The organism is Alphaproteobacteria bacterium (genome assembly GCA_019746225.1).
Taxonomy (GTDB): domain Bacteria; phylum Pseudomonadota; class Alphaproteobacteria; order Paracaedibacterales; family VGCI01; genus VGCI01.
In genome coordinates, this window is record JAIESE010000013.1 from 115,343 (window position 1) to 173,013 (window position 57,671).

At 44.4% G+C, this 57,671-nt stretch carries 58 protein-coding genes (2 of these 58 running past the window's edge); 25 read left to right on the plus strand and 33 right to left on the minus strand.

Going from position 1 to position 57,671, the window contains the following annotated elements:
- A protein-coding gene (locus K2Y18_02480) for a sel1 repeat family protein (GenBank protein ID MBX9804601.1) crosses the window boundary here: on the minus strand, positions 1-1,387 show its beginning. It extends 2,531 nt beyond the left edge of the window; only the first 1,387 of its 3,918 coding nucleotides appear in the window; its start codon is at positions 1,385-1,387; its stop codon lies off the left edge, out of view.
- Positions 1,388-1,444: 57 nt separating this feature from the next.
- On the minus strand, positions 1,445-2,266 hold the full coding sequence (locus K2Y18_02485; protein MBX9804602.1) for a hypothetical protein: 822 nt from the start codon (positions 2,264-2,266) through the stop codon (positions 1,445-1,447).
- 630 nt (positions 2,267-2,896) lie between these two features.
- Between K2Y18_02485 and K2Y18_02490 the strand changes: the two genes are divergently transcribed.
- The gene (locus tag K2Y18_02490; GenBank protein ID MBX9804603.1) at positions 2,897-3,829 is read left to right on the plus strand and encodes a DUF1963 domain-containing protein; all 933 of its coding nucleotides are present in this window, start codon (positions 2,897-2,899) and stop codon (positions 3,827-3,829) included.
- Here K2Y18_02490 and K2Y18_02495 read toward each other — a convergent pair.
- The 3 genes from K2Y18_02495 to umuD form a co-directional block, all read right to left on the minus strand.
- Complete coding sequence (locus tag K2Y18_02495; protein MBX9804604.1) at positions 3,789-4,115, minus strand: hypothetical protein; 327 nt, start codon at positions 4,113-4,115, stop codon at positions 3,789-3,791. The genes K2Y18_02490 and K2Y18_02495 overlap by 41 nt on opposite strands.
- 431 nt (positions 4,116-4,546) lie before the next feature.
- On the minus strand, positions 4,547-5,815 hold the full coding sequence (locus tag K2Y18_02500; GenBank protein MBX9804605.1) for a Y-family DNA polymerase: 1,269 nt from the start codon (positions 5,813-5,815) through the stop codon (positions 4,547-4,549).
- Positions 5,812-6,432 carry a translesion error-prone DNA polymerase V autoproteolytic subunit gene (gene umuD / locus K2Y18_02505; GenBank protein ID MBX9804606.1) on the minus strand — a complete coding sequence of 207 codons (621 nt, stop codon included), beginning with the start codon at positions 6,430-6,432 and terminating at the stop codon, positions 5,812-5,814. Before umuD ends, K2Y18_02500 begins: the two co-directional genes overlap by 4 nt.
- Positions 6,433-6,727: 295 nt before the next feature.
- On the opposite strand from umuD, the gene K2Y18_02510 reads away from it, so the two are divergent.
- The 3 genes from K2Y18_02510 (at position 6,728) to K2Y18_02520 (ending at position 10,491) form a co-directional block, all read left to right on the plus strand.
- A complete protein-coding gene (locus tag K2Y18_02510; protein ID MBX9804607.1) occupies positions 6,728-7,267 on the plus strand; it encodes a DUF3576 domain-containing protein in 540 nt (179 codons plus the stop codon).
- A gap of 18 nt (positions 7,268-7,285) precedes the next feature.
- On the plus strand, positions 7,286-9,832 hold the full coding sequence (gene leuS, locus K2Y18_02515) for a leucine--tRNA ligase (GenBank protein MBX9804608.1): 2,547 nt from the start codon (positions 7,286-7,288) through the stop codon (positions 9,830-9,832).
- A gap of 119 nt (positions 9,833-9,951) precedes the next feature.
- Positions 9,952-10,491, plus strand: a complete 540-nt coding sequence (locus tag K2Y18_02520; GenBank protein ID MBX9804609.1) for a hypothetical protein — start codon at positions 9,952-9,954, stop codon at positions 10,489-10,491.
- A gap of 156 nt (positions 10,492-10,647) precedes the next feature.
- Here the strand turns inward: K2Y18_02520 and K2Y18_02525 are convergent, their stop codons facing one another.
- The 3 genes from K2Y18_02525 to K2Y18_02535 all read right to left on the minus strand — a co-directional run bounded on the left by K2Y18_02525 (position 10,648) and on the right by K2Y18_02535 (position 12,911).
- The gene (locus K2Y18_02525; protein ID MBX9804610.1) at positions 10,648-10,986 is read right to left on the minus strand and encodes a tRNA-binding protein; all 339 of its coding nucleotides are present in this window, start codon (positions 10,984-10,986) and stop codon (positions 10,648-10,650) included.
- 213 nt (positions 10,987-11,199) lie between these two features.
- Positions 11,200-12,420: a threonine ammonia-lyase gene (locus K2Y18_02530; protein MBX9804611.1), complete on the minus strand. Its 1,221-nt coding sequence runs from the start codon at positions 12,418-12,420 to the stop codon at positions 11,200-11,202.
- An 8-nt stretch (positions 12,421-12,428) separates the two neighbouring features.
- A complete protein-coding gene (locus K2Y18_02535; GenBank protein MBX9804612.1) occupies positions 12,429-12,911 on the minus strand; it encodes a peroxiredoxin in 483 nt (160 codons plus the stop codon).
- 211 nt (positions 12,912-13,122) lie between these two features.
- Here K2Y18_02535 and K2Y18_02540 point away from each other — a divergent pair, with 211 nt between their 5' ends.
- The 7 genes from K2Y18_02540 (at position 13,123) to K2Y18_02570 (ending at position 19,793) form a co-directional block, all read left to right on the plus strand.
- Complete coding sequence (locus K2Y18_02540; GenBank protein MBX9804613.1) at positions 13,123-13,644, plus strand: YqgE/AlgH family protein; 522 nt, start codon at positions 13,123-13,125, stop codon at positions 13,642-13,644.
- Between the two features lie 365 nt (positions 13,645-14,009).
- Complete coding sequence (locus tag K2Y18_02545; protein MBX9804614.1) at positions 14,010-14,558, plus strand: NifU family protein; 549 nt, start codon at positions 14,010-14,012, stop codon at positions 14,556-14,558.
- A gap of 14 nt (positions 14,559-14,572) precedes the next feature.
- Positions 14,573-15,280 (plus strand): transglycosylase SLT domain-containing protein, encoded by a 708-nt coding sequence (locus tag K2Y18_02550; GenBank protein MBX9804615.1) that lies wholly within the window; start codon positions 14,573-14,575, stop codon positions 15,278-15,280.
- A 119-nt stretch (positions 15,281-15,399) separates the two neighbouring features.
- Positions 15,400-16,749 (plus strand): glutamate--tRNA ligase, encoded by a 1,350-nt coding sequence (gene gltX / locus K2Y18_02555; protein ID MBX9804616.1) that lies wholly within the window; start codon positions 15,400-15,402, stop codon positions 16,747-16,749.
- A gap of 13 nt (positions 16,750-16,762) precedes the next feature.
- The gene (gene cysS / locus K2Y18_02560) at positions 16,763-18,130 is read left to right on the plus strand and encodes a cysteine--tRNA ligase (protein MBX9804617.1); all 1,368 of its coding nucleotides are present in this window, start codon (positions 16,763-16,765) and stop codon (positions 18,128-18,130) included.
- A gap of 1 nt (position 18,131) precedes the next feature.
- Entirely contained in the window at positions 18,132-18,857 is a 726-nt protein-coding gene (locus tag K2Y18_02565) for an RNA methyltransferase (GenBank protein MBX9804618.1), read from the plus strand.
- A gap of 96 nt (positions 18,858-18,953) precedes the next feature.
- On the plus strand, positions 18,954-19,793 hold the full coding sequence (locus K2Y18_02570; GenBank protein MBX9804619.1) for a hypothetical protein: 840 nt from the start codon (positions 18,954-18,956) through the stop codon (positions 19,791-19,793).
- Positions 19,794-19,876: 83 nt separating this feature from the next.
- Here the strand turns inward: K2Y18_02570 and K2Y18_02575 are convergent, their stop codons facing one another.
- Genes K2Y18_02575 through K2Y18_02590 form a run of 4 tightly spaced genes read right to left on the minus strand, consistent with a single transcriptional unit; the run spans position 19,877 to position 21,798 of the window.
- Positions 19,877-20,698 (minus strand): YmdB family metallophosphoesterase, encoded by an 822-nt coding sequence (locus K2Y18_02575; protein MBX9804620.1) that lies wholly within the window; start codon positions 20,696-20,698, stop codon positions 19,877-19,879.
- Positions 20,695-21,273, minus strand: coding sequence for a 5-formyltetrahydrofolate cyclo-ligase (locus K2Y18_02580; protein ID MBX9804621.1), 579 nt, complete (start codon positions 21,271-21,273; stop codon positions 20,695-20,697). Before K2Y18_02580 ends, K2Y18_02575 begins: the two co-directional genes overlap by 4 nt.
- Positions 21,274-21,333: 60 nt before the next feature.
- Positions 21,334-21,531: a hypothetical protein gene (locus K2Y18_02585; GenBank protein ID MBX9804622.1), complete on the minus strand. Its 198-nt coding sequence runs from the start codon at positions 21,529-21,531 to the stop codon at positions 21,334-21,336.
- Between the two features lie 60 nt (positions 21,532-21,591).
- On the minus strand, positions 21,592-21,798 hold the full coding sequence (locus tag K2Y18_02590; GenBank protein MBX9804623.1) for a hypothetical protein: 207 nt from the start codon (positions 21,796-21,798) through the stop codon (positions 21,592-21,594).
- Between the two features lie 277 nt (positions 21,799-22,075).
- Between K2Y18_02590 and K2Y18_02595 the strand changes: the two genes are divergently transcribed.
- On the plus strand, positions 22,076-22,831 hold the full coding sequence (locus K2Y18_02595) for a hypothetical protein (protein MBX9804624.1): 756 nt from the start codon (positions 22,076-22,078) through the stop codon (positions 22,829-22,831).
- A 51-nt stretch (positions 22,832-22,882) separates the two neighbouring features.
- Here the strand turns inward: K2Y18_02595 and K2Y18_02600 are convergent, their stop codons facing one another.
- The 6 genes from K2Y18_02600 to tadA all read right to left on the minus strand — a co-directional run bounded on the left by K2Y18_02600 (position 22,883) and on the right by tadA (position 29,169).
- A complete protein-coding gene (locus tag K2Y18_02600; protein MBX9804625.1) occupies positions 22,883-24,073 on the minus strand; it encodes a potassium/proton antiporter in 1,191 nt (396 codons plus the stop codon).
- Positions 24,074-24,193: 120 nt separating this feature from the next.
- Positions 24,194-24,553: a hypothetical protein gene (locus tag K2Y18_02605; protein MBX9804626.1), complete on the minus strand. Its 360-nt coding sequence runs from the start codon at positions 24,551-24,553 to the stop codon at positions 24,194-24,196.
- Positions 24,550-25,113, minus strand: coding sequence for a hypothetical protein (locus tag K2Y18_02610; protein MBX9804627.1), 564 nt, complete (start codon positions 25,111-25,113; stop codon positions 24,550-24,552). Before K2Y18_02610 ends, K2Y18_02605 begins: the two co-directional genes overlap by 4 nt.
- Positions 25,113-26,321, minus strand: coding sequence for a hypothetical protein (locus tag K2Y18_02615; protein ID MBX9804628.1), 1,209 nt, complete (start codon positions 26,319-26,321; stop codon positions 25,113-25,115). The genes K2Y18_02610 and K2Y18_02615 overlap by 1 nt, the downstream gene beginning before the upstream one ends.
- Entirely contained in the window at positions 26,231-27,439 is a 1,209-nt protein-coding gene (locus K2Y18_02620) for a type II secretion system F family protein (GenBank protein MBX9804629.1), read from the minus strand. Before K2Y18_02620 ends, K2Y18_02615 begins: the two co-directional genes overlap by 91 nt.
- Entirely contained in the window at positions 27,439-29,169 is a 1,731-nt protein-coding gene (gene tadA / locus K2Y18_02625) for a Flp pilus assembly complex ATPase component TadA (GenBank protein MBX9804630.1), read from the minus strand. The genes K2Y18_02620 and tadA overlap by 1 nt, the downstream gene beginning before the upstream one ends.
- Positions 29,170-29,444: 275 nt before the next feature.
- Here tadA and K2Y18_02630 point away from each other — a divergent pair, with 275 nt between their 5' ends.
- Positions 29,445-30,614, plus strand: coding sequence for a metallophosphoesterase (locus K2Y18_02630; GenBank protein ID MBX9804631.1), 1,170 nt, complete (start codon positions 29,445-29,447; stop codon positions 30,612-30,614).
- Positions 30,615-30,717: 103 nt separating this feature from the next.
- On the opposite strand, the gene K2Y18_02635 is transcribed toward K2Y18_02630, so the two are convergent.
- Together K2Y18_02635 and K2Y18_02640 are read right to left on the minus strand one after the other, a co-directional pair.
- The gene (locus tag K2Y18_02635) at positions 30,718-32,313 is read right to left on the minus strand and encodes a hypothetical protein (protein ID MBX9804632.1); all 1,596 of its coding nucleotides are present in this window, start codon (positions 32,311-32,313) and stop codon (positions 30,718-30,720) included.
- Positions 32,314-32,367: 54 nt separating this feature from the next.
- The gene (locus K2Y18_02640) at positions 32,368-32,631 is read right to left on the minus strand and encodes a hypothetical protein (GenBank protein ID MBX9804633.1); all 264 of its coding nucleotides are present in this window, start codon (positions 32,629-32,631) and stop codon (positions 32,368-32,370) included.
- 121 nt (positions 32,632-32,752) lie between these two features.
- Between K2Y18_02640 and K2Y18_02645 the strand changes: the two genes are divergently transcribed.
- Positions 32,753-33,367 (plus strand): hypothetical protein, encoded by a 615-nt coding sequence (locus K2Y18_02645; GenBank protein MBX9804634.1) that lies wholly within the window; start codon positions 32,753-32,755, stop codon positions 33,365-33,367.
- A gap of 17 nt (positions 33,368-33,384) precedes the next feature.
- Here K2Y18_02645 and K2Y18_02650 read toward each other — a convergent pair whose 3' ends face one another.
- On the minus strand, positions 33,385-35,166 hold the full coding sequence (locus K2Y18_02650; GenBank protein MBX9804635.1) for an ABC-F family ATP-binding cassette domain-containing protein: 1,782 nt from the start codon (positions 35,164-35,166) through the stop codon (positions 33,385-33,387).
- Positions 35,167-35,168: 2 nt separating this feature from the next.
- Positions 35,169-36,413, minus strand: a complete 1,245-nt coding sequence (locus tag K2Y18_02655; protein MBX9804636.1) for a multidrug effflux MFS transporter — start codon at positions 36,411-36,413, stop codon at positions 35,169-35,171.
- A 247-nt stretch (positions 36,414-36,660) separates the two neighbouring features.
- Between K2Y18_02655 and K2Y18_02660 the strand changes: the two genes are divergently transcribed.
- Both K2Y18_02660 and K2Y18_02665 read left to right on the plus strand, forming a co-directional pair.
- Complete coding sequence (locus K2Y18_02660; GenBank protein MBX9804637.1) at positions 36,661-37,491, plus strand: hypothetical protein; 831 nt, start codon at positions 36,661-36,663, stop codon at positions 37,489-37,491.
- 112 nt (positions 37,492-37,603) lie between these two features.
- A complete protein-coding gene (locus K2Y18_02665; protein MBX9804638.1) occupies positions 37,604-39,130 on the plus strand; it encodes a hypothetical protein in 1,527 nt (508 codons plus the stop codon).
- Positions 39,131-39,163: 33 nt separating this feature from the next.
- On the opposite strand, the gene K2Y18_02670 is transcribed toward K2Y18_02665, so the two are convergent.
- Genes K2Y18_02670 through K2Y18_02680 form a run of 3 tightly spaced genes read right to left on the minus strand, consistent with a single transcriptional unit; the run spans position 39,164 to position 40,588 of the window.
- Positions 39,164-39,343: a DNA gyrase inhibitor YacG gene (locus K2Y18_02670; protein MBX9804639.1), complete on the minus strand. Its 180-nt coding sequence runs from the start codon at positions 39,341-39,343 to the stop codon at positions 39,164-39,166.
- On the minus strand, positions 39,343-40,374 hold the full coding sequence (locus tag K2Y18_02675) for a phosphotransferase (protein MBX9804640.1): 1,032 nt from the start codon (positions 40,372-40,374) through the stop codon (positions 39,343-39,345). The genes K2Y18_02670 and K2Y18_02675 overlap by 1 nt, the downstream gene beginning before the upstream one ends.
- Positions 40,337-40,588, minus strand: coding sequence for a tRNA (adenosine(37)-N6)-threonylcarbamoyltransferase complex ATPase subunit type 1 TsaE (locus tag K2Y18_02680; protein ID MBX9804641.1), 252 nt, complete (start codon positions 40,586-40,588; stop codon positions 40,337-40,339). Before K2Y18_02680 ends, K2Y18_02675 begins: the two co-directional genes overlap by 38 nt.
- 150 nt (positions 40,589-40,738) lie before the next feature.
- On the opposite strand from K2Y18_02680, the gene K2Y18_02685 reads away from it, so the two are divergent.
- The gene (locus tag K2Y18_02685) at positions 40,739-42,154 is read left to right on the plus strand and encodes a hypothetical protein (protein MBX9804642.1); all 1,416 of its coding nucleotides are present in this window, start codon (positions 40,739-40,741) and stop codon (positions 42,152-42,154) included.
- Between the two features lie 50 nt (positions 42,155-42,204).
- Here K2Y18_02685 and tsaE read toward each other — a convergent pair whose 3' ends face one another.
- The 7 genes from tsaE to hemA form a co-directional block, all read right to left on the minus strand.
- Positions 42,205-42,666 carry a tRNA (adenosine(37)-N6)-threonylcarbamoyltransferase complex ATPase subunit type 1 TsaE gene (gene tsaE / locus K2Y18_02690; GenBank protein ID MBX9804643.1) on the minus strand — a complete coding sequence of 154 codons (462 nt, stop codon included), beginning with the start codon at positions 42,664-42,666 and terminating at the stop codon, positions 42,205-42,207.
- Positions 42,667-42,681: 15 nt separating this feature from the next.
- The gene (locus K2Y18_02695) at positions 42,682-43,005 is read right to left on the minus strand and encodes a helix-turn-helix domain-containing protein (GenBank protein ID MBX9804644.1); all 324 of its coding nucleotides are present in this window, start codon (positions 43,003-43,005) and stop codon (positions 42,682-42,684) included.
- Positions 43,002-43,370: a type II toxin-antitoxin system RelE/ParE family toxin gene (locus K2Y18_02700; protein ID MBX9804645.1), complete on the minus strand. Its 369-nt coding sequence runs from the start codon at positions 43,368-43,370 to the stop codon at positions 43,002-43,004. Before K2Y18_02700 ends, K2Y18_02695 begins: the two co-directional genes overlap by 4 nt.
- 170 nt (positions 43,371-43,540) lie before the next feature.
- Positions 43,541-44,326 (minus strand): ABC transporter ATP-binding protein, encoded by a 786-nt coding sequence (locus K2Y18_02705; protein ID MBX9804646.1) that lies wholly within the window; start codon positions 44,324-44,326, stop codon positions 43,541-43,543.
- Entirely contained in the window at positions 44,323-45,204 is an 882-nt protein-coding gene (locus tag K2Y18_02710) for an ABC transporter permease (GenBank protein ID MBX9804647.1), read from the minus strand. Before K2Y18_02710 ends, K2Y18_02705 begins: the two co-directional genes overlap by 4 nt.
- Positions 45,201-46,232 (minus strand): ABC transporter substrate-binding protein, encoded by a 1,032-nt coding sequence (locus K2Y18_02715; GenBank protein MBX9804648.1) that lies wholly within the window; start codon positions 46,230-46,232, stop codon positions 45,201-45,203. The genes K2Y18_02710 and K2Y18_02715 overlap by 4 nt, the downstream gene beginning before the upstream one ends.
- Before the next feature lie 167 nt (positions 46,233-46,399).
- A complete protein-coding gene (gene hemA, locus K2Y18_02720; GenBank protein ID MBX9804649.1) occupies positions 46,400-47,611 on the minus strand; it encodes a 5-aminolevulinate synthase in 1,212 nt (403 codons plus the stop codon).
- A gap of 100 nt (positions 47,612-47,711) precedes the next feature.
- Here hemA and xseA point away from each other — a divergent pair, with 100 nt between their 5' ends.
- From xseA to K2Y18_02755, 7 genes are all read left to right on the plus strand, one after another.
- Positions 47,712-49,040, plus strand: coding sequence for an exodeoxyribonuclease VII large subunit (xseA, locus tag K2Y18_02725; GenBank protein MBX9804650.1), 1,329 nt, complete (start codon positions 47,712-47,714; stop codon positions 49,038-49,040).
- A gap of 68 nt (positions 49,041-49,108) precedes the next feature.
- A complete protein-coding gene (locus tag K2Y18_02730) occupies positions 49,109-49,822 on the plus strand; it encodes a GNAT family N-acetyltransferase (GenBank protein ID MBX9804651.1) in 714 nt (237 codons plus the stop codon).
- A gap of 85 nt (positions 49,823-49,907) precedes the next feature.
- Complete coding sequence (locus tag K2Y18_02735; protein MBX9804652.1) at positions 49,908-51,038, plus strand: glycosyltransferase family 4 protein; 1,131 nt, start codon at positions 49,908-49,910, stop codon at positions 51,036-51,038.
- 86 nt (positions 51,039-51,124) lie between these two features.
- Positions 51,125-52,042: a folate-binding protein gene (locus K2Y18_02740; protein MBX9804653.1), complete on the plus strand. Its 918-nt coding sequence runs from the start codon at positions 51,125-51,127 to the stop codon at positions 52,040-52,042.
- Positions 52,043-52,046: 4 nt separating this feature from the next.
- Positions 52,047-53,912 carry a DNA primase gene (gene dnaG, locus K2Y18_02745; protein ID MBX9804654.1) on the plus strand — a complete coding sequence of 622 codons (1,866 nt, stop codon included), beginning with the start codon at positions 52,047-52,049 and terminating at the stop codon, positions 53,910-53,912.
- A 3-nt stretch (positions 53,913-53,915) separates the two neighbouring features.
- Positions 53,916-55,886, plus strand: a complete 1,971-nt coding sequence (gene rpoD, locus K2Y18_02750) for an RNA polymerase sigma factor RpoD (protein ID MBX9804655.1) — start codon at positions 53,916-53,918, stop codon at positions 55,884-55,886.
- 371 nt (positions 55,887-56,257) lie between these two features.
- Entirely contained in the window at positions 56,258-56,485 is a 228-nt protein-coding gene (locus K2Y18_02755) for a hypothetical protein (GenBank protein MBX9804656.1), read from the plus strand.
- Positions 56,486-56,567: 82 nt separating this feature from the next.
- On the opposite strand, the gene K2Y18_02760 is transcribed toward K2Y18_02755, so the two are convergent.
- A complete protein-coding gene (locus K2Y18_02760) occupies positions 56,568-56,912 on the minus strand; it encodes an AraC family ligand binding domain-containing protein (GenBank protein MBX9804657.1) in 345 nt (114 codons plus the stop codon).
- 106 nt (positions 56,913-57,018) lie between these two features.
- On the opposite strand from K2Y18_02760, the gene K2Y18_02765 reads away from it, so the two are divergent.
- Positions 57,019-57,671 carry the 5' portion of a class I fructose-bisphosphate aldolase gene (locus K2Y18_02765; GenBank protein MBX9804658.1) on the plus strand. Its footprint extends 271 nt past the window's final position, so the window shows 653 of its 924 coding nt (coding positions 1-653); the start codon lies at positions 57,019-57,021; its stop codon lies off the right edge, out of view.

Below are 57,671 nucleotides of genomic sequence, written 5' to 3' on the forward strand. Positions count from 1 at the left end.
CATCATATCCTTCTAAATGGATGCATCCCACATTAAACATGCCACCAGCATCTCCAAGGGCGGCTGCACGTTCAAATAAACGTAAGGCTGCCCTTTTATCCGGTGGATGGTCTTTATAACCGTCTCGAATAATACACCCTGCATTAAAAATTGAATGGACATCCTGGAATGCTGCTGCTCTATTAAATTGCTGTAAGGCTGCATGACGGTCTTGCTCGATGCCAATGCCGCCATCCATCAGGAGACAACCCGCATGGTACATTGCCGATATAATTCCAAGATCTGCAGCATCCAAATAATGCCTCAACCCTTCTGCAGGATTGGGTGGCAGACCACTACCACCGTCGGTGAGTAAGGTTGCCAGTTTAGATAGGGCTATTGGATCACGTTGTAACGCGCCTGCTCTATAATAGAGAAGCGCCTGTTTTCCATCTGGCTCTTGTCCTTCAAATCCCTTAAGACAGAAATCCCCCATGCGGCACATGGAAAATACATCGCCCAGTTCGGCCCCTCTCCTTGCGAATTCTAATGTTTTGGGCACATGTTGGCCCTGAGCTGAAGATTCGAGCATACTCCATAAACAACGCGTGGCTTTAAAGTGACCGAGTCGTGCTGCATGCTCAAAGTAAACAAGAGCCATTGCATTGTTCTGGCCCCTCACATAAGTACAAGCAATCTCAAAGAGGTCGTCTTTGTCTCCTTGCAACGTTGCAATTTCTTTCTCCAGATCCTTGTAGAGACCGATGCCATTTTTTAGGAGAAAACCATTTAAGTCGCTTAAGGCAACGCTGTACTTCTTGCCCCGCCATTCCTCATAAAACGCCTGAATCTGCTGTTTGGGGGTAGGGGGTAGTTTCACAAGAAAAAAGGGATAATTCCGTTTAGAATAACCGGCCGCAACATATTTTTTGGCAGGCTCATATCCTCGACTCGCGGCTAAGTAATGCCAAGATGTAAAAGGATTTGTGTCGGTCTTTTCACGCTCTCCCCTTTCAAAATAAGCCCAGGGTAACTGGAGTTCAACTCCAAAATCTATGAGCTGAGCCAGAATGCCATTTCTATCCTGGTTCGCCGTAATATCAAGCTTTGAAAAGGGTTTGGTCAAGAATCCATAGAGTCTTCCAACCGATTCAGGAGCGCGGTTTTGAATGGCATCATATTGATAAGCACTTAAAAATAATTCAGAGGATATTTCATCATTAAAAAGAGCACTATTGATCACCTTGTGATTCAACAACATCGGAGAGAATGGATATTTTCTTTCAAAAAACTTCTGAGCTTTTGTGAGAACGGAAGCATCAATAGGTGTGGATTCATTCTCAGCACCTAAAATGGATAAACCAAATAGTGTAAATAACATTACCGCAAGAGAAAAAGTACGTAGCATCAAATATTAAATTCCCATTTAAATTGTCACCCTTAAGGGAGGGAATGACGTTTCCCCTTAAGCAACTTTGGGAACGTACCACTTATGCGTCTCGGTACGCGACAAAGCCTCCACGCCATGGGCGTCAATAAACGTGACAACCGCCCACCGGGCATAGGGTTTGCCAATCTGTGACTTATCGACTTGAATGACATCATGCCATCCGGGTGAGAATTTATCCGTGGTCATCACTTTTTGATAATTGCTCGACAGCATAAAAATGGCCGTGCCGGATTGATGCTCCACGGGCGTCAGATTTTCAGGGCAACTGCCAATGCGAAGCCCGGGACAACTTTCCGCAATCGCAAGCGTAAACGAACCTGCATCAAAATGCGGTTTAGCCAGAAACTCACCCGAATTTTGCCACTTATACCTCAAAAACCGTAATTGAACATGAACATCTTTTGTATCAAAAACTTTGTCACAGATTCCCGGAAAATCTGGCTCAAAAGTTTGAAGGATATCTTTTACTGTTTTGTATGCGGCCTCCCAAATGGGTTTTGCTTTCATCATAAAATCCATGACAACCGGATGCTTTTCGAGAAAATCACCATACCTTTCGAACAATGCGGGATTAAAATGGAAAAATTCCTTATCGTCATTATATATATGGTCACTCGCGTCACGATGCACATACCCCACATCTCCCCGACGATGGAGAGGGGAGATGGAAAACTGAATATGCTCCTTCACCGAATCGGGCTCTTCCAAAAATTTAAAAAAAGCCTCAACGGCGGATTCAATCGTTGGTCGTTCAATGGGAAAGGGCACTGTCGCATAAGATTTCTCTGCCAAGGACTTTTGAAGATTTTCGAAGGTGAGATCGTCATTCTTTTTCATTTGCGCTTTCCTTATTCATATCCAACACCTGATTTAATGAGATGCTTATTGCATATCATAGGACTACGGAAATATAAAGATGGCCAATAAACTCTATAATAGTCCATGTCAGTTTACCCATTTATAAGGATTTTGCAATAAGCATACCTCAAAGCCAATTGAGGTCATCACCACTCCGGGACTAAAATAGCACCCTACGCACTTCACGAATTTTCTTAGTGGGTGAGAGAACACCTCTTAGGGTATGGATGAAATATTTTTTATTGCCAAAATCATGCTCTAAACTATACAAACAATGAAACTAGCGTATTTTTACGGTATTGCATAATATAAATATCTTGTTATTATAAAAAACTTCAAACGTTTTCAGTTGTTTTTGCTATTAGAAAAGCTCATTTAGCAAGCATGCTAAATATTATATATATTGATGCGCCACAATGCAAAACCAATTTATAATTTAATTTTTATATTTAAAAAATAAGGCAAATATTTAAAATGAAGTTTAAAAATTTAATAATTAACATAATTATACCATATATTTCTCTTTTTATTATGATATTAATATCCCGTTTTATGATGGGCAATACGTCAATAGGGGTATTTATTGGATTTATTGGATGGTTAATCTTCTTGGCAGGGTATTGGTGGATCAGTTGTGTGTCAGCGACCTGGAGAAATGAGAAAGGACATTTTTTACATTATTGTACCAGAAAGGATGAATTAACATCGATCAAAATTTTTGAAAATGAGGACCCAAAGAAAGCAAAAATTATTGAAAGCAGCTATGCCCTCGTCGCCGCAATTAGAGTCAACAAGGAACAAACTCCGAAGCTAAAAGATAGCAAGTTTGGCGGCGTACCATATTGGCCTAAAGGCAAAGAATACCCAGTAACATCAGGGGGAAAAAGATTAGGCATGCTTGCCCAAATTAACTGCAAAGATGTGCCAAAAGAATTAGGCTGGCCAAAGCGGGGGATTGTTCAGTTCTTCCTGAATGATGATGAGGATCATGATTCCTTTCATCCCTTAAATAAAAATCGCTCCCGCGTCATATACCATGAAGACACCAAGTTAGATTCAATAGAATTGAGCGTGGAGCAAGAGCCCATTTACTGGGGAAAAAACTACCCATTCAATTTTTCTCAACCCATGAAAATTGACTTCATGCTTGGTCATATGTTGCCCGTTCATCCTTCGGCAGATGTACTTTTAAACCCAATGCTAGCAGATCTTCTTGGGGCCACTGACTTTAGATATGACACAAAAAATCCAGACCTTACATCCTCCTACTGGATCTATTGGGATCTCAAATGGCATGAATCATTTCCTAATTTCCCTAAACACTATATTGGGGGTTTTCCCGCAACAGACTATATTGCTGGGATGAGATTTGAGAATTACCCTCGTTATTCTAATCTTCTGCTTCAGATAAGTTCGGAGGGAAAAAAGGATGGGATCGGCTGGGTTGACGGAGGCCAGGGACAGTTTTTTACTTCTTCTCAAAAGCTAAAAGATAAAGATTTTACAGACGTCTGCTTTGCGGATTATTTTTCGCATTTCTAATCAATCTTAAATCTTGATACTCATGATGAGCCCGGTACAAATTCACCCGTACAAATTGAGTATTAACGCAATCCACGGCTTGGGTGAGCTGAATAGATTTGGGATCTTCCATGGGCAACATGGGCAACATGAAAAACAAATCAAGCTGAACTTGCTGATCCCGTGGCAACAGATCAAACACCATGACCCCTGCTTTATGGTACGCAAAGCCGAGCTTAAATATACTCTCAAATGCTTTCGTTGTGGCTTTAATCAGACTCAAATCATCATCAACGGGACAAGGCAAAATAAGGGTTACATTTCCTTATTTAAATTCACTGCCTGATTTAATGAGATGCTTATTGCATATCATAGGACCACGGAAATATAAAGATGGCCTTAAAGCATTAAAAAGTTTGTATACCACCAGTATCATTTTAAGTCAGATCTGACGAGGTCCTGTTTCCTCACAATCTTTAAGAGTTTTTTCGACAAACTTGAGTTTTTCTTATATTACTCCGACAACAAAACAGATGATGCTTGAACCTTCCCTCGGGGGAAGGGAAGAGTATGACTGAATAAATGCTATAATTCAACATGTTACGTCATTGCATGACCAGAATACATGGTAATTCACCGTGCTGCTCCGGTTTTCTGAGAAAAGTACGGATCACTAAGGACTCTTGAGGTATTGAATAAAGTAGCTGCAACAATCTCAGAATCCTTACCTTCCCCCCCCTACCGCGCATACGCCTTGGGGAGATCCTGCCAGCAGGTGGTGTAAGCGGGTGAGACATTGCGTTTCTGGTCCCGCCATCGCAAGCGCTTTCCGCAGGCGGCCGAAAAAAGTGTCCCCCGTCCAAATTGAGTATTCACACGATCCACGGCTTGGGTGAGTTGAATAGATTTTGGGTCTTCCATGGGCAGCATGGAGAAAAGATCAAGCTGAATTTGCTGATCCCGGGGCAATAGATCAAGCGCCATGACCCCTGCTTTATGGTACGCAAAACCGGGCTTGAAGATGCTCTCAAACGCCTTCGTTGTGGCTTTAATCAGGCTCAAATCATCATCAACGGGACAGGGCAAAATAAGGGTTGCGTGATTTCGATATTGGGGCTGATTTTTGCGAAAAAAATTCGTGCGAATCTCCACCAAAACACTGCGCGTCTTTAAGCCATTGATGCGCAACTTTTGGGCCAATCGGGTGGCATAGGTCGCAACCGCCGCTCGAACATCTTCTTCCTTGACCATGGGCACGGCAAAGCTACGGGATACTTGGATTGATTTTTTAGGATCCTGAATGTCCTCGACCTCAAGGCAAGACAGCCCATTCAGTTCATGAATGAGACGCTCCCCCACAACCGTAAAGGTGCGCCGCATCCAACGAGGATCGATTTCCTTCAACTGCAGCCCTGTATAAATACCATAAGCCTGCAGGCGCTCCGTGATGCGACGTCCAATGCCCCAAATGTCCTCAATCTTGATGGCCTTTAGCGCCCCATTCACACGCGCGTCCGTATCCAAAACACACACGGACCGATACGCCCCCACCCGCTTAGCAAAGTAGTTAGCCACCTTCGCCAAGGTCTTTGTCTTAGCAATGCCGATGGACGTGGGAAGTCCCAAAGATTGATAGATCTGATTCCTCAAATGATGCGCCCTTTCCTCTATGCTCACCACACCTGAAAAGTCGATAAATGCTTCATCAATGGAATAGACTTCGAGGCGCGGAACATGAGATTCAATCAGCGTCATCATGCGCGCGGACATATCCCCATAAAGGGAAAAGTTTGACGAAAAAACGGCAACGTGATTTTTAAGGAGAATATCTTTGATTTTGAAATATGGCGCGCCCATGGGGATACCGAGTGCCTTGACCTCTGCGGATCGGGCAATGATGCAGCCATCGTTATTCGACAGAACCGCAACGGGACGCCCCACAAGATCGGGGCGAAAGACCCGCTCGCACGAAGCAAAAAAATTATTGCCATCGAGAAGACCAATCATGATGACCCCTTAAATTCATGAATCACGGATGTGACGACGCCCCAAATCTGAAACGCCATTTCTTCTGTGATGACAAGGGGCGGGTAATTTGGATTTTCAGGCAGGAGGGTTATAATTTCCCCCTTCATATGAAGACGCTTTACGGTAAGCTCCCCATTGACAACTGCAATCACAATGGCACCGCTTTTCGCTTCCACGGAACGATCCACCACCAAAATATCATTGTTGTGAATACCGGCCTGAATCATGGAATCGCCAGATGTTCTGACAAAAAAAGTAGCGGCAGGATGCTGAATCAAGTGCTGGTTTAAATCCAAAGCCATTTCTAAAAAATCATCAGCGGGCGACGGAAATCCGGCCGACACCCGGCTCGCGTAAAAGGGAAGATTGAGATTGCTTGGCTTTGAGATACGAATGTCTTGCAAAGTGGCAGAATCAAGGGTAAAAGATGGCTCTGCCTTTCCCTCTTTCCAGGTGCGAATAATGTGATCAAGACTGGGGACAAGAGAGGCCGGAATACGCTTCGCAACCGTCTTTTCCCCATACACACCGGAGTTCGCCTTGCGCCCCGCTCCGGGTCGTGCTCCCCCTCTTGAATCCTTGTTAGACATCTTCATAAATCCTGCTTGATTGAAACTTGTACAACAATCATAACAACAAAAATTTGAAGATGTCTAATAAAACAATTTGAGGAAAATTTTCCCTCCTTAAATTTAAGGGACACGCTCCTCGAGCTCCAGAGGGAGAGGCCAGGAAATAGCGAAAATCTCATAAATCGAAACACTTGGCGCATTTCATCTTGTCATCTTCCCCCACCTCGTGGCATAAAGAGAAAACATTTGGATATGACTTTAGTAGCCAATGCTGGAAAACATCCTAAAAATTACCCAATAATAGTGGAGTTTTGCAATCGTGTTGAAAATAATAGAAAAAAAAATTATCTTTGCCCTCTCTTCAACCCTGATCCTTCTGTCAGGATGCGGCGGTGATTTATCTGCAAAAGAAGGTCAATCAGTTCCCATGGGACGCGATGAAACGCGAAAGAAAAATTTCGGCAACTTGTTTGGAGATGACTTCCTGGCCTTTGGTGGACCGAAAAAAGGAAGCTCAACGGGCATGCCGTCTGCAACCGTAAACCCTTTCATTTGGCGCGCATCCCTGGATACCCTGTCCTTTATGCCACTGTCCTCAGCGGATGCTGTTGGTGGTGTCATCGTAACCGATTGGTTCACGGCCCAAAAGACACCACAGGAAAGAATAAAAGTTACCGTTTATGTTACAAATCCACAATTGCGAGCAGATGCCATAAAGGTTACCATTTATAAACAAGCCTATAAGAGTGGAACCTGGGTAAGTGCGCCAGCTGATGCTAATTCAGCGACAGAAATGGAAAATATTATTCTGTCCAAGGCACGGCAACTACGGGTAAAACACTTAGAAGCGAATAAGTAACTTTGAGATATTACGAGCATGACAGCCTATCCCTTTAAAGAGTTTGAGCATAAATGGCAAAAGGCATGGGGCGATGCAAAGGCGTTTGAAGTTAAAGAAGATTCGTCAAAACCAAAATCCTATATCCTAGAAATGTTTCCCTACCCCTCTGGGCGTGTCCACATGGGGCATGTGCGAAACTATGCCATTGGAGATGCGATTGCCCGATACAAGCGCGCCCAAGGGTATGCGGTTCTTCATCCCATGGGATGGGATGCGTTTGGCTTACCCGCCGAAAACGCAGCGGCCGAACATCAAATTGACCCAGCCGTGTGGACCGTTGACAACATCAAGACCATGAAGGAACAGCTTCAGTCTTTGGGGTTTGCCTTTGATTGGACACGGGAAGTCACCACCTGTCAGCCAGATTATTATGCCCATGAACAAAAGATATTCCTGGATTTTTGGCGACAAGGTCTTGCCTATCGCAAAGAAATTTGGGTGAATTGGGATCCGATTGAAGGCTCTGTTCTTGCCAACGAACAAGTCATTAATGGTCGAGGATGGCGCTCGGGCGCTCTTGTTGAAAAGCGAAAGCTGACACAGTGGTCCTTACAAATCACCCGCTATGCCCAAGAACTCTTAAGCGATTTAGCAAAGCTTGAAGAAGGGTGGCCCGACAAAGTCATTCGCATGCAAGAAAATTGGATTGGCCGATCAGAAGGGGCTTTTGTTCAGTTTGCGCTTGTTGGACGAGACAATGAAGCTGTAGACGTTTTCACAACGCGCCCCGAAACGTTGTTTGGCGCGGCCTTTTGTGCCATTTCTCCCGCACACCCTGTGGCAGAAGCATTGATGAAAACCAACCCCGCCCTTGCGGAATTTGTTACCATGTGTCAACGCACACCGACCACAGAAGAAGCTTTGAGCACAGAGGAAATGCAAGGCTTTGATACAGGTTTGTCCGTTCACCACCCCTTTATTGAAGGGCACACTCTGCCCGTATATATCGCAAACTTTGTGTTGATGGATTATGGAACGGGCGCCGTCTTTGGCTGCCCCGCGCACGATGAGCGGGACTTTGAATTTGCAACAAAATACAAGTTGCCCATCACCATCGTCGTCCAACCCCAAGAAGAAGCCCTCACATCTCCCTTGAGTGCTGCTTACACAGGTCCGGGAACATTGATCAAGTCTGACTTTTTAGATGGCTTGTCCGTCGAAGCGGCACGGGTACGTGCCATCGAGGAAATTGAGCATCGCAAAATGGGCGAGCGTCGAATTACTTATCGATTACGCGATTGGTGCATCTCTCGCCAACGCTACTGGGGATGTCCCATTCCCGTTATTTACTGCGATGATTGTGGCCCTCTGCCTGTGCCAGATAAAGATCTGCCTGTAACATTGCCAAAGGATGTCGTCTTTGGGCAAGGGGGAAATCCCTTGGCCAATCATCCAACTTGGAAGCATGTGAATTGTCCTCATTGCAACAAGGCGGCAACGCGCGAAACCGATACGTTCGATACGTTCGTTGAATCCTCATGGTATTTCTTGCGCTACTGCAACCCGAAGTCTCCCGCCCCTGTTGATAAAGCGGCTTGCCAAAAATGGATGCCCGTGGATTGGTATATTGGCGGCGTCGAGCATGCGGTCCTTCATCTCCTTTATGCACGCTTCTTTACCAAGGCCTTGCGAGATTGTGGATATGTTCATGTGGATGAGCCGTTTAAGAACCTCCTCACCCAAGGGATGGTTTGTCATCAGACCTTTCAGGGCGCGGATGGCCATTGGCTCTTACCTCAAGAGGTTGAGAAGAATACAAAAGGCCAATATGTAACGGTGAAAGACGGATCGCCCGTGACCGTGGGACGCTCTGAAAAAATGAGCAAATCAAAGAAGAACGTGGTGGATCCCCAATCGATAATTGATACCTATGGCACGGACTCTGCCCGTCTTTTTGTACTTTCAGATACTCCGCCAGAGCGCGACTTTGACTGGAGTGAAGAAGGCCTCGAAGGCGCGTGGCGATACATCAATCGCGTGTGGCGCCTTGGTCTTCAAACCATCGAATTGGCAGATCGAAAGGGTGAGACAGAACCAACGCTCGTTTTGCGAAAAGCAACGCACCAATCCATCCGAAAATTTCAGCAAGCTTATGAACGAAATGCCTTTAACAAAGCCATCGCTTTTTTGCGTGAACTGACCAACACCCTTGAGAAAGCCATCGAAAATACAGCCATCAGTCGGGAAGCCTTGATCGAAGGCTTCGAAGTGGTTGTGCAAGGATTGAGCCCCATTGTTCCCCACTTGACCTCCGAATTATGGAGCAAGCTTGGACATCAGGTTAGCTTGGTCGATGCGCCTTGGCCGCTCGCTGATCCAACGCTCGCCATGATTGAAGAAGTCACGATTGCGGTGCAAGTTAACGGCAAAATGCGGGGATCTTTTCAAGCAGCCGTTGATGCAGAAAAATCAGCATTGGAAGAAGAAGCTCAGGCGCTCCCCGGTGTGGTCCGCGATATAGCCGGCCGACCAACGAAACGCATCATTACCATTCCAAACCGGATTGTGAACATTGTGGTGTAGGGTTTAGATGTTATACTTTTTATAAGTGTTATAATATTAGTTACGTCATTGCGAGGAGTTAAGCCGAAGCCTTGGCGGAATATTGAAGTTTGTACCGTGCAATTGATTGGAACAACAAAATGTCTTTCAAAAAGCTCTTGGCCATCTCCTTCTTATCCCTTCCCCTAACAGGTTGTGGATTTCAACCCCTCATGTCAGGACAGCAAGAGTACCCCCAGCGCTTTAATTTAAAAATTAATGGTACTGGCTATTCTGCTTATAAATTCCGACGGGAATTAGAAAAGCAATTGGCCCTTACTCCAAGGGTTAATAACAAAGCTTACATCGTGTCCATTACAGTAAATGAAGGATATGTCCCCATCGCTTATGGCTCAGACGCAACTGTATCTCGCAGCCAAATTCAAGCAACCGCCAATTACAAGATCTATGATGGCAATAAGTTCAGAGCCCAAGGAACGGTTACCGCCTACAGTAGTTATATTCTCAACTACACGGAAGAATTCAGTACGCGAAGCGCAGAATCCGCAGCCAGTGAGCGTACAATCCTCAGTCTCTCAGAAGAGGTTGCCCGCGAAATTATGCTTAAAATTCGCTCCCTTCCAGAAAAGGAAGACAGACAAATAGCGGAAACAAAAGCTGAAAAAGACGATAATTGGTGAGGGTTAACGAAAGGATATTTCAGACTCTAGGAATATCAAATCATAGAAATCAAAATAACTGTAGGCGTCATTGCTTCGCTTTCGCTCGCAATGACGATAAAACTTTGTTTACTAAATATGTAATGTAGCTATCATATATATCCTTTCGGATAAGTTCTAAAACAGCTTCTGCCCGTTGGGAACCCGCGGGTCGGCAGTCGCAAGACACACAGCGCCCGCCTCATCAGGAAATCCAACTAGGAGAAATTCGGACATGAACCCAGCGATATTGCGAGGGGCTAGGTTCACGCATCCCATCACTTGCCGTCCAACAAGATCTTCAAGGGTGTAGTGTTTGGTAACTTGGGCGGACGTCTGCTTGATGCCAAGGTCACCCCCGAAATCAACCCACACTTTGTAAGCTGGCTTTTGCGCTCTTGGAAAAGCTTCTGCTTTGACAACAGTGCCGGAACGCAATTCAACACGACTAAAATCTTCATAAGTAATAATATTCATATTCTTCATCCATAAACAATTGATTTATATAATAATAACGTAAATAACAGGGAACGGACCTCTTTCATCAAAAGGCCACAGAGAGGCTGATATAAACGTTACCGCTTATAGAGAAAACATGGATTAAATGAGTGTCGGCTTTTCGTCATAGTCTTTATGTAGAAGGTCAATGGACAGATTTCAAGAAAAAATTAAGATCCTCACAAAAAATCCTCACACCACCAGCTGGGTGGGGAATCCACCGGCTTCAAGACGAGCGATGATATTTGTCGCATGATCAGCATCTCGTGTTTCAACAACCGCGTCCAACACGGCCATCTTGACCGTGATGTGATTAAAGAGGCGTTGATGGTTCACCTCAAAAATATTGCCGCCCGCATCCCCAATGATCTTCGAGATCTGCCCTAAAACACCAGGTGCATCGTTGATGTCGATCTTGAGGCGCACCAGTTTGCCATGGTGCACAAGACCGCGTAAGAGCAAAGAGGACAGGATGCGCGCATCAATATTTCCCCCACAGATCACCGTGCCCACCTTTCGTCCGGTGAAACGGTCAGGCTCAGCCGCCAACGCAGCAACGCCCGCGGCTCCCGCCCCTTCCGCGATCAGTTTCCCATGAATCAACACGTCTTCAATGGCCGCTTCAATCTGATCTTCGGTGACAATAATAATATCCGACAAATGTTTCTTCAAAATCTGTCGAGTCAGAACACCAGGCGATTTAACGGCAATACCTTCCGCAAGGGATGTGGAAATAATCTCTGTTGGTGTAAAGCTGCGCTCCGGATAGAGCACTTGCGCCATCGCTGGACAAGACGCTGCCTGAACTCCAATAATCTCAATCTTGGGATTGATCGATTTGGCCGCGATCGCCATACCCGCGGCAAGGCCGCCACCGCCAATCGGAATAATCAAAACATCGAGGTCCGGCACATCAGCCAGCATTTCTAAGGCCACAGTCCCCTGTCCCGCAATTACTGCAGGATCATCATAAGGATGGATGACCGTCAAACCCTCCTCTTTGGCCAATTGGGAGGCATAGTCACCCGCTTCATGGAGATTTTGTCCCTCCAAAATGACCCTTGCCCCAAGGCACTGGGTACTCTCAATCTTCGAAAAGGGGGTTGTTTTGGGCATCACAATCGTCGCGGGAATCCCAAGGGCGCGCGCATGGTACGCCACACCTTGAGCATGGTTTCCAGCCGACATGGCGATAATACCTTTGCCCTGCTGGTCTTTTGAGAGCGCCGAAATTTTAATGTACGCCCCTCGAACCTTGAAAGACGACATCACTTGCAAGTTTTCCAGCTTTAAAAAGATAGAAGCTTTAGCTTGTTCACTCAGCCAAGGCGACAGAAGCATGGGCGTGCGCAAAATCACAGACTCAAGAGTTTTTGCCGCTTCTTGGATATCCTCAAAGGTGGTCTCAAGCATCGTCAATTTTAAAGAGCCTTTAAGAGGGTTTCCGCTGCACTCACCGTACAGACACCGGAATCTTCTTCCAAATTGAAAATGGCAACAACACCGTCTTTAACCAACATGTTGTATCGCTTAGACCGAATTCCCAAACCGTTTTTTGATCCATCAAAAGTAAGTCCCATGGCTTTTGAAAACTCGGCACTCCAGTCGGCGAGAAAGATTATATCCGGATGAGAAATCTCTAATTTACCCCAAGCAGCCAAAGCAAAAGGGTCATTGACAGCAACACACACCACCTCAATGCCCTTTCGTTTAAATTCATCCATATTCTTGGCAAAACTGGGCAAGTGAACATTACTGCAAGGGGGGGTAAAAGCACCAACCAAGCCAAAAAGAGCGATTGTCTTTCCTTTGAATAGGTTTTGGGTATCCGCATCTTGAAAGCCGTCTTTCGTGATTTGTTTTACGGTCGCATTTGGAAGATGGTCGCCAACTTTAATCGTCATGAAAAATAATCCTCTTTTGTTGTTTTTAATAGTAACAGCATAACCTCCTTTATTCCCTTAAGGAAAGGGGGACGTTAATTTTATAGAAAGGAATTTTCTGATACAGTGAGATTATGTAAAACTCAACGGAAGCTTGGAAATCGTGGCAACAGAACAAACACCCTCCTCATTGCAAGACGGTTACGACCTAACGGGCAAGATATTGATTGCTATGCCTTTTTTGCCTGACCCACGCTTTACTCATGCTGTTATTTATATTTGTGGCCACGATGCGCAAGGTGCCATGGGACTTATCGTCAATAAAGGCCTCCCTGCGATCACCTTCGAAGAATTATTGACGCAGATGGAAGTAGATATATCGACGATCGCCACCCAGGTACCCATTCATTATGGGGGCCCTGTCGAGGTGGGTCGTGGGTTTGTCCTTCATTCAAGTGATTACGTAAGCGAATCTACAGTCCTCATTGAAAATGGTTTCGCGATGACCGCAACCCTAGATATTCTGCGGGCCATTGCCTTGAATGAAGGCCCTCGCGAGACATTATTAGCATTAGGCTATGTTGGGTGGGGCGCAGGCCAGTTGGAACATGAAATTCAAGAAAACGGGTGGCTCACTATCGATGCAAGCCCTGAACTCATTTTTGGGTCTGATCTTGATGGAAAGTGGCGCCAGGCTTTGGCAACCCTTGGAATTGACCCCGCCGGATTGTCTTTTGAGATCGGCCACGCTTAACGGCCGAGTGTCCATTCTTAAATCCCTATCGAAATCAATCGTCCGTTTACCCGAATCTTTTATTCTTTCATGCTCTCATGTAACCCAGCACCCAGTCACTAAGTCACTAAGTCACTAAGTCACTAAGTCACTAAGTCGTTAATACCCCCCCGTTTTTAATACAAACTATTTTTCAAAACTCTCATCTATAATTAAACACAATGAAATTTATCTATTCTTTATTTTATAATACAATTTTTATAAGTAACAAAAAGTATTAAACATTTTCTTCTTTGTCATTTTATTTAATTAAAATTTTTTGCTTGCACAAAGGTTAATTTTGTATTAATTGTTAATGAATATTAATAATTCGTTAAGGAAACCTTGTGTTCATTCAGACAGAAGAAACACCCAATCCTGAAACCTTAAAGTTTCTCCCCGGATGCGTTGTGATGCCTGAAGGAACCGCATCTTATATAGAGGGTCAGCCTTGCGATAATTCCCCCTTGGCTTTCTCTTTAATGAATGTTGAGGGCATAACAGGTGTTTTTTTTGGGTCGGATTTTATAACAATCACCAAAGACCCCACCCAAGAATGGACGCTGTTGAAGCCCTCTATTTTGGGCTTATTAATGGAGCATTTTGTCGCAAATCTACCGGTAGTCACGGATGTTGTGGCTGGTGGGGCCTCCCAAGCAATTTCGACTGATCCTCTTGTTCACCAAATCCGGGAACTGTTAGACACGCGGATTCGTCCCGCCGTTGCCCAAGACGGAGGAGACATCGTCTTTCATTCCTTTGAAGAGGGGATTGTTTATTTAAAAATGCAAGGAGCTTGCTCAGGCTGTCCAAGCTCAACAGCAACATTAAAGTCGGGCATTGAAAATATGCTGCGATATTATGTCCCGGAAGTTCTAGAAGTCCGGGCGATTTGAAGGAGAGTCCATCCATGAAGCTGACAACATTAATACGAATCACTATGGCTGCAGGGTTTCTCTCAACACAATTTATCGCTCTTGCGGATGAAAAAACAGCAGAAAAGCCAGCTCTCCCTCCCCAACCTATTGCAAAACCATCTTCAGTAGCCGAAGTTATTACCAAACAAGAAACGGAAAAAGGGATTCCTCAAAACTTATTAAGAGCCATTGCCAAGATTGAATCTGGACTTTCTCCTTGGGCTGTGAATGCGGGCGGACGTGCCCATATGTTTCGATCCAAAGAAGCTGCCGCAAGTTATGTTCGGGAACTGGTTGACCAGGGAACGACAAATTTTTCCGTGGGCTGTATGCAATTGCATTATGCGTCTCACCGTCGCAACTTCAAGTCCATTGAAGCGATGTTAGAGCCCCAAAACAACATTGCTCACGCCGCTAAGCTGATAAAGAATCTCGAGCGTCGCCACGGATCTATTGAGCGCGCCATCAAATATTACCATTCCGCTTCCCCTGCGCATCATAACGCGTATAAAAGTCGTGTTTATGGCATGTGGGCGAAATTGGGCCGCCGTTCTAGCCTCCAAAAAGGTGACTATTTAAAGACAGTTGCTTTGAAAACTCAAACTCAAAAACCTCAACTTAAGACGTCTAAGCGTATCTCTAAAATCAAGTTTGGCGTTGGAGCTGCGTCTTCAAAAAAGAGAAAAACGAATAAAGTCTAATTTAGCCTAAAAAACATATCTCTTTTTCTCATTTCATTACAATTGCTTGCCTTATGGGTGAAAATTTCTGTATGGTAAGTTCATTGAAGAAATGCACCTTTTAGACTGTGGTTAATTTTATGGTTATTCGCGTTCGTTTTGCTCCAAGTCCAACTGGATTACTTCACATTGGAAATGCCCGTGCAGCATTGATCAATTGGCTATTTGCACGCCATCACGCTTTAAAAGGCGAAGATGCCTCTTTTCTCTTTCGCCTGGATGATACGGATTTAGAACGCTCTGATCCAGTCTATGCGAAGGCCATCGAAGAAGATCTGGCTTGGCTTGGCCTGACCCATGACCGTTTTGCGCGCCAATCTGATCGGTTTGGTGAGTATGATAAAGCCGTCGAACACCTAAAGACTTCTGGCAGATTGTATCCCTGTTATGAAACACCTGAAGAATTAGATTTCAAGCGAAAGCGACAATTAGCGCGCCATGAGCCCCCCATTTATGATCGCACAGGCTTAAAATTGACCGATGAGGAGCGCCAGGCATTTGAGGCAGAAGGGCGTCGTCCCCATTGGCGTTTCAAATTGCTGCCCGAAGCCATCCACTGGGATGATCTGATTCGAGGACCTAATGATTTTCATGGGAGCCACCTCAGTGACCCCGTTTTGGTTCGTGGCGATGGGGCATATCTGTATACTCTTACTTCTGTTGTGGATGATATAGATTTTGGCATTACCCATATTATTCGCGGTGAAGATCATGTCACGAATACAGCTGTCCAAATTCAATTATTTACGGCCCTTGGTGGAGACATTTCAAAGATGCACTTTGCCCATTCTACCTTGCTTGTTGATGTGAATGGGGCTTCCTTATCCAAACGCCTCGGGAGCTTGAGTTTAGCTTCTTTGCGTGAGTCTGGTCTTGAGCCTATGTCCATTAACAGTTTTCTTGCGCGACTTGGAACATCCATGCCCATTGAGCCGCACTTGACACTGGATGAGCTGGCGGAAAATTTCACCTTGTCCATCTTTAGCCGGACTGCGCCTCATTTTGATCAGGCAGAGTTGGGAACAATCAATCACAAACTATTACAAATGACGCCTTTTGAACGGGTTAGAGATCGTTTGAAAGTGATCTCTCCTTCACTCAACGAGCCCTTCTGGAATGTCATTCGTGGAAACTTGAAAACAATTCAAGAGGCCAAAGACTGGGAACCAATTATCAGTGGGGGTATGACACCCATCATCGAAGACCAAAATTATCTGAATCAAGCCTTGAGTTGCTTGCCAGGAGAACCTTGGAATACGGAGACTTGGGGTATATGGACTAACCAACTGAAAGAGATGACAGGACGCAAAGGCAAAGAATTGTTTATGCCTTTGAGGCAAGCCATAACAGGAATGGATCATGGGCCCGAAATGAAAGAACTGTTGCCCTTGATAGGTTATACAAAAATAAAAGAACGACTTAAGGGATAAGCAAACAACCATCATGAGCCTTCTACTTTTCAATACACTGACCAAAACAAAAGAGATTTTTAAACCCATAAATCCAGATCAGGTGGGGATGTATGTGTGCGGACCAACCGTCTACGATTTAGCTCACATTGGAAATGCACGACCTGTGGTTGTATTTGATGTGTTAGCCCGATTATTGCGCCGGATCTACCCCAACGTTTGTTATGTTCGGAATATTACAGATGTTGATGATAAGATTAATGCGGCCGCAAAGCGACAGGGCATATCAATTGGGGAATTAACGCAACAAACGACGGCAGCTTATCATCAGGACATGGGAGCTTTGGGAGCATTGCCTCCCGATGTGGAACCTCGGGCAACACACCATATTGCAGAGATGATAGAGATCATCAAAAATCTTATTGAAAAGGACCATGCCTATGAAGTCGAAGGCCATGTATTGTTTAGTGTCACAAGCTTTTCAGAGTATGGACTTCTTTCTCGGCGCAATAAGGATGAGATGCTGGCGGGTGCCCGTGTAGAAGTGGCTCCCTTTAAGCGGGATCCGGGCGATTTCGTTCTCTGGAAGCCCTCCGATGATCAAACACCCGGGTGGGAAAGTCCTTGGGGCTTTGGGCGTCCCGGTTGGCATATTGAATGTTCGGCAATGAGCAGTCGTTATCTTGGAAACACCTTTGATATTCATGGAGGAGGACTCGATTTAATCTTCCCACATCATGAAAATGAAATTGCCCAAAGCCGCTGTGCGCATGAAACGCCCATATTTGCACGATATTGGATGCACAATGGTCATTTGACAATTGACGGAAACAAGATGTCAAAGTCCTTAGGCAATATTTTAACAGTTCGAGAGATTCTCGCCCATTACCCAGGAGAAGTAATTCGCTTTGCTTTGCTCTCTAGCCACTATCGTCAATCCTTAGATTGGACACAAACAGCTATTGAACAAGCGAAGAGCGGGGTCGATCGCCTTTATACGGCCTTGAAGGCTTGTGAAGGGTTGACGGATAGCACTGAGATCGATTCGAACGTGTTGGAAGCTTTGGAGGACGATTTGAATGTGCCTTTGGCAATTTCACATTTACATGAGTTAGCTACAGCCATTAACAAAGCAACAGATGACAAAGAACGGTTGCGTCTTGGGAGCCTCTTAAAAGCCAGTGGGAACATTATGGGTATCCTTCAGCAAAATCCTGAAACTTGGTTTCAGGGGGGCGAATTAGGAATGACACCTCAAGAGATTGAAGCCCAAATTCAAAGCCGTCGAGAGGCCAGAACACGCAAAGATTTTGCAGAATCCGATCGCATTCGAGATGCTCTTCTGGCCAGTGGTATTGTGTTGGAAGATGGCCCAGAAGGTACGACCTGGCGACGGGAATAATATGCCTACCCCTTTCGCCCCCACCGTCATTCTCGTTCGCCCCCAACTCCCGGAAAATGGGGGGGCAGTTGCTCGAGTAATGGCAAATTTTGGCTTGAAAAAGCTTCATTTGGTGGCCCCTCTTTTTTCCCCCCTCGACCCAAAAGCACTTGCGATGGCAGCAGGTGCAGATGACGTTTTAGAAAATGCATTGATCTTTGAGTCCCTTGAAGAAGCCATTGCTGATTTGCTTTATGTTTATGGGACATGTGCCGTTGAACGGTTGATGGTCAAAAAATATGTACCCGTTCGCGAAGCCATGCCAGAAATTGCTGCATCTGACGGGGTAGGCATCGTCTTTGGGCCAGAGCGCACAGGTCTAAACAATGATGAGTTGGCAAAGTTCAGAGCCATCTTACATGTGCCTGTTGATGAAACCTTTTCTTCGCTTAACTTAGCGCAAAGTGTTGCGATTACAGCCTATGAATGGTTTCAAACCCAAGCCGTGTTTAAAGGAAAGCTCCACCTTGGCGACACAGTTCCAGCGACCCATAACCAAATCCAAGGGTTTTTGACCGCCTTGGAACAATCGTTGGATGCGGCTCATTTCTGGCGCATCGACCATAAAAAACCCATCATGTGGCGAAACTTGCAAAACATTTTCACCCGCATGGACTTGACAGAACAAGAAGTGAGAACCCTTCATGGGATGATTCAGTCTTTGAAAGCAACCGCCACGACGACTTGAGAATCGTCTCCAAAATATTTGTTAATAATTTGTTCATAAATACCCCCATAGAATTGAAGATAGGAATGTTTTGGAATTCTATTAAGGGAGATCGACATGCGTCATTATGTATATGGTTTATTATTTGCAAGCGCTCTATTTAGTCAAGAAGCTATCTCCATGCAAGAAGAAAAGATGGCGATTTCTCCGGAGTTGCATAAATTATTAGAGGATATCAAAGGTATCAAACCTGGCGCCGCACTTGATAAGCATCTAGCTGGTATCAAAGAATCAAACAGTGACCATTGGAGATCAATGTGTAAGGAAATTACAGATAACCGGTTCATAAAAATATCTCAACCGGCTGTTGGTAATATGAAAGCAGCTGCATTGGGCAGATGGTGTGATAACTATCAAGTTGTTCAGGTGATGAAAAAATCTGTTCAAGGAGCAAAAGTCGCAGCAGCTGTAGCAGAAATGCCTAAATTGAGGCCAGTTCAATTAAAGCAAGGCGCCAAGGGCTTTGAGGCGAAAGAACAGCAGCTCAAAGAAAATCAAAAAGAAGCCGATGAGCGTGTTCGACAAATGGCTCAGGAAAAAGATGTGCGAATGCAAGAGCGCGCACGAGAGTATGAGAAAAGGATTTTACTCGTAAGAAAAGATATAGAAGAAGCAAGAGAGTCTTATGACAATTTAAGTGCTGCAATGAATGGTTTGCGCGAAGATTTTCAACAAGTTGCTATGCTGAAGCAGTTTAATAACGAGCACAAGCATGACACCGCAGAAGAATTTTTGAATGCATACGACGCCTATGTTAAAGCCACGCCTAATATTAGAAATTATGTACAAGGACTTGATCAAGTAGATGCAGCACGCATAAAGTTAAAAGAAGCCTTAACAGCTCAGGAGCGTGGTGAGGAAGTTATAGCGGCTCTCATAAAAGAGATGAATCAATAGTCCAAATATCGGGAATTTTGCTCTAGATTCTATGTATTTAAAAACGAGCAAGGAGGGATTTATTCCCTCCTTTTTATGAAAGATCAGAACCCTTCCGGCCACTGTTCCTTGAGACGCGCGCCCACACAAATGGGATGGATGGATTTGGCAAGGCCTGTGGCGTCATCGGTTTCCACAAAAACGCCACATAATGTCCCTGGACCTTGGGCGGGTTGCATACGATCCGTTGGCATTTTTCGGGTGAACTTGAGAATAGGAACGGTTTTTTCCATACCCACAACGGAATTATAATCTCCACACATGCCTGCATCCGTTTGGTAAGCTGTCCCACCCGGCAGGATTTGCATATCCGATGTTGGTACATGGGTGTGGGAGCCAACAACCAGGCTGACGCGACCATCACAAAAGTGACCCATGGCCATCTTTTCGGAAGTCGCTTCACCATGAAAATCAAGAATGGTTGCGCCAATGGATCCACCGCCTAAGGGATATTTCTTCAAAATAGCATCCACGGCAGGAAAAGGGTCATCCAAAGTTTCCATGAACAGACGCGCCATAGCATTGATAACCAGGACGTCTTTTCCTTTGCGATTTGGGATAATGGTAAATCCACGCCCCGGTGAGGTAGCAGGATAGTTGATGGGCCGCAGTAAGTGTTTATCTTGGTCAATGTAGCTGATCATTTCCTTTTGATCCCACACGTGATTACCCGTGGTGATCACATCAACCCCAATTTTGTATAAATCATGACAGATACCTTTTGTAAGCCCAAAGCCATGGGCTGCATTTTCTGCATTAATAATGACAAAATCAATGTTTAGATCTTTGACAATTTGGGGGGTGCGCTCGACGACAATATCCCGTCCAGATCGGCCAACGATATCTCCGCAAAATAATATTCTCATGTGTTAATCTCGATCACTCGCGTAGGGGTGATAATATAATTCATCGGCTCGTCATATTCATGACAGGGGATAGATTCTACTTCCTGACAGTCGTAGGCAATACCGATCGCGATGATGTTGTTATTTTTGCGTAAACTTTCGAGGGTACGGTCATAGTATCCCTCTCCATGACCAAGACGGTGGCCCTTTGTGTCAAAGCCCAGAATCGGTACAAACAATACGGTCGGTGTGACGACTTTTGCCCCTTCGTCAGGTGTTAAGATATTATAGAGCCCCGATACCAGTAAATTACCCGGGCGCCATTCGCGAAACACTAATGGTTGTTTAGAAGTTTGCACGACAGGCAGCGCGCAGACATGCCCGTGCTCATAGAAATAGGTTAACAGAGGCCGCACATCCGCCTCTGACTTGACGGGCCAATAACTCGCCACGATGGCCCCGGTTGGAATAATCTCAGCGGATAGCACTTTATTCAGCAATGCCTGACCAGTAGCTTTTAAGTCATTCGATTTGGTGTACTGATCCCGTCGCTGAAGCAACTCCGTGCGTAATTGTAATTTGAAAGTGTCTGTCATGGAGGTATTCATAGACGAATTTGTCGAAAAAGGGAAGACAATACAGCTTAAAGATAACTTCTAACTAAGATCTCTAATGGTGATGATGGTGGTGATGCCCCCAGCCGTATCCATAGTTATGATACCCATAATAAGGGTAATAAAGAGGATAGGGGTCATAGAATTCGTAAGAATAGTAACTCGGATGGTATGGATAGGTATCATAATAATAGAGCGAATGATAACGTGGATATCCTGAGGAAACGTAAGCTGTTTCACATCCGCCTAAACTTAGGCAAGGGATAGCTAAAAGAAGAAAAGAGGTTGTCAAGCGCCTCTTCATTCTCTGGCTCTCGCTTCGTAATGATAATAGTGATGATCATAAAATTCCGGTGAGTTTTTTGGCATATAAATAACAGCATCGTAATCGGGCGCTATATTGTCCGAATGATGGTAATGAGAGAATTCGGGCGATTGACATCCTCCCAAACTTACCAATCCCAGCAATGCCAAAAGGACATTTTTCTTATTTTGTAATATAGTCATCTCTTTGCCTCCTCCCCATATTAGAGCCCATTATTCTTTAAGATCGGGTTAAGAGAGAGTTGTATATTTGTTAAAGTTCTCTTAAGGGCTATTGACGAAAAGCGTGCTTTTTCTAGAAAGGGTTTCAATTTATTAGGAGTCCTCCCTTTAAAAATGGGAGGAGCATGCCTCTAATGATAAGCCTTTTTGATTGAAGTAAAATATTCATAAATCAGTAATTTCTATATAGTATAATGTATTTACAATGCATCTAATTGTCTTTTGAGGTGGTTTTAAAATGAACAATATTTCTTTTATTTTCATCAATATGTCTTTGAGCTTAGCTTTGATTTATGGAGCTATTGCTTCAGAGAATTCAACGATGATGCCGTCAACTCCGGCTCAAGATATTGCAGCCCCTAATCTAGGTGATAATACGCAAACCTCTGGGGAACCTGGGAATAAAAAATTAGCCAAACAAGGGGATGATTTTCAAACAGTCTTGAATCAATCATTTAGAGCAAGTCGGATCAAGAGTTTAAAAGAAAAAACAAATCCAATGTTAACAGACATTGAGACAGCCCCAGATTTGCCGCAAGTTAATTTTTTCAATAATTCGAAGAGCTTCTTAACGAACATGAAGAAAGTAGGTGCAAACCCCTATGTCGCTTTGAGCAAACTTGCCTTTATGGATCAGGATAAATCCAAACAATGGGTTCAAATCGGGAATGGCAAGTATATTTTACCTCTTGGAACTCAAGTTTGGACAAATGCAGTTACGCCTCCTGAAGTTATACAACATCCCAACGATAAGAATTTGTGGGTGGTGAATACGGAACCTAGCGGTCCTTACCTACGGTCACCTGGACCCATTCTTTTAAGGCTACCTAAGACTTATAAAGTTTTGCAATTGAAAGAAGATGATCATGAAGGCACTGGACAACCCTGCATGGCAACAACAGAAATAAATGACTTTAGCATATACTCTAAAAAGGGAATATGTATGTCTATCCCTAGTCAAAAGTTCTTAAAAGATTTTGATTTAATTGATTGAGGATGGGCTGCTGTTCTGTGGTGATGTAAATGAATTCATCACAACGAACATCTAATTCTCAATCTTAAGCCATTTGATGAAGCGGGCGGCAAGACCTCCTTGCACGAGGAAGGAAATGAGCACAACAAAGAAGACGAGATTGAAGATGGTATTGGCCTTAGGAATGCCCATCACCATAGGGAAGGTGGCAAGCACAATGGGAACGGCGCCTCGTAATCCGAGCCAGGAGACCAAGAATTTATCCTTACCGGAATAGCCGGAGAATGCCAAGGATACGAAAACACTAACGGGTCTTGCAAAAAAGATAAGGAAGAAGGGTAAGAGCAAATCAAGGTTGAAGATTTCATGCAGTTGTTTTGGAAAGACCAGCAATCCAAGGACCAAAAACATGCTGATTTCACAAAGCCATGTTAAGGCGGCGTGAAATTTCTTGATGTTATATTTGTGATGAAAGTCATGTTGATACAAAACAATTCCCAGAAGGTAAGTTGCCAGGAATCCACTTCCCCCGATCGCGGAAGTTGCACCATAAGTGAACAGCACGAGCGAAATGGTGAACACAGGGTATAGCTCTCGATATTCAAGCTTCATTTTTCGAAAGAGATGAACCGCAATCTTACCGACCAAAATACCAACAACAATGCCTCCCAGAACTTGGGTCAAAAACATTGTTGATAAACCGAATACCGTATAGCTTGGATCTTTCATCATGTTCAAGATGATAAAGACGAGAAGAATCGCCATAGGGTCATTGCTGCCGGATTCGAACTCGACGAGCATACGCAAATTTCGCTTTACCAAAAAATACCGAGAGCGGAAGAGGGAGAAAATAGCCGCCGCATCTGTGGCTGAAACAATGGCGCCTAAGAGAAACCCTTCCATGAGCGTGAAATCCAGAAGCGAATAGGCAAAAATAGCAACGAGGCCTGTTGAAATAAGGACCCCAAGAGTTGAAAGGGCAAGCCCTGACCAAAAGATGGGTTTGACGAGTTTCCAAGGTGTATCAAGTCCCCCAGAAAACAGAGAAAAAGATAAAGCTATGATCCCAATGTCTTTGGCGAGTTCAACATTGTCGAAGTAAATTCCACCGATACCATCGGAACCAGCAAGCATACCCGTAATCAGGAAAAGCAAAGGTGCTGGGACTTTGAGTCGTTTGGACAAGTCACTGGCAAGAATGGCGAGCAACAACAGGAGAGAGATAATCAGAACCCATCCATCAAGGCTATAGTTAGAATGCATTCGGGTATAAAATCCTCCTGTATTTTTTGCTCTTGAGCGACTTTATGCGGAATACTTCCCCACAATCAAGCCTGAAATTTGAAAATATGATGTTTCTTTGAAGATTGATTTTCTTTGAGATTAAGGTGTACTTGTTGCTATTTGAAAGGCCTCGTTTATTTTCAGACAAACTTGATGATGCTGATCGGGCTTAGGGCTCCAGATCAGCTCGACCGAGTTGGGTGTTACTTTCAAAATGCGGAATATAGAGGAGGTTTCACCCGCTTTGAGGACGCGACCGTTCAGCCATATGGTCCAAGAAGTCGGATTTGTGTAAATAATACCATCCAGCCGGACTTGTGTTGCCCCTTTGATCTGACCTCTATTTTGAGCTTGCTCAAGGGCTGTTTTTATTGCTTCTTCTTCTGTAGAACTGAGCATGAGGCATAAATCGGAGGCCTGAGCTGAACAGATCATTAGACAAAATAGAAGTCTCTTCATCGGTGAATCCATGTGGCTGTTATCTTTCCATCAAATAGCGCTTGAGGCTTTCCAGAAGCAATTTTTTCCAACATTTCTTCATTTAAAGAGCTGACTCGATGGATGGTTACGGTGTGAATTTGAAAGAGACCGGGGCCCTTTTCCATCAATTGCTCGAGTAGGGTAAACACGTTGGTGTCCTGCAAACAGGGTATGGATATAGAGACCTCTTGGTAAACCAGATTTTTGTTCGTTGATTCTTGATCTTGGGAGGAAACAGATCCAAAGGTGATGGGGTGAGCAATCTCTTTTTGAAGGTCTTCCTGGGTAATAGGGTGATCAAATTTGCAACTCTCAAATTTCTCAAAATCACTGGCATAAGATTTTATTAACATCTCGGCCTCTTGAGAGCGAAGGGATGATTGAGTCAAGGTCAACAACCGATGCTTGAGGAGCTCAATTTGGTGGTGAAGATTGTATGCATGAATGCCCAGAGCAAACAGGAGCATGAGAGAAAAACCAAAGATGCCGAGGCTAAAGCCCGGGAGGAATTTTATCTTTATCAGGAGGGATTTTACCATCAACTTTCCTCCTGATTGGGTACTTGCTTGTCAATTGTCAAAGTACCTCTTAACCCGTCATTTTCTGCTTGTTTCCAGGTTAAAGTGTGGTTCGGTAGTTCGGATCTGATGGTTAAGAGAAGCGGTTCGATTTGTGTAGTGGGGTGTAGTTCCAGATGAAGTATGAGGCTTTCAGGGTGACGCGCCCACTGAAGATGGGTGGCAACAGCAGCATCTCTCAAAATCGGCATCAACTGCCGTAAGAGGGGAAGGATATTGGGGCGATCTTTTGTCAAATGATGAAAGGCCGCCAAAGTTTCGACTCTCTTTTCATCAATATGATTAGAGGCTGGAAGCTGGCTGATTTGGGTAATGAGAGCGCGCTCTAACTCGTTTGTAGATTTTATTTTCAAACTAAAATAGCCGATGCCAATCGTGTTCAGAAATGCAATCGCATAGGCGGCGACCTTGATCTGTCGAGGCCAAGAATAGAGGCGTCGTGCATTCTTTAGTTCTGGAATGGAAAGCACAATTCCCGCATAAACAAGGTCGTTTGGAATGCGAATTTCAGCATTCATGAAGAGCGGCAAGGGGTCCGGAAAAAGAGAAGACTTCAGGAGGGTTATCGGCATTTCTTCCTGATACCCAAAACGCTTTAGGTATCGCAAGATCGCAGGCAATTCGTTGGCCAATGGTTGATAGCAAGGACGGCTTAAACGCAATATACCATCCTCGCAAATTAAAAGGTGATGATTGTGCCATATCATCGTCCATCCCGGATCGAAGGGCCCATAGGATTTGGTGATCAAATCTGTCCATAAATAGGCACCTTTCACAGGTATGGAATGGTCAGAAATTACTTTGAGGATCGATCTCATAAAAGGAGTGGGAAGAATGCCCCCAATAAATGTTTCTCCTTTTGGAAGATGCCTTTCTCCTACCCAATATTCAATTGAGTACTCAGCGGAGATGACAAACGGAACAGCTTTCTTGATGGGACAAAAATAATAAAGAGCATCATGGGACTTAATGACTAAGGTAATTTCACTCTTTGGGGGGAGTCTTTTAAGATAGGCAGGGAGATTCGAGATTTCATGGTCATTTTCTAATATTTGATTTTCTTCCAGTGTCAGAATGATCATGTTAGATGCCCGAGTGTTCCATAAAACGGGACGATGACGGCCATTACAATCCACACCATTAACCCGCCCATCAGAAGGATAAGGCATGGCTCTAACCACGAAATGACTGTATCAACTTTTCGAAAGGTTTGATGTTCATAGTAGGAGGCTGCTTGAGGAATAAGCTCCTTCAAGCGGCCCGTTTGCTCACTGAGTTTCAACAATCTCACCATCAATGGCGACAAGAGGGCTTTTTCATTTGAAAAAGTATCCGATAATCCCTCTCCTGCCGTAATTTTGCTTGAAAGAGTCGTAAGTTGTGCTTTGAGATAGGGATTGTGAATCACTTGAATCGCTTGGGTGAGAGAGGGAAGTAGGTCAACTCCTGCACTAATGAGCACGCCAAAAACATGCCAAAAATGCGTTAAGGCGATTGGACCATACAAAGGAAGACTTAAAGCAAATCGCGCTACATAATACCGCGTTTTCGGAAACACATACCCTAGAGCCAGACCCACCCCCATCATTAAAAGAACCAAAGGAATATAGGAGAGAATCGGCGCCAGATAAAGCAACAAACGCGTGGACAATGGGAGTTCTTTGATGCCCAGAGATCCAAGAAGAGCGGTCATGTTGGGAATGACAAAATCGATCATCACCAAAACCAAAATGATCATCAAACCAAAGAGGATGAGAGGTGATCTTAAGGCTTTTTGAATCTGATGATTCATTTTTTCAAGGTGTCTCAAATGACCTTCGAGGTGACGAAATTGAGGGGCAAACGTGCCTGTTTGTTCGGCTGCAGCAATGAGTTTTTGAAACACCCTGTCAAATACTTTTGGATGTCGCGCTAATGCCTCAGACAACGGAATGCCAACTTGGACATCATCATGAAGGATATGCAGAAGCGTTTGAAACCCTCTATGAGATGATGATAAAGCCAAGTCATGTAAAGCTGTATCGATGGGAACGCCAGCCGCATCCAATTGAGCCATGTGGTGGCAAAAATCGATCAGAAGTTCTCTTGGAATCTTGCGAAAAAGTCCGCCAGAAAACTTGTGGGACAGACGCGGCAAAAATCGCTCCGCACGACTTTCTTCACAACTGGTTAAGAGCAACCCCTCTTCTTTTAAGGATTTATAAACGCTATCGGTGGAAGCCGCGAAGCGATACCCGGAATGCCGTGTTCCTTTGGAGGATGTTGCTTTATAGGCATAGAGGGGCATTAGGCATAGACTCCAATGACGCGGTCAATCTCTGAAAATGTCGTTTTGCCTTTCAAAACCTTTTTCACACCTCGATCCCACAACGTTGGAATGTCCTGATCCTTTCCTTCTTTTCGTAAAATGCATTGTGGGCTTCCCTCTGCAATGAGGGTGGAAAGATCCTCATCAAAGAGGACAAGTTCTGCGACAGCTTCCCGGCCGCGATACCCTGTGAGTTGGCAAGCAGAACATCCGCTGGATTGGTACACATGTTTGATGGATTCGGGGAGGGCAAATTTGTTTCTCGTTTCATGGGTGATAATTTTCGTATGTCGACACTCTTCACATAAGCAGCGGATCAGACGTTGAGCCATACCAGCAATTAAATTTCCACTTAGAAGAGCTGGAGAAATGCCCAAATCTAAGAGGCGTTGAGGAATTGTAAAGCTATCTCGGGCATGTAGGGTTCCCAACACTAAATGTCCCGTCATAGCGGCTCGCAAGGCCATTTGCGCCGTTTCAGCATCTCGTATTTCGGAAATGAAAATCACATCTGGATCCTGGCGCAAAAGCGAACGCACACCCTCCGCAAATCGAAAAGGACCGCCCTCACGAATTTCCGTTTGGTGAATATGGGGCAGATAATATTCGACGGGCTCTTCCAAGGTCATGATGTTTCGCGTCAGGGCGTCCATATGACTGAGGAGCGCATAAAGGGTGGTTGTCTTTCCAGCGCCGGTTGGACCACTCAAGACAATGAGACCTTGAGGGAGCTGGACAAGTCGTTCCAGAATTTGAATGTCTTCATCTTCAAAACCCAATTCATCTAAGGATCGAAGAGATTGGGTTTTGTCCAGGATTCGCAACACCAAATTTTCTCCATGAATCGTGGGGTGGCACGATAGCCGAAAGTCAATCTCGCGTCCGCCAAGAGTCAAACTAAAGCGTCCATTTTGCGGGCGTCGCGACTCTGCAATATCAAGGCTTCCCATGATCTTCAATCGCACAAGAATCCCTGACCACCGATCCTTATGTAAGGTGTGGGCTTGATGGAGTATTCCATCTTGTCGATAGTGGATATGAACACTGTGCGCCGTTGGGGACAAATGAATATCAGAAGCATTGAGCCGAACAGCTGCTTGAATAAGCTCATTCACGAGGCGAACAACTTCCCCTTCTTGGGTGTCGACAGTGGGTTGAGGGTAGTAAATTTCAAGGGCTTGGGTAATTTCATCTTGTGTTGTGTGGTAGGGGATGAGAACGACTTGAGCCCCTAAAAGTTGGTGCAAGCGATCAAGAGCCATAAGGTCTTCAGGATCAGACATGGCAATGTGAAACCCGCGGTCATCTTGGGCAAAGAGAATAAGGTTATAACGTTGCGCGAGTTCCATCGGAATTTGCTGCACAACAGACAGATCAAGGATTTGCTGGGAAAGAAGGATGTGAGGTAATCCTGACAAAGTCGACAAAGCTGTTACGAGTTGCGGTGAGGAAAGGAATCCCAAAGCCAACAATACTTCGCCTAACCGCTTCTGACGTCGGGACTGCTCTTTTAAGGCAACGGCCAGTTGATCCGGGGTAATCCAATTTTTTGAAACCAACCAATCCCCTAACTTAATGCCTTTGGGACGCTGATTCTGAGGTGGTGGGAGGGCAATGGAAGGTTGAAAGGATGGGGTATAATCAGTTTGAAAATTATCAAATTGGTCGGTGAAGGTCTCGTTTTTCTTATATAAGGGATACCCCATCATGAACTCTTTTCACGTTATTGGTTGCATGTTGAGGTTTACATCCAGCATCAGTAGATAAACTGGACTCCCCATCCTCGTCGTTTCACTCCTCACAATGACACCGCTTAAAATGATAAATTTACATACTAAACGGATAAATCACCTTAGAGGATATCCCCCTAGAAACAAACGAGTAACATTGTCACGGTTGCTCATTTTTCAGAAAACCTTGGTTTCTCATAAACTTAATATTAATGATTTTTTGGAATAATGAAGGCTGAGGGTGGAATACATTCATGAAGAGCAGACTATTTATTTTTTCGTTAATTATGCAATTGATCCTCATTTGCCAAAATTTAGCATCCGTAAAATTTGCGCAAGTGTCAGACCCCCACATCTTTGAAGACGCAAAACGGGCGGAGGATGCGAAAATTTCTGCCGCTGATTTTCTTGTCGTGGTCGAAAAAATAAATAACATGTCAAAAGAGTCAAAGGTGCCGCTAAGTTTCATTGTTTTAACAGGAGATCTTGGGATTGGTAAACTTATAAAGCCGAAGGAGGTCGGAACCCTACATCTGATCAAAGATGTGGACAAGTGGGACCAAGCTAAAGTGACTCTGGCTCAAATTCTCAAAGTCTCAACCGTAAAGAAGTGGCTGATTGTGCCCGGAAACAACGACCTTTTTGAAGAGAATCCAGAATCGGTCAAGTTTTATGAGGATTTCTTGAAAGAAGTTCAAGAGATGCCGGAGATCAAGGCCGCAGGTCTTTCAATTGTGGATTTCCGCCTTGAAGCCCCTCGAAGCGCCCAACCAAAATCCCCCCCGGGGGTGTATGTGATTAAAGATTACGTCTTTGTGGGCTGGGACAATGCCTTCTTTAAAAACAATGATTCTGTCAAACCCTTTATGACCAAGGACCATAAGGTTGTCCCTTTTGCCAAGACCCTTGAGTATAAAAGCGTGCAAAAATTGTCGAGAGCCTTGCAATCCTCAAAGGCAAAATATGCTTATATTTTTTATCACATCCCGGAAATTGATGACCCTTACATGATCAAGCTCAATGAAAATGAAAAAGGAAATGTGGTCTCGAAGCGAATGGATGAGGCCAAAAGTTTGTCCCTTGAATTTGCGAAAGGAATTTATCCGTATTCTGCTTGGACGGTGCCCTTAGAAGTGCGCCAACTATGGGAGAAAGTTGCGACGAACCAGGCTTTCCGAACGCCCGTTATCAAAGGTTTATTTGCCGGTCATTTCCACGATCATAAGAAAAATACGTACGAGACAACGACCTGGGTAAAAGATACGCGCTATAAATCAGATATATTGAAGAAGCTTTATCTGGATCCCCCTATATCCATAAAGTATCAAGAAAAAAAGCCCCCTACCGATCGTGCCCGGGGAGCCCAAATCGTGACCATTGACGATCAGGGCAACGTGAGCCGTGAGATCTTTTGGTTGGATTAGATGAGCTTCACTATTCTGTGGTGTTGGTTTCGAAAGCAAGGACTTTCACATCTTTTTGGGGGTGGCAGGCTCCATTTAACGGGCCTACCACCCTACTCAAGCTTTACTTAATGAGTGGCTTCATGATTTTTTCAAACCAGTTATATAAATGTAGATTTAACGTCAATGCACGTCTGCCATGGTAAACCCGGGTATGATCCGTGTCGGTTTCTGTTCCAAAGATAAAGGATTGGATATCCCCACCCATAATGTCACTCAACGTTTCTTGCTTGAAAATTTCAGCGAGTGTAACTTTTTCGAAATTGTCCCCCACACACTCAACAAATTCCATATTTTGGAGAAGGTCATCGAATGTTAACTCACGATATGAGTCTCTTAAATACGTTGTTTGAAGGAGCTGTTCTGCTTTTATGCTTCCTACAAGCTCTAAAAGCTGAGCATCTGAATTATACCCAATAAAGTCAGAGAATTTTACATCTTTATAAATGTCACATACCCTCTTGTCAGCATAAATATCCGCTATTGAAATGGCTTCATCGCTATGGAAACGTTCTGTATAGCAAAAAGGATCACTTTGTTTGGGATCTGATTTCTCTTCTATTTTTTTAAAAAATAGCTGCGTTTTTGTCATTGTTGAAATGGGCATTTGTGAACCGACAACGAAGAGACCCGTTGTTAGTGAATGCTTCCATCTTTCCATTAAAATGTGAAAGGAGTTAGCTGGATTGAAAGACTCAGCGAGCAAGGGGGTAATCTGATAAATATGATTTTCATGAAGCAAGCGAAAACCTGCTGCTATCGCTAGAGGTCGTGATTCAGCAGGTACAACGCCACTATTAACAACGGCTAATAGTCGTCCAGCTATATCTGCAATTATATTTGCAATTTTCATATAGTTTTGAGGTGAGCCGCCTTCAGTATTAGGCATGAGTTGGTCATTCATATGGGCTTGATCATGAATAAATAAAAGAATGGGAAGGTCAAATAAATACCCATGAGCCTTTGCAAAATCTTTATTGAGCCCATAAAGAGCTTTCTTTTGCCACGTTGCATAAAGGTAATCCTCTTCAGTGTAGATTGCATTTTCACCGGTTAAAATAACGGGCATAAAATGCTCGCAAGTTAGTTCATAACCAAAGCTTGTTCTTTCTTCAAAAGGTGCGTCTAAGCCTTTATCTATATGGTGTGTGCCCTTTTTAGCATAGAAGAGTTTATGATTCGTAACCTCATTATAAATTCCATCATTCGTCGTATTTTTAGGGAGAGAATAACTAGGATCAAAAATTTCTGGTGATAATAACAAGCTTGCAGCCTCAGCTACTTTTAACATATCAACCCCAGTTAATTCTTGTTTTGTTGTTGCCTCATGCAATCTGCAGGCAGCACCAAACATGGTATTGTAGGTAAGATCTGAAGGGGTAATATCTTCCTTGCCTGTCTGAGGTAAGTCCATCTTTACAAGCCCCGTCTTTTGAAATATTTCAGCGTAGGGTAGATTCTTGAATCGAGCATTATTTTCATCCAAAACAGTTTTTACTGTAAAGGCTATAACCTCTTTAACATTAGAGGGAAATGTTTGAGGGGTGTATCGATCACTTATTGGTCTTTGTCCGTCATGCTCCATTGCTTTTGTGCAGTCAGCACCCACAAGAAGCGTTAAAAGTACGGGTATTGCGTAATGTAATTTGAATTTAAACATCTGTTGCTCTCATAAAATTATTAATAAATTGGGATTCAAAATATATATAGTTATTTATTTTAGAAATGCAATAAATAAATTTTTAACTATGGAGAATACTAACCAAATGACGACGACGGCTGAAATCTCACTTCTTATACAGATCGACCACCGTGTCTCGACACGGGTGAGATCTTCTTTAGCATTTGTCAGACTTTGCATGACTTTCATAAATTCTTTGGGATGGTTAACGCCTCCAGAGGCTTTTAATAATAATTTACGCCGTGTTGCACTTCGCGCTCGAAGGTGGCGTAGGTTCTTGTTTACATATATAGACAACTATTTCTTGTTTCGTTTATGTAAAAACTTTATGTAAAAACTTCTTGAAAATAAATATATATGTTCATATATATAGCTTACAGTACATGTTGAACCTACCCAATTTATGAAGGAACAAAATATGATCAACGCAATACTAAGTAAAATCAATCAACTAGTTTTTATGGGGCTTTTTCTTGTAAGCAGTGTCATAGCCATGGACCAAGTTGAAAAGAAGGTAATAACACCTCAGAATTCAACGGTCGTTTATTATAAGTTAGCAAATGAAGCTTGCACACTCCTTCTACAAGAGTACGCAGCAAAAGGCGGTGATGAGATCGTCCCTGGTTTTGCCCATGAGACGGTAACTGCTCAAAACGCTATAACACGGGTTAAAACAGCTTTCCGGACAAACATCCTTGGGTGTGGATTGCATCCGGGAATTCCCGAAAAACTTTGGAGTGAGAAGCCCTATAGCGGGTTGAGGGGTACAATAAAATTCGGAAATCACAGATTGATTCTTAAGGTTCGTGAACTGTACGAGCAATACTATGTCCTTAATGATGGTGTCAAACTAAGAGACATAGTCAATAATTTTGACTATATCGAGCATCCTTACATTGATTATAGTAAAGGCTTTTCTCCAAAAATGCCTGGAGAGATGAACGAGGGCGAGAGAGCCTATGTTCAAGGGTTAATAGAGGCGTATGATCAGGCAAATCCTAATCAACAAACCCCTGATTGTGTTGTTATGTAAAATTCCAATATGAGTCCCTATGAAGAGCTGGTCATCACTTCATCCAATTCCAGCCACCGCGTTTCAGTACGTGCCAGCTCTTCCTTGGCTTTTGTGAGCGCTTCAGTAACTTTCATGAATTCTTGTGGGTGGTTTTGATAGAAAGAGGGGTCTTCGAGGCGCGCTTCAGCGGTCGAAATCTTTTTCATCAATTCATCCATGCGAGCGGGCAGAAGGTCGTATTCGCGCTTTTCATTGTAGGTGATTTTCCGAATCTGTTTGGGCCGTTCCACAACTTCTTTAGGCACTTTAAGGGATTTCACAGCCTCTTTTTGGTGAGGAAATTGCCGGATATAATCTTGATAACCGCCGACACATTCACGAATCAAGCCATCGCCTTCGAGGGCAATAATCGACGTGGTGAGGCGATCCAGAAAGTCACGATCGTGGCTGACGATAAGGAGAGTCCCTGTAAAGTCGCTGACCATCTCAATCAACAAATCGAGGGTATCCATATCAAGGTCGTTGGTGGGCTCATCGAGGATCAAAACATTGCCGGGGCGTGTAAGCGCTTTGGCCAGAGCCAGGCGATTTTTCTCGCCACCAGATAAGATGCTCACGGGAGAACGCGCTTGTTTTTCTTCAAACAAAAAGTCTTTGAGGTACGCCATCACATGGCGGGGTTGCCCTTGAACCAAGACGTGATCACCGCCGGTGTCACACAAGGTTTGCCATAAGGTATCGTTGGGTTTTAAGGTGTCACGCAGCTGATCAAAATAGATAAGATCGATATTGGTCCCAAGGCGAACGGTTCCTGAATCAGGGGGCATAACGCCGGCCAACATGCGGATGAGAGTCGTTTTTCCCGTGCCATTGGGGCCGATAATGCCTATGCGATCTCCGCGTAAAATCCGTGTTGAAAAGTCCTGAATAAGGGGTTTGCCGCCCAGTGTTTTGCTGATGGATTTGGCTTCGATGACCAATCTGCTCCCGCCTTCCGCATCCGCCCCGGCCATTTTCAATTTTCCAATTTGTCCTGACAAGAAGGCACGCTTTTCCTCTCGTAACGTATGGAGTTGGCGCAAGCGCCCTTGGTTGCGTTTCCGCCTGGCTGTAACACCCCGATGCAACCATTCCATTTCTTGTTTGAGTTTGGTGTTCATCTTACTGAAGGTCTTTTCTTCCTCCGCGAGCAAATGATCGGACCAATTTTCAAAGTCCGCGAACCCTTTATTATGGCGATGCAACAGACCCCGATCCAACCAAAGGCAAGAGGTTGAAACGCGCTCTAGAAACGTGCGGTCATGGCTGATACTAAGCAACGCGCCGGTATATTGACGCAAATACTCTTCGAGCCATTCGATAGTGGGAAGGTCCAGATGGTTGGTGGGCTCATCCAGTAACAGCACGTCCGGATCACCTACGAGCGCACGCGCCAAAGCTACACGACGACGCTCGCCGCCTGAAAAACCATCCATCATCCGATCACGATCCATTTTCAGAAGGTCAAGAATCTCGTCCGCTTCGAACGGGGCACAGCCTGACTGCATGACAAATTGCTTGGGAGTTTGGTCCGCCTCGAGCCACACATCTTGCGGTAAATAGGAGATGCGGGTGCCAGGTTGAACAAAGCGCTCGCCGTTATCTATGTCCATTTGACCACAAACAATTTTTAAGAAGGTAGATTTGCCAGACCCATTTCGCCCCACCAAACAGGTTTTATCACCTTTGGAAATATTGTTGAATAACCCCTCAAATAAGGGCTTTCCCCCAAAGGTCAGCGAGATATCGCGCAAAGAAATAAGAGGAGGGAGTGCCATACTTACCCTTCAGAATGCGTGGTAAGGGCATCCGGTTGGGGGCTATATTTGGCGGTTGTGGAAAACATCCACGCACATAAAACGCCACTGGCGAGCATCATCATGGTGCAAGGTATGAGCGTACCATTGCTCAGCAGGCTTACAATTAAAACACATAAGGAAGAAACGCCCATTTCGAGAGTGCTTAATAAGGCGGATGCACTTCCCCGTTGGGACGGAATAACTGAGACTGCTTTTGTGACCGCATTAGCAAAGACGGGTGCCAGACCCATCGTATACACCGAGAAGGGGATGTAAAGCATCACGAGTGATGTAGGCCAATATACTGTTGCCAAGAGGGCGAAACTTGCCCCCAAGATCATCAACCATAACCCAAATGCGAGCATGCGCTCCACCCCATAAAATCCAACACATCGTCTGTTGAGGAGCGTCCCAATAATGTAGGCGCCTGGGCCAATGGCAGCGTAATAGCCATAGTTGACGCTTTTGATGCCCAGCACATTGATCAAATAAAAGGGAGCCGCAACAATCCATGCCCATAAACCCCCATAAGTTGCAGCTGAAATGAGAGCAAAGGTAATAATCTCTCGGCGTTTGATCAGCTGTATATAATTATGAAGGAGGAATCGCCCGGAAAGGAGGGATCGATGGGACGTTCGATGCTCCGGGCTTAAGCTTTCTTTTAAGCAAATTCCGATGGCGAGCCATATGACAGTCGCCACGAGAGCGATTATGAAAAAGCAACTTTTCCATCCCCAAACGTCAGCGATTTTTCCGCCAAAAATTGGTGCAATCATAGGAGAAAGGGCAATCACGATGCCAAGAGTTGACAAAATCCGAGACAAATTTTTCTCGTCATAAATGTCTTTGAGAATTGCCGTCGAGACAACCATTGCCATACCGGCGCCGATGCCTTGAATAAAACGGGCAAGAATGAGTGTTGTCATGGTTGGGGCAAACCAACAACTGATGCTACCCAGGGCAAAAATCGACATGCTCCCCAGGATGACGGGACGACGCCCAATGCTGTCAGAAAGAGGCCCTGCAAGGAGCCCAAGCAAAGCAAATCCAAGAAGATAACCGCTTAAACTGGTTTGAGCCGCTGCATCGGGGACACTAAAGAACTGCGCGATTTCCGGCAGGCTCGGCAGATATATGTCCGTGGACATTTCAAACGCCAAGACAGCAAACATCAGCAAAACCGGGGTTAAGCGATGAAGGTGCAGTCTGTCTATTTTCGCATTCATACTATAGCCGTATCGTTAATCATTATCGTTTGAAGCATCTCCTTCGTGAAATTTAAGCGATTCTGTTGAAAAAAGCCAGAAACTTGTTGGGGAGGCATCTCCATATAGGTATTTTTATTCGATGGAATATAACGTCTGTTTTTTTAAATCGTCCCTCTCTCAGAAGTGTCGCTAGCGTATTTATACCGTATTGCTGTTATTAAAAACGCGAATATATACTAAATCTCAATTTTTAGGAGATGCCACCATGAAACTTCAATCGTTGCTATTCGCTTTTGCCGCAAATACCCTCATGCCTTATCCGCTAATGGCGAGTGATAGCAGAGTTCCAGATCTACCAATAGAAATGGATGTTCCCAAGTGTGCAGGAGTCGCTTCCCAAGGGGAAGTATTGAATCTGGAGGAGAAAAAGACTCTATTATTGAGCGCGTGTGGGGTTGAAAAAGACCGTCAAGCACTTATCAACGCCTTTAATGAACCTTCTTCTGAGGATGCATTAAGGCAAGTATTAGCCTGGATGACGGAAGATAGGCTTAAAAGGAGCACAAAGACTTCAAATTGGTCTTCGTTTATGCTTGGTGTTCTCAAAATATTGGAAGAGTTTGAAGATGATAAACGACATGCCTTTGTTTTACGGCTAGAACAAAACGGCGTTATGACTAGGTGTAGTAATATTTTTGATATCCATCATTATCTCCAGATCTTTAGGAATTCTACTACTGAGAAAATGAATCAAGCTATGAGATGGGTTAAAGAAACGGGAATTTGGGAGGTTTGCAAAAGCGGTGAATTCCATTTACCTAACTTGGTGGAATTAGTAAAAGACTATGACCAGGAGCAACTCGGTTGTGTAACATCATTTCTCAAAACAACAGGGATTTTGAGCCAATATTGCCATCAAAATAATCTGTATGAACCCAGAAGGCGTCTCGCAGAGATGCTTAATCTTCTTAAAACGTGCCGCACAGAACAACTAGAGTTTCTTGCGCAATGGATGAAAGCAACGACTTACATCTATAAGCACTTGGATGAGGGAAACGGGCGCTTGGGAGAAACTCAGCTCCTGGTACTGCTTTAGTAATTTTATTCTTTTAGGTAAGAGGTATGATGAATCATTATTTATCAAAGCCTTATCTGAAAATTATGTCACTAGTGCTGGCCTTACTCAGGAAATCTTTTTTGACTTTTTTATGAGACATTTTCCGGATGGTGACTCGGTAGATTCTTTGCGCAAATTAAAAGCTGCTGCTACCTGGATTAATGAATCATATTCAGAAAAATTTTACTCTAGTGAGGTAAAAGAGCTATTTTCTATTCTCAAAAAATACGATTTTGAATATTTAAAGCTAATTACATCCGTCCTAATGGAAATGCGTTGGTTGGATACAATGCAGCCTTGTAATTTAACACTCGCATTAAGAAGATTAAAAAACTGTAACAAGGAAACCTTCACAACAATTATTTCATGGATGAAAGAATCTGGGGTTTTGGCAACCTGCAATGATGTGGAAAGTTTTCTTAACGTAATCAGTTCCATCCAAACATGTGGGCCAGAGGACCTCAGAAATCTTATAGAACAAGGGGTTGTTCCAGAAAACGTTATTGAAGTTTTGATCCGCGTGTTGGGTGAAACCCATCCCGTCACCCAAAATCTCATAGAATTAGCCATTGGGTATGACAATCAACGAAACCCCAATAGCCCATTTGCAGTTTACTGTGAAATGAGGAAAAAGAGTAGTGATGAGGTTGAACACCGCCAACTTCAATTAACGACAGGTCTATCTTTGCGGTTAAATAGTATCAAGGAACCTCGACCAGCAATCAGTATTCATATGCCTTCCAATGTTTGGAAAAGACTTTTTGAACAGTTTGAGAAAATAGATCCATCTACTTACACTGAACTTTTGGGTGATATTTCCCTAGAAACTATCTTGAAACTTAAAAATCACCACGACATTGTAAGGCTTCTGGACCCCAAAGATAGTCTAAAAGTTAATAAAAAGATCTCTTCGCACAGTCATATGTTGAGAGAAGTTCTTAAAAAAGCGCAAGAGGATTTTAGACTAGACCACGAGAATATTGGCAGTTTTGTACAGCTCTTGGTCAACATCACAACGTGTCAAACAGGAAAGCTCAACGGGATTACTCACAGTTATATCTATATGAACCAGGGTCGCGCGCTCGATGAAAGTGTATTGGGGGCAGAAGGGTTTAAGCAAGAAATTGTCAGTTTCTTTAAGGAAGAATTACGACGCTTTAGAGAAGCAACCTTAGCGGCAATTGTGAGGAATATTACGAGGAGGCCACAGGCTGATCCTCATGATCTTTACTATGTACGTGGCATTATTGGTCATGAGACTGGCCTCTTTTTTGAGAATGAGACCCCAACGGTTGACATTTATGCTTGGGGTGTCTCTGGGAAATTGAGGGGAAAAACCAAACAACAATTGTTGGATTTGTTCTATCAATATTACAAGGTGGAAGATGTGGTGGATCGCGTTCACTCGATGTTAAACAATGGCTCAATTAGTATCTCAAATGAGTACTTAAGGGATGAGGCTATGGACGAAACATTGAGTGCGTGGGATCCTGAACTCGTGGTGCTGGATGGTCAACAAAAGCCTTTGGGTCTTACCCCAAAAGCAGCACAGCGCCTTCTGGAAATTCTCGGTTTTGTCGTGAACGAAAATAAACCAGAGGAAACCATGAAAACTTAATGAGGCAGCTTCAGCAAGGCAGAAGATAAAGACTCAATCATCCAAAGAGCTTTTCTCCCCTGCTTCTTCCGCATCTTCCTCTTCCGCTGTCTCTTGAGTGGGGATTTTGTAATCTTCCCTAAACCATTTGATGAGGTCAATGTTCTTACAGGTCTTTGAACAGAACGGTGCATAGGTTTTATCAGCGTGCTTTTGGCAAATAGGACACGGCATTAGAATTCGCCTCCTTTGATGAATTGAGATTTGAGAACGGCATGGGATAAAGGCTCCTGATCATGGTCTTTGAACCAGGCTTTAAGGGCGGCTAAATCGGGGTGTTCCAAACAGCTATGAAGCATTTTCCACATGCGGGGGAGATGATTGAGGTAATGGGTTTTGCCGTCCCGCACCGCAAGGCGGGTAAAGATGCCGATGTTTTTGGCATGGCGTCCAGCGGCCAATAGGCACCCTGATGATCTCAAAGCTTCTTCATCCAAATGAGGAAAGGCCCCTAAATATCGTTGCCAGCAATGCTCGATGAGCGCAGGCTCTAAATCGAGGCGTTCATCCTCCACAAGGGAGATAAGATCATAAGCAACGGGTCCCCATCCCGCATCTTGAAAATCCAGAAGTCCACAGGCGGCAACATCAGCGCGATCTTTCAAGAGCATCAAATTATCCACATGATAGTCCCGCAATGCTAAGGTATGGGGACTCTTAACTGCTTTTTCAAAAACAGGTCTCCAGAGATCGAGATAGTCTACTTTCTCGGAATTGGACAAGCTCTTATTGCAATTCGCAGGCACATACCAGTCAACAAATTGGGTGACTTCTCGCAGCATATGATCAACATCATAAGCGGGGATAAATTCTGGGCAATCCGTTGCCCGCTGATGAAGAGCGATGAGGGTATCGACCGCCAACTCATAGAGGGGATAGGGATCATGGCCTGCTTGCAACAGTTTTGTATAAGTCGTCTCACCAAAATCCTCTATGGCCAGTAACCCTTGGGACAAATCTTCGGCGAGGATGGCAGGCGCTGAAAATCCAAGATCCTTCAAATGGGATGCCACGCGCACAAATTGGGTGGGATTTTCAGGAGGTGGTGCATCCATCAAGAGTCCCCCCTCATAGCGGAAATATTGTCGCTTCGAGGCATCACAAGGCAACGCCGTCAGGGATTGATGGCCTAAAAAGAGATGCCGTTGCGCTACCCGGTCGAGGGGATCAACTTGTGGTTTCTGGTAAGGTTTTAAGCGACTCATGGGGTCCTACTAAGGTTATGGTAATTTCTCGCGTTGTTTCATTGACGATTTTTAATGTGATATCAATTCGTCGGCGGGGCAATAAATCAGCCAACCGCTCCGGCCATTCTATCAAGCATATGGCCTCATGAAAAGCATCTTCAAGGCCTAACTCAAAGTTTCCTGAGGGTAAAGAAAAATTTGAAGATCTGTAAGATAGAGACCTTTTTAGCAAATTAAACTGATATTCCTGAAATAACTCACCCTCTTTGAAACTTTAGGAACTAGCGTATTTTTACGGTATTGCAAAAATATATTTTGTGTCTCTACAATAATGCTCATTTTTTAATAAGTACTTTATGTTTATTAAAATTTATTATTTAGCATGGAGAAAAAAATACATAAATATTTAAAACAAACAACTTTTGCTTTATTAGTGACAGGACTCTGTTCTCAAATAGGGTTTACATCTGAAGAGGGTAAGGAAAGTAAGAAAAGAAAGTCTTCTCATTCTTCTATCGCTCATACTGAACGCTTACAGGGAGATCAAACTTCAGCAGTAATATCTCCTATGCTTAAGTCCCAGAAGACTGAGGATGAACCTCAAATAGATCTTCGTAATCTTGGTAAGCTTTTTGAGTTGCCTTATCACGTTCGTATGCAACTCTACGGACTTTTGGATAGCACAACTCTTAAGTTCTTAAATATTCAAAACAGAGCATTACGATGTGAGATCTTTCAACAAAGAGGAGGTAGAATAGACTTAAAAATAAACACTCCTGTAGAAGCTTTAAGGGGGATGCTTAGGAAAGTCGGAAAAATAGACCTAGTGGCTAACTGTCTGAGATATTTGAATGTTCAAGGCTTGAGTGTTCTTGCAAAGCAAGATGGAACAGTTGATAAAACTCAATTCTTGGATGACGAAATCGTGGACCTCCTTGCCAGGTGCAAAAATTTGAAATCTTTCGCATTGTCTAGCTGTATAATCTGTCCCGGTGGTAAGAATTGGACTGAAGAAAGTACGGAAAATTGGGGAAATAACCAAAACCCTTTAAGACCTGTGGCTAGAAACGCCCTTACTCGCCTTTGCGAGGTTATATCAACAGAAACTTTATGCGAAGAGTTGATTTACGATTCAACTCCTTATTCTGAAAATTGGGAGTGGGACCACGAAGATTGCCATGTTAATGGTCCTTTCGATTCCGATTCTGCCCTAAAAATTGTGCGTAAATCTTTTAATTTTTCAAAATTGAAAAAATTAAAAATTGGTTTAAATTTTGATACCACCTCCCTTTCTAAAATAGTTAAAGAAAAAATAGAATATATGACTTCATTGGAATATTTAAATTTACATTTTTGTGGGGATTTTCAAGAACTATTTATTGAGCTCCTGGGAAAAGTCAAAAATAATAGCAAACTAAAAGTATTTAAATTAGAATCTGAAGAATACTCATACGGCTTTAATCTTAGAATGCTCACTGAAATTTTTAATTCTGATCTATATATACAAAGAATATATCTTCATAATTTATGGTTTGACTGTGATCATCAAAATATTTTTAGGGAATTATGCCAAGCTGTAAACCAATCTAGAAGTTTAGTTAAACTGAAATTTTTAGCACTTAAATTGCCTTATGGACAAGGTTTTTATAATGGGCTCAACCTCTTATTCAGGATAAAAGTTTTTTGCCATAATTGTCGTGAACCAATAGAAAACAAATGTTTTGATCCGAAGAATTTTACAAGGAAAAGCTTAATAATTGAGACTTTTTGCGAAGAGTGCAAGGCAAACGGTGAGTAATGGGTCCAGTTTTTAAATTCGTCGTCTGGCCATCCCTTCAGTTGAGGAGATCAACTTGTGGTTTCTGGTAAGGTTTTAAGCGACTCATGGGGTCCTACTATGGTTATGGTAATTTCTCGTGTTGTTTCATTGACGATTTTAAAAGTGATATCAATCCGTCGGCGGGGTAATAAATCAGCCAACCGCTCCGGCCATTCTATCAAGCATATGGCCTCATGAAAAGCATCTTCAAGGCCCAGTTCAAACACTTCCTCGGGGTCTTTGAGACGATAAAGATCGCAATGCCACACTTCGCCTTGAGGGGTATCATAAGCTTGTACAAGCGTGAAAGTCGGACTGGGGACATCTATGTCTTGACCAACCATAGTTTGAATGAGAATGCGCGCAAATGTCGTTTTCCCGACGCCCAAATCCCCCCACAAGGCAATCACGTCTCCTGGCCGCAAAGCTTCTGCCAGAGGCTGCACCAAGCTACTGAGGTCTTGTTGAGTGAGGGTGTAGGTGAATGTCATATATCTTACAACTTACTATGCTGCAACAACATGTGTTACTGCGGGACGAAATTTTGAATGGTTTCTTTTGATGACAATATCAACATCCCAATCGAGTAAATTGAGGAGATGGATTAAGCGATCAATAGAAAACTTGTGAAGACGTCCTCTAAACAAATCAGAAACATCAGGTTGCTTTAGACCCAAGACACGGGCTGCCTGCGTCTGAGTCAGTTTTCTCGAAATGATGGTTTTTTGGATCTTTCGAGCCAATTCAGCCTTAGCCAGAACTTCCTCAGGCTCTTTAATCTTTAGGTCAGCAAATATATTATCGCTCGCCTTAATAATTTTTTCCGTCATTTCTTTCTCCTTTCATAATCTTCTTGAGCTCTTTTAAACCGCGCCTCAATCAGATCAATTTCTTTCTTTGGTGTTGCAATTCCATGCTTAGACTTTTTTTGAAAGGCATGGAGAACATATATAGCTTCTTTAAGTGTGACTGTATAAACAACTCTAAAGGTATTAGTGTTATGATCTTCAACAATCTCTAAAACTCCTGATCCCTTAAATCCTTTTAGAGGTTTTACTGAAGAATGTTTTTCTCCCATTTGTGCTAGGTAGAGAGCATAACCAGCTTCTTCTCGAACCTCCTCAGGAAAGTCTAGTAGATCAATTTTTGTGCTACCAACCCAATACAATGGTTTTATCACACCTAACTCCCTCAATCTTTAATATAGTATTTTTACTATAATATTTCAAGGGGTAACTTGCTATATCCAAATAGTCGCAGGGGTTGCAAGGTAAATGTGTATTTATTAACGAATTATTAAACATTTATTTTCTAAAATTATCAAAATCTGCGAATATATAATCTTAGAAAGTCAGTATCTCCCCCTCACTGCTCCAGCAACAATCGATCGTCATCCATGGCCGTGCCGAATTGTTTCAGCAAATCTGGAACGGTCAATTTCTTGCGTTCTTTACCAGAAACATCGTAAATGACTTTGCCTTCATGAAGCATCACGGTTCGAGTGCCGCTATGCAAGGCTTGTTGCAAACTGTGGGTGACCATGAGTGCCGTGAGACCTTTTGTGGTGATAATCTCTTCTGTTAGATTCATCACAAACGCAGCAGTCTTTGGATCAAGAGCAGAACTATGTTCATCGAGAAGCAGAATCTTTAAGGGACTTAAACTTGCCATCAACAAACTGACCGCTTGGCGCTGACCACCGGAAAGGAGGGACATCGACGTGTCGAGCCGATTCTCCAACCCCAATTTCAGGACTTTCAGCGTTTCGGCATAAAACTCCCGATCGGATTTAGACAGTCCTTTCGTCAACCCGCGACTCATGCCGCGACGATGGGCCAAGGCCATGTTCTCCGCAATGGTCAAATCCCCACACGTTCCGGCGAGGGGGTCCTGAAAGACGCGGGCAACCAGATCGGCACGTGCATGGGCGGGGAGGCGCGTGACGTCCTTATCATCGATGTGAATGGTGCCGGCACTCGACATGACTTCTCCTGCAAGCGCATTCAACAGGGTCGACTTTCCGGCCCCATTACTTCCAATTACGGTGATGAATTCACCCTCGCCAATCTTTAAATTTATCCCTCGCAAGGCCTTTTTTTCCATCACTGTTCCTGGTGCGAAGGTAACTTTTAGGTGGGATACGGTAATCATGCTTTCCTCCCCACGCGAAGTTTGCTGCTTAAACCGGGAAGAAGCATGGCGGATGCCACCAATATGGCCGTGACCAAATTTAAGTCAGAAGCTTGGAATCCTTCCACGTTTAAGGCCATCGCCCGAATGATGAAGTAGAGAATCCCCCCCAACATGCACGCGATGATGGACTGCAAGACGGTCCGAGTGGGGAAGAGAGCTTCCCCAATAATGACCGCGGCCAAGCCAATGATGATGGTTCCAAGCCCCATGGTGACGTCAGCAAATCCGTGGACTTGAGCATATAAAGCGCCCCCCAATGCCACAAGAGCATTAGAGGAACTAAGTCCGGTCATGACCATGCGACGGTCGTTAATACCTTGCGCACGGCCCATTTTGGGATTGCTTCCCGTGGCTCGAATGGCAAGCCCGAGGCGTGTGCTCAAAAACCAATACATCCCAAAGATAACCAAAAGGGTAATGAATCCTAAGGAAACAGAGTTGGGAACAAGCCCCATCCATCCGCTTAAAATCGTCCTCTCACCTAAGAGGGCGATGTTGGGTCGCCCCATGATGCGCAAGTTAACGGAGTATAGGGCCAACATGGACAAGATACCCGCTAACAAATTTAACATACGCAAGTGTGTTGATAACCAGGCGGTAACAAGGCCTGCAGCGGAGCCTGCCAGCACGGCCGCAAACGTAGCTGCATAAGGGTTCACACCCCCCGTAATGAGGGTGGCTGCAACGGCAGCTCCCAAGGGAAAGCTGCCATCGACGGTCATGTCGGGAAATTGAAGGGTGCGAAAGGATAAGTAAACCCCAATCACAACCAAGCTATAGATGAACCCGAGCTCAACGGCTCCCACAAATTGGATCCAGTTTAAAGGTGCACTCATGGTTTCTCTCCGATGATCTTTGCTTGTGCTTTAAGATCTTCTGGAATTGTGACCCCCATGTCTTTGGCTGCCTTTAAATTGAGCATCAAAACCAAGGGATGATCCGTTTCAACAATCAAATCACCCGCTTTTTCGCCTTTCAAGATTTTAGCAACTTTTGCGCCTGCGGCCCGGCCGAGTGTATCACGATCATATGCTTGTGCTGCGAGGGCGCCCCTTTCAACGGAGCCCGCATCACCAGCAAAGATCGGCAATTGAAATTTCTTACCCAAAATGACAATGCTCTCCATCGCCGCTACGGCTGTGTTGTCATTGGGAATATATATAGCATCCACTTTACCGACCAATTTCGTGGTTGCTGATACAATGTCGCTGGACTTGTCAGCAGTAGCTATGACAAGAGTGAAACCTCTTTTCATGGCTTCTTCTCTCAACTGTTGTACAGCTTTTACAGAGTTTGTTTCCCCAGGGTTATAGACAACACCAATATTTTTTACAGAAGGGACAAGCTTCTTCACCAAGTCGAGTTGAGAACTGGCTTTTAAAGCATCGCTCACACCTGTAACGGCTTCAGGTCGCGCATCCAAACGGGTGACCAATTTTGCTTCTAAAGGGTCAGTTACGGCCGTGAAGACGATGGGGACATTTTGCTCAGCCATGGGTTTCATCAAAGATTGGGCCGATGGCGTTGAAATGGCCACAGCCACCGCTGGCTTCAAGCTGGCAAAGTTACTGGCAATGAGGTTAGAAGTTGCCATATTTCCTTGGGCATTTTCATAAACAATCTTCACCGTTTGGCCATCGATATAACCAGCGTCCTTCAGTGCCGCAAGGATGCCTTCCCGTTCTAGATCAAGGGAAACATGCTGTACAATTTGTGAAATCACAACAATTGGTAGGGGGGACGGATCATCGGCTTTAAGAGGACAGGTGAATAAGGAGAAGAGAAGAACAGGGAGAATACGAGAAATTGTTTTTATTGAGGCACAAAGAGATTTAAGAACGGTGTTTGTTATGAGACCTTGCATTTTAATTGTCGCTTTCTTTTTCGTAATAAATTAATGTTTTCATTCATATTTTCATTTGTGTGCCAATAATAAAAACAGCTTCTAAATCGTAAATGCAACATGGTGACTACTCCTATTTAATTATAAATCATAAAAGATTAACAAAGGTTAATATACGAAAAAAATTCTTAAGCTGCAACCTTAAGATTAAGGCGATTCCATACATCCTCCAGGGCATCGCCGAGTTGATGGATCATTTCTGGGGTATGAGAAGGGGTGACAGTCAAGCGAAGACGCTCTTGACCGCGGGGGACTGTAGGGTAGTTGATTGGTTGAACATAGATACCATATTCCCGTCGTAAAATATCACACACCGTAAAGCATTGAAGCGGATCTCCAACAATAATGGGAACAATGTGACTGGATAAGCGTTGAAACGGGATCGAGCTTTTTTCCAAGCAGGCTTTTAGCTTCTCAACATTGCGCCATAATTGGTTGCGCAAGGTCGTGTCGTTACGCAAAATTGAGATGGATTTGTGGGCAGCTGCCACAACACCGGGGGGCAATGAGGTTGTGAAAATAAAACCAGAAGCCACACTTCGCACATAATCAACAAGAGGGGTGGACCCAGTAATATACCCACCAATCACCCCATAAGCCTTAGCAAAGTTGGCTTGAATAATATCGATACGATCTTGCAAGCCGAGTTGAGCGGCAACCCCTGCGCCTCCTGGGCCATACAGTCCAACAGCGTGAACTTCATCCAGATACGTGATGGCATTAAACTCCTCAGCTAAATCGCAAATGCCCTCAATGGGGGCGATATCCCCATCCATAGAATACACAGAAATAAAGGCTATGATTTTGGGTCGCGCTGGATCAAGAGATTTTAAGTTTTCCCGCAAATCATTTAAGTTGTTGTGGCGGAAAATCCTGCGTTCTGATTTACCGGCACGAATCCCTTGGATAATCGAAGCGTGGTTTTTCTCATCACTTAACACAACGCAATGGGGTAGGGCTTGGGCGAGGGCAGAAATTGTGGCCTCGTTGGCATTATAGCCAGAGGTGAAAATCAATCCTTTTTCTTTGCCGTGAAGAGTCGCAACTTCTTGTTCTAAAAGCACATGGCTGTGAGCCGTGCCTGAGATATTGCGGGTACCACCCGATCCTGCACCATAGTGCTGTGCAGCTTGAACCATGGCTTCAATAACTTCTGGGTGCTGGCTCATCCCAAGGTAGTCATTACTGCACCAAATAATGACCTTTTTCTCCCCATCCGGGCTATGCCACAGAGCATAAGGCGCTTCACCAACGATGCGCTCCAGATCAGCAAATATTCTATAACGTCCTTCGCCTTTTAGAGACTGGATGTGCGTTGAAAAAATATGATCGTAGTTCATGAGCCTATAATTTTTTATGCCGTAAAGGGACACTTAAATGATATGATTACATCATATCAAAAATGAGACCCACGTACCATGTCCTAAATAAGGTCATATAATGACAGCATTAGAAGTCGAATTACAAGAGGTTCCTGTCTACTCCGTCACAGAAATTTCACAAAACTTGAAGCAGATGGTCGAAAAAACCTATGGTCATGTTCGGGTTCGAGGCGAAATTTCTGGGCTGAAGCGTCATACATCAGGCCATACCTATTTTGCGTTGAAGGATGCGGATGCGGTGATGGACGCTGTTTCTTGGCGGGGAAGTCTGAAAAGAAGTCCCGTTGCCTTGGAAGAGGGGCTGGAAATCATCGCTCTTGGGCGCCTAACCACCTATCCTGGTCGCTCAAAGTATCAGATGGTTGTGGAAGAGTTTGAGCCAACGGGCCAAGGGGCCCTCCTGAAACTACTGGAGGAACGAAAAGCCCGTTTAGCAGCGGAAGGTCTCTTTGAAGTTGCGCGCAAAAAGCCCCTGCCCCCTTACCCTCAGAAAATTGGAGTCGTGACCTCACCAACAGGCGCGGTTCTTCAAGATATCCTCCATCGCTTGGAGGACCGATACCCCTGTCATGTGCTGGTTTGGCCCGTTTTGGTTCAAGGGCAAGGAGCGGCTGAACAGGTGGCGGCTGCGATTGAGGGGTTTAATGCGATGGCCAGTCCCCCCGATTTGATAATCGTGGCGCGGGGCGGCGGAAGCCTGGAAGATCTTTGGGCGTTTAATGAAGAGATCGTGGTGCGGGCGGCTGCCAATAGTCGAATTCCCTTGATCTCTGCCGTGGGCCATGAAACAGATACGACGCTCATTGATTATGCGTCTGATCGCCGGGCGCCTACACCGACGGCCGCAGCCGAAATGGCGGTGCCTGTCTTGGTGGATTTGTGGCAATATTTGCAAGATCGCCAGCAACGGATGACGGCTGTGATTGCCCAAGAATTAGAACGTCGTAAAATGACGCTTCTGGCAGCGTCTCGCGGGTTGCCAGATTTAACACGCCTTCTGGAAGACAAGATGCAACGCCTGGACGAGTGGGCCGAACGGTTACCGGCGTTAGTGCGCAATTATGTGCAGAACCTGGAACTTCGCCTGCCCACACTCGCCCAACAATTTAAGGCGTCTGCCCGTCGATATTATGAGGTCACAAACCAGCAATTTGAGTTGGTGGCCAGTCGGTTGAACCACGCCTCCTACCAGCGTATCCTTGATCGGGGATTTTGTTGGACGACCACGGCCGATGGCACCTTCATTACGCGCGCAAAACAAATAAAGAAGGGCGCCACCCTTACCCTTCATTATGGGGATGGCGATGTGCCCGTGGTAGAGGCCTCAGGTCCAGTAGTGCGCGGAAAGAAGACAGGAAATGATGAGCGGCAGAAAGAGTTGTTTTAATCTGTTTTCTTATGATAGTCTCCAATCAAATTTTATATATCTTATTAAAATAAAAATGGAGTGATTTTGTGTTCAGGAAATCAGAGAAAATAGTTAATGCTCTCTTGCAAAAAAAACTCGTGTCATTCTTCTTTATGCTTTCATTCTCTGAAGTAAATGTTGCGATGGAAACACCTACTTCACAAGAAGGAGCACAAAAAAAGATATGTGAGTTAACACTCGAGAATGGATACAAATTGGTCCCTTATCAAAAGAAGCATAAACGTGATTTTAAGGCTGTTGTGAATAACGAAGGGGTTTATCCCTATATCAGGGATGGCAAGCTTTGGTCAGATGAGGTTATAGAAGCACGACATGTGGCCTATTTGAAGGGCAATTGTAATGACAACAGTGTCTATAAGCCGAATACGTTTCTTGCCTGCTGGGTTCTTCTCGCTCCCAAGGGGGAAGTTATTGGACGGGGAGGTTTTCAGGTTGAGGATGGTTGCGCCCCAATAGCCACGGAAGTTTTTTTTGCCATAGAGAAAGATTTTCAAGGAAAGGGTTTGGGAACGGCATGTTTCAAAGCCATTGTGAACTGGTTTGATCAAACCGTTGGCTCTGATATCCTCTTACGCTGGCTTACTATGAAAGAAAATGCGATCTCCCGAAAACTTGCTAAAAGTCTTGGGTTTGAGCCCCGAATGACATTATGGTCTGGTCAACCCGGTCAGGTTTTCGTCAATCAATGGAATAAAAACTACCTTGTTTATGAGCGCAAGGGTCTAAATACGGACGGCTAAGAGAAAGGGGGTCTGAAAATCCACCACGAAGAGGTGAATTTGACAAATTGCTGCATTCATCTCCATCTTATGCTATTGTCTTGAAATGACTGATTCAAAAAGAAAACTTGTCTTCCTCATCACGGAACTTGGGTACTTTTGCTCCCATCGCTTAAGCCTGGCTAAGGCTGCAAAGCAGGCGGGGTTTGAGGTGGGGATCATCACGAATTGTGAGGCGCGCCCGCAATTGACGCGTTATGAAACCGATCTAAAGCAATTTGACATCTTTCATGTGCCCTTTCACCGCTCCCGCCTGAATCCCTTTGCTGAACTCAAGACTCTTTGGCAGATTGGGAAGCTCTACCGCAAGCTTCGCCCGAATATTGTCCATCAAGTCGCCTTAAAGCCTGTGATTTACGGTACTATTTGGGCACGCCTCACGGGAATGCCGAGGATTATCAATGCTTTAGGGGGAATGGGATATTTATTTACGCACCGGACCTTGAAATCGGGGGTCATTCGCCCTATATTATCTCTTACCCTTAGAATTCTGCTGAAAAGTCCCCAATGTGAGCTGATTTTGCAGAATCCGGATGATGCGGATTTAATGGCCCCCTTAGTGGGGCCTGATAAAATCCACTTGATTCGGGGAGCAGGTGTTGACTTGAAGGCATTTTATCCGACGCAGCCTTCACAAACTCAAACATTTAATGCCTTGATGGTCAGTCGTTTGTTGTGGAGCAAGGGGTTGAGCGAACTTAATGAAGCTGCAAAGATTTTGAAACGAGAAGGTATTCCGCTCCAAATTCAAGTGGCGGGGGGCCTTGATCCTCAAAACCCAGCATCCGTACCAGCCGCGACAATAGAGGCTTGGAAGGCGGAGAACGTGATTACATGGCTTGGGCCAGTTGAAGATGTTGCTTCCCTGTATGCGCTAACTGACATCGCCGTTTTGCCGAGTTATCGAGAAGGATTGCCAAAATCCCTGTTGGAGGCCGCCGCCTGCGGTAAGCCCATTGTGACAACCGATGTCCCTGGTTGTCGGGAGGTTGTGTCTGAGGGTGAAAATGGCATTCTCGTGCCCCCAAAAGATGCTAAAGCTCTGGCAAATGCTTTAAAGACCCTCGTTGAATCTTCTGAACTTCGCCTGGAAATGGGAAGAAAGAGCCGCGTGAAGGCCGAGTTGGAATTTGATGAACAGAAGATAATTGCACAGACGCTCGAGGTTTATGGGTAGGGGTTTTTAGAATATCTATGTAAGGTCTCGTGTACGTCATTGCGAGGCCAATCAAGAGGAAAGTAAATTATACAAAAGGACCACACATGACCTTTGCAACGATACTTCCAAATCAAGGGATCTTAAAGATTACCGGCAAGGATCGGTCTGCCTTTTTGCAAGGGTTGATTACCAATGATGTGGAGAAAATTTCTCCAACCCAAGGAATCTATGCCGCCCTCTTAAGCCCTCAAGGTAAATTTCAGTATGATCTATTCATTGTCTCCATGAAGGACCCGAATGGAGAAGAATCTTGGCTGATGACATGTGACCTTGATCGAGCCGACGCCCTTCTCAAGCGCTTGTCCTTGTATAAGTTGCGCTCAGAAGTTGGACTCGAGAATGTGAGCGATCGCTATACAGTTTCTGCGATTTGGGGCCCCAAAGCTCTCGAAATAGTGAATCTACCTTCCACCTCAGGTGCCACACGGTCCCTAGAAGGGGGTTGTGTCTTTGTGGATCCCCGGCTGACAGAACTGGGTGCTCGGGTCATCATGAATCGGGATAAAATACAAGAATTTTTTGAAAGTCATGGAATAACACCAACATCCTTTGACGACTATGATCATCATCGCCTGATTGTTGGCGTGCCTGATGGCAGTCGAGACGTTTTGATTGATCGGGGTATTTTGTTGGAATGTGGATTTGATGAGTTGAATGCTCTTGATTGGAATAAGGGATGTTATATGGGGCAGGAGCTCACGGCACGAACCCGCTATCGTGGTTTGGTTCGTAAACGCCTTATCCCGGTTCGAATTGAGGGAAAGACCCCCCTCTTTCAAAGTCCCGTTCTTCAAGGAGGAGTAGAAGTTGGAGAAATGCGCACATCTATACAAAACATCGGCATTGCTATGATTCGCCTTGAGGCACTATCAAAGGCTTTGCCCTTTCAGTGTGAGGATGCTACCCTAACTCCACATATTCCTCATTGGATGTGCTTGCCTTCTTTAGATGAGGAAGTCTAGGATAATGTCAGATTTAGCGCCCTTTTTACAAACATTGCGAGATCGGTTGACGATCACTGAAGTGATTCGTCCTCACGTTAAATTGACGCGCAAAGGCCGTGAATCAACAGGGCTTTGCCCTTTTCATAAAGAGAAAAGTCCCTCGTTTACTGTTAGTGATGAAAAGGGTTTTTATCATTGTTTTGGCTGCGGCGCTCATGGAGATATTTTTGATTTTGTCATGCAAAAACAAAATATGCCTTTTATGGAAGCGGTTGAAATGCTGGCAAACTTGCTGGGACTTGAGATCCCTAAGCTTCAGGCTGACTCCTTAGCCCAATCGTCCCAACCCAAACCAGACGCATCTTTATATGAAGTCATGGAAGCGGCCTGTTGTTGGTATCAGCAGCAACTCACCTTAAGTCATGGAGAGCCTGCCAGAACCTACTTTGAGCAGCGGGGTCTTGAATCACAAACCATCGCCCAATGGCGATTAGGATACGCTCCGGAACAGGGTTTACAAAAGGCTCTTGAAAAGAAGGGCTTTTCTGAAGCACTTATGATCCAGGCTGGGTTGATTGGCCGGGCGGAAGAGCGTAACACAACCTATGATCGGTTTCGCACCCGGTTGATGTTCCCGATTTGGGATGGTAAAGGCCGTGTGATTGCCTTTGGTGGTCGTATCCTGAAAGAGGGGGACCCCAAATATCTGAATTCGCCAGATACCCCGACGTTTATTAAAGGCAAAACCTTATACGCCTATAATTTTGCTTTGCCCATAGCACGTCAAAAAGATGCATCGGGAGAGGGGCTAATTGTTGTTGAAGGGTATATGGATGTCATCGCGATGCATCAGGCGGGATTCACAACAGCTGTGGCCCCTTTGGGCACGGCCTTAACCCATGATCAGATGGCGCTTCTCTGGCGGGGAACAGAAGACCCAATCTTGTGTTTCGATGGGGATGCAGCCGGAACACGTGCAGCCCATCGGGCTGCTGAAAAGGCTTTAGGGATTCTAAAGGTTGGACAAACCTTGAGATTCTGTTTTTTGCCAGCTGGAGAAGATCCGGATAGTCTGTTACGATCAGGCCGGAAGGACGCATTTCGCCAGATTTTAAGCAGTCCTCAACCTTTGGTGGATGTCCTATGGTCGATTTTTCAAAAGGGTCGCCTCTTTCAAACACCGGAACAGAAAGCTAAGGCACGACAAGATTTGGGAGAGTTAATGAAAGAAATTGGTGATCTTGACGTACGCCATTTTTATCGGGAGGAGTTGAATAATCGACTTCAGGCTCTAACGGAGCCCAAAGGAAGAGATCAAGGGAGTTATGCTAAAGGGTATGATCAGGGGAAGTATTTCAAAAAATCCTCCATTAATTCAATCTCTTCAGCGGGATCTTCGCTGATGGTTGCCCGGGTGTCACCAAATAAAAATCATTTGGGACACAAGATTTTACTGGCAACTTTGATAAATCATCCTACATTAGTAGAAGACACTGCAGAATCATTACAGCTATTAGCGGATGATGCGGTGAGTTTTGATGAAATGCGCCAAGCTATTTTGTCCATTGTGGCTGATAATCCCACCATCCATGCAACTGAGTTGCAGGAGTTGTTGAAACAACAGGGATTTGCTGCATTGTTAGCAGAAGTGTTAACGCCTCAGGTCTATTCATTTGCACCATTTGCAAAAGTATCAAGCACTTATGAGGAGGCACTGGCTGGTTGGAAAGAAGTTTGGTATAGAACCGTCGCCAAACATTATTTGGCGGCTGAAACACATCGAACAGCTGCGGCAGTTCGAGATCAATTTGATGAAGAAACATGGGAACGATTTAAGTTTTTAAAAAACCAGGTTGTTTTTAAAAAGGACGAAAAAAGAGGAGTATAAAATATGGCTAGTAAAGTTGCCAAGAAATCAGAGAATCAAGACCTTCCTGCACATGATGTTGCTGGAGATGAAGTTGATATTCCATTGATGGAATTGAGTAAATCAAATCCTTCCCTGAAGCGCCTCATCGCCCGTGGTAAAGATCGTGGATACATTACTTATGACGAACTGAATGAAACATTGCCTCAAAATCAATTGTCATCGGACCAAATCGATGAAGCCATGACAATGATTGCGGAAATGGGCATCAGCATTGTTGATAGTGATGAAGTTGATGAGACACTCACAGAGGTAGAGCAACCCGCCCGGGAATTGACCGGCTTTGAAACCGGTTTCGAGGCAGAGGAAGAAGCGACAGAATCAGCGGGTCGCACCGATGATCCTGTGCGCATGTATTTGCGTGAAATGGGGAATGTGGAGTTATTGTCTCGAGAAGGCGAAATCTCCATTGCGAAACGTATCGAGTCCGGTAAAGAGATGATGCTGGGGGGTTTATGTGAAAGTCCGTTAACGACACGTGCTCTTGATTATTGGCGAGAGCAATTGCATGCCGGCACAATGATGCTGCGAGAAATTATTGCTTTGGATACCAATGCAAATTTTGATGAAGATGGGGCCGAAGATGATGATCTATTGGAAGTCGAAAATGAGAACGCAGTAGAAGGTGAAGAGGAAGTAGCAGCTACTGCTGAACAGGCAGCTGAGCCCACAACCCCTCCGTTATCTGTGGTTGAGCAAAGCATGTACCCAAAGGTTACAGATTTAATGGATCGGTATAGTGAAGTCTATGCCACGTTATGGAGCCATCAAGAAAAGTTGATTGCAAATTCAACGAAGTCAGATGAGATTGAGTCTGATAAGGACTATCAAAAGATTAAGGCAGAGCTGATTGGCTTGATGGAAGAAATCAAGCTGAATCCTCATCGTATTGAAGATTTAATGCGCCAGCACCAGAATATTATTCGGTCTATCAGTTCTCAAGAACGAGCCTTGGCTGGATTTGCAGATGCATGTGGGATTAAGCGAGAGCAATTCCTAGATCAGATGAACTGTGTTCATATCAATGAGGCTTGGATTAAGAGTATGAAAAAACTCACCGGCAAGGGTTGGGCAACTTTTATGGAACGTCATGAAATTGACCTCCAACGCTTGGTGGCCAGTATTATTGCTGTTGAAGAAGAAACAGGATTGCCCTTCCGCGAATTCCGCCGGACAGTCACAACCATTCAAAAAGGGGAGCGGGAATCTTCTCGTGCCAAAAAAGAAATGATTGAAGCCAACTTGCGGTTGGTGATTTCCATTGCGAAGAAGTATACCAATCGAGGTCTGCAGTTTTTAGATTTGATCCAAGAAGGCAACATCGGGTTGATGAAAGCCGTGGATAAGTTTGAATACCGTCGCGGATATAAGTTTTCGACCTATGCCACTTGGTGGATTCGTCAGGCCATCACTCGCTCGATCGCTGATCAAGCGCGTACCATCCGTATTCCAGTCCACATGATTGAAACCATTAACAAAATGGTTCGTACCTCCCGTCAAATGATGCATGAAATTGGCCGTGAGCCAACCCCAGAGGAATTGTCAGAAAAGTTGATGATGCCGCTGGAAAAGGTCCGCAAAGTCATGAAAATTGCCAAGGAGCCAATCAGTTTAGAGACGCCGATTGGCGACGAGGAAGATAGTCATTTGGGCGACTTTATTGAAGATAAGAATGCGTTACTGCCCATTGATGCCGCGATTCATGCGAACTTGCGTGACACCACAACTCGTGTTCTGGCCAGCCTTACGGCTCGTGAAGAGCGGGTATTGCGGATGCGCTTTGGTATTGGTATGAACACGGATCACACTCTCGAAGAGGTGGGTCAACAATTTGCTGTTACTCGTGAACGTATTCGACAAATTGAAGCCAAGGCTTTACGCAAACTAAAGCACCCTAGCCGGTCTCGTAAGTTACGCAGCTTCTTGGATACGTAAGAGCTTTGTAATTTTACCCCCTCCCCTTGCTCGGCTATGCTAATCAGCTATGTCATGGCAAGTGAGGGGTTTTAAAACTACAAATTCATGTGGTTACGTCATTGCGAGGAGCAAATGCGACGTGGCAATCCATGTACTCTTAAGTTCCTTGAAGCATAGAATACTTTAAGAGATTCAAATACATGGATTGCCGCGTCGCTTACGCACTTTGTGCGTCGCGCTCCTCGCAATGACGTAATGCTTTAATTTACATCATCAATTTTTCGACACCTCTCTTTAACTTACTGCCCCCACCCCTTAACCTTTCCTTAAATGATTTTGATCTAAAATTACATGTTGAATGAAATTTAAATAATTTAAGGAGTTATAAAATGAAGATTAATAAATCAATGGGTCTTTTAGCATTAAGTGTGAGTGTTTTCTTTATCGGGGAAACAGATGCATTCGGTAAGAAAAAACAAGCTTCTGCACCAGTTCAAGAAACGGAAGGACAGTGCAAAATGAGTTGCGAAAAAGTAACTGGTAATTCCAGAAGTGAATTGCAAATGAAAAAACAGGACTGTGTAAAATCATGCAAGGAAAAATACAAAGCCAAATAAATCCTTGTTGCTAAGTTTTTTATTGAGTGTTTTAAAAAATTCTGATCATGTTCCTCTCCCGTTGCAGGGAGAGGATTTTTTGTCAATTATCCACCATTTCATTTTGACCGGGTGTCCAGGCAGGAGTGCAAGACAGAAAAATGCCCAAATTGCCTTCCCAGTAGAATTTCTCGCCCGGTTCGATCAAAACCATATCCCCTGTTTGAAGAAGCTGCTCGGTGTCATTCACGACGACTTTGCCATTGCCCTCAAAAATATATCCAATTTCTTTGCTCTTATTATTGCGGGCATAGCCGGTCGTGGGGTAGCGCCCCGTCACTCTGGCTACGGCAACATTAATCATCTCATCCCCAATCGGATGTTCGGTAACAACGCAAGTATCACTCACTCTTTTGTCAAAAGATTGATGTTTCAGTAAAATTTTCATGGAAATAGCCCTAATTTCAGTGTTGAGGTCGTAAAATAAATTAAAATATCATTGTGACTTTTTAAGTCAACAGTGTAATGTTATCCTGATTCCAACAGGAGGTTTCATGAGACTCACACAGCGTGTTAAGAAAGTTCTTTCGTATTACGAAAGCGATAATCCCGGAACAAAGGCAAATCTTGCCCGATTGATGATGCATGGCCGCCTTGCAGGCACCGGAAAGATGATTATTCTGCCCGTTGATCAAGGATTTGAACATGGGCCCCGTACGTTTGTGTCCAATCCGGCTGCTTTTGACCCCCATTATCATTTCAAAATGGCCATCGATGCGGGCTTGGCGGCTTACGCTGCCCCTTTGGGATGGCTAGAAGCGGGTGCTGATACATTTGCCGGTGCCATTCCAACGATTCTCAAAATCAACAGCAGCAACAGTCTTTATTCCAAAGATAATCCCCCGGATCAAGCGGTGACCGGTTCTGTCGGAGATGCTTTGCGCCTTGGATGCTCGGCTATTGGCTTTACCATTTATCCAGGATCAGACGCTTCCTTAGAGATGTTTGAAGAAATTCGCGAATTGGCAGCAGAAGCGAAGGCATGCGGTCTGGCTGTGATTATTTGGTCTTATGCACGAGGTGCCCTCTCAAAAGCTGGAGAAACCGCCATTGATGTGGTTTCTTATGGCGCACACATGGCCGCTTTGTTGGGGGCGCACATCATCAAAGTAAAGTTGCCATCGGCACATTTAGAAAATGAAGAGGC

Coding starts and splice junctions, on each gene's coding strand:
- K2Y18_02485 (MBX9804602.1), bottom strand. CDS start 2,266: ATGAAAAAGAATGACGATCTCACCTTCGAAAATCTTCAAAAGTCCTTG.
- K2Y18_02500 (MBX9804605.1), bottom strand. CDS start 5,815: ATGATTGGTCTTCTCGATGGCAATAATTTTTTTGCTTCGTGCGAGCGG.
- umuD (MBX9804606.1), bottom strand. CDS start 6,432: ATGAAGATGTCTAACAAGGATTCAAGAGGGGGAGCACGACCCGGAGCG.
- leuS (MBX9804608.1), top strand. CDS start 7,286: ATGACAGCCTATCCCTTTAAAGAGTTTGAGCATAAATGGCAAAAGGCA.
- K2Y18_02520 (MBX9804609.1), top strand. CDS start 9,952: ATGTCTTTCAAAAAGCTCTTGGCCATCTCCTTCTTATCCCTTCCCCTA.
- K2Y18_02525 (MBX9804610.1), bottom strand. CDS start 10,986: ATGAATATTATTACTTATGAAGATTTTAGTCGTGTTGAATTGCGTTCC.
- K2Y18_02530 (MBX9804611.1), bottom strand. CDS start 12,420: ATGCTTGAGACCACCTTTGAGGATATCCAAGAAGCGGCAAAAACTCTT.
- K2Y18_02535 (MBX9804612.1), bottom strand. CDS start 12,911: ATGACGATTAAAGTTGGCGACCATCTTCCAAATGCGACCGTAAAACAA.
- K2Y18_02540 (MBX9804613.1), top strand. CDS start 13,123: ATGCCTTTTTTGCCTGACCCACGCTTTACTCATGCTGTTATTTATATT.
- K2Y18_02550 (MBX9804615.1), top strand. CDS start 14,573: ATGAAGCTGACAACATTAATACGAATCACTATGGCTGCAGGGTTTCTC.
- gltX (MBX9804616.1), top strand. CDS start 15,400: ATGGTTATTCGCGTTCGTTTTGCTCCAAGTCCAACTGGATTACTTCAC.
- cysS (MBX9804617.1), top strand. CDS start 16,763: ATGAGCCTTCTACTTTTCAATACACTGACCAAAACAAAAGAGATTTTT.
- K2Y18_02565 (MBX9804618.1), top strand. CDS start 18,132: ATGCCTACCCCTTTCGCCCCCACCGTCATTCTCGTTCGCCCCCAACTC.
- K2Y18_02570 (MBX9804619.1), top strand. CDS start 18,954: ATGCGTCATTATGTATATGGTTTATTATTTGCAAGCGCTCTATTTAGT.
- K2Y18_02575 (MBX9804620.1), bottom strand. CDS start 20,698: ATGAGAATATTATTTTGCGGAGATATCGTTGGCCGATCTGGACGGGAT.
- K2Y18_02580 (MBX9804621.1), bottom strand. CDS start 21,273: ATGACAGACACTTTCAAATTACAATTACGCACGGAGTTGCTTCAGCGA.
- K2Y18_02590 (MBX9804623.1), bottom strand. CDS start 21,798: ATGACTATATTACAAAATAAGAAAAATGTCCTTTTGGCATTGCTGGGA.
- K2Y18_02595 (MBX9804624.1), top strand. CDS start 22,076: ATGAACAATATTTCTTTTATTTTCATCAATATGTCTTTGAGCTTAGCT.
- K2Y18_02600 (MBX9804625.1), bottom strand. CDS start 24,073: ATGCATTCTAACTATAGCCTTGATGGATGGGTTCTGATTATCTCTCTC.
- K2Y18_02605 (MBX9804626.1), bottom strand. CDS start 24,553: ATGAAGAGACTTCTATTTTGTCTAATGATCTGTTCAGCTCAGGCCTCC.
- K2Y18_02610 (MBX9804627.1), bottom strand. CDS start 25,113: ATGGTAAAATCCCTCCTGATAAAGATAAAATTCCTCCCGGGCTTTAGC.
- K2Y18_02615 (MBX9804628.1), bottom strand. CDS start 26,321: ATGCCTTATCCTTCTGATGGGCGGGTTAATGGTGTGGATTGTAATGGC.
- K2Y18_02620 (MBX9804629.1), bottom strand. CDS start 27,439: ATGCCCCTCTATGCCTATAAAGCAACATCCTCCAAAGGAACACGGCAT.
- tadA (MBX9804630.1), bottom strand. CDS start 29,169: ATGATGGGGTATCCCTTATATAAGAAAAACGAGACCTTCACCGACCAA.
- K2Y18_02630 (MBX9804631.1), top strand. CDS start 29,445: ATGAAGAGCAGACTATTTATTTTTTCGTTAATTATGCAATTGATCCTC.
- K2Y18_02635 (MBX9804632.1), bottom strand. CDS start 32,313: ATGTTTAAATTCAAATTACATTACGCAATACCCGTACTTTTAACGCTT.
- K2Y18_02645 (MBX9804634.1), top strand. CDS start 32,753: ATGATCAACGCAATACTAAGTAAAATCAATCAACTAGTTTTTATGGGG.
- K2Y18_02650 (MBX9804635.1), bottom strand. CDS start 35,166: ATGGCACTCCCTCCTCTTATTTCTTTGCGCGATATCTCGCTGACCTTT.
- K2Y18_02655 (MBX9804636.1), bottom strand. CDS start 36,413: ATGAATGCGAAAATAGACAGACTGCACCTTCATCGCTTAACCCCGGTT.
- K2Y18_02660 (MBX9804637.1), top strand. CDS start 36,661: ATGAAACTTCAATCGTTGCTATTCGCTTTTGCCGCAAATACCCTCATG.
- K2Y18_02665 (MBX9804638.1), top strand. CDS start 37,604: ATGAGACATTTTCCGGATGGTGACTCGGTAGATTCTTTGCGCAAATTA.
- K2Y18_02670 (MBX9804639.1), bottom strand. CDS start 39,343: ATGCCGTGTCCTATTTGCCAAAAGCACGCTGATAAAACCTATGCACCG.
- K2Y18_02675 (MBX9804640.1), bottom strand. CDS start 40,374: ATGAGTCGCTTAAAACCTTACCAGAAACCACAAGTTGATCCCCTCGAC.
- K2Y18_02685 (MBX9804642.1), top strand. CDS start 40,739: ATGGAGAAAAAAATACATAAATATTTAAAACAAACAACTTTTGCTTTA.
- tsaE (MBX9804643.1), bottom strand. CDS start 42,666: ATGACATTCACCTACACCCTCACTCAACAAGACCTCAGTAGCTTGGTG.
- K2Y18_02695 (MBX9804644.1), bottom strand. CDS start 43,005: ATGACGGAAAAAATTATTAAGGCGAGCGATAATATATTTGCTGACCTA.
- K2Y18_02705 (MBX9804646.1), bottom strand. CDS start 44,326: ATGATTACCGTATCCCACCTAAAAGTTACCTTCGCACCAGGAACAGTG.
- K2Y18_02710 (MBX9804647.1), bottom strand. CDS start 45,204: ATGAGTGCACCTTTAAACTGGATCCAATTTGTGGGAGCCGTTGAGCTC.
- K2Y18_02715 (MBX9804648.1), bottom strand. CDS start 46,232: ATGCAAGGTCTCATAACAAACACCGTTCTTAAATCTCTTTGTGCCTCA.
- hemA (MBX9804649.1), bottom strand. CDS start 47,611: ATGAACTACGATCATATTTTTTCAACGCACATCCAGTCTCTAAAAGGC.
- xseA (MBX9804650.1), top strand. CDS start 47,712: ATGACAGCATTAGAAGTCGAATTACAAGAGGTTCCTGTCTACTCCGTC.
- K2Y18_02735 (MBX9804652.1), top strand. CDS start 49,908: ATGACTGATTCAAAAAGAAAACTTGTCTTCCTCATCACGGAACTTGGG.
- K2Y18_02740 (MBX9804653.1), top strand. CDS start 51,125: ATGACCTTTGCAACGATACTTCCAAATCAAGGGATCTTAAAGATTACC.
- dnaG (MBX9804654.1), top strand. CDS start 52,047: ATGTCAGATTTAGCGCCCTTTTTACAAACATTGCGAGATCGGTTGACG.
- rpoD (MBX9804655.1), top strand. CDS start 53,916: ATGGCTAGTAAAGTTGCCAAGAAATCAGAGAATCAAGACCTTCCTGCA.
- K2Y18_02755 (MBX9804656.1), top strand. CDS start 56,258: ATGAAGATTAATAAATCAATGGGTCTTTTAGCATTAAGTGTGAGTGTT.
- K2Y18_02760 (MBX9804657.1), bottom strand. CDS start 56,912: ATGAAAATTTTACTGAAACATCAATCTTTTGACAAAAGAGTGAGTGAT.